63 protein-coding genes (1 of these 63 only partly in view) are annotated in these 54888 nt (G+C 66.6%); 34 read left to right on the top strand and 29 right to left on the bottom strand.

Annotation, left to right across the window (positions count from 1 at the left end):
* The 4 genes from BKG60_RS23925 to BKG60_RS23910 all read left to right on the top strand — a co-directional run.
* Positions 1-6 carry the final stretch of a SufE family protein gene (locus BKG60_RS23925; RefSeq protein WP_070187264.1) on the top strand. Its footprint begins 414 nt before the window's first position, so only the last 6 of its 420 coding nucleotides appear in the window; its start codon lies off the left edge, out of view; its stop codon occupies positions 4-6.
* Between the two features lie 294 nt (positions 7-300).
* Positions 301-2097, top strand: a complete 1797-nt coding sequence (locus BKG60_RS23920) for an acetyl-CoA carboxylase biotin carboxylase subunit (protein ID WP_070187265.1) — start codon at positions 301-303, stop codon at positions 2095-2097.
* Positions 2098-2196: 99 nt separating this feature from the next.
* Entirely contained in the window at positions 2197-2529 is a 333-nt protein-coding gene (locus BKG60_RS23915) for a hypothetical protein (RefSeq protein ID WP_064849307.1), read from the top strand.
* Positions 2526-3521 carry a malate dehydrogenase gene (locus BKG60_RS23910; protein WP_070947022.1) on the top strand — a complete coding sequence of 332 codons (996 nt, stop codon included), beginning with the start codon at positions 2526-2528 and terminating at the stop codon, positions 3519-3521. Before BKG60_RS23915 ends, BKG60_RS23910 begins: the two co-directional genes overlap by 4 nt.
* Positions 3522-3524: 3 nt before the next feature.
* On the opposite strand, the gene BKG60_RS23905 is transcribed toward BKG60_RS23910, so the two are convergent.
* Complete coding sequence (locus BKG60_RS23905; protein WP_070187267.1) at positions 3525-4070, bottom strand: nucleotidyltransferase family protein; 546 nt, start codon at positions 4068-4070, stop codon at positions 3525-3527.
* 195 nt (positions 4071-4265) lie between these two features.
* On the opposite strand from BKG60_RS23905, the gene BKG60_RS23900 reads away from it, so the two are divergent.
* Positions 4266-4688 carry an STAS domain-containing protein gene (locus tag BKG60_RS23900; protein ID WP_070187375.1) on the top strand — a complete coding sequence of 141 codons (423 nt, stop codon included), beginning with the start codon at positions 4266-4268 and terminating at the stop codon, positions 4686-4688.
* On the opposite strand, the gene BKG60_RS23895 is transcribed toward BKG60_RS23900, so the two are convergent.
* Positions 4659-5381, bottom strand: a complete 723-nt coding sequence (locus tag BKG60_RS23895) for an RNA polymerase sigma factor SigF (protein ID WP_234998368.1) — start codon at positions 5379-5381, stop codon at positions 4659-4661. The two genes, BKG60_RS23900 and BKG60_RS23895, sit on opposite strands and share 30 nt — an antisense overlap.
* Before the next feature lie 26 nt (positions 5382-5407).
* Positions 5408-5842 (bottom strand): ATP-binding protein, encoded by a 435-nt coding sequence (locus BKG60_RS23890; protein WP_070187269.1) that lies wholly within the window; start codon positions 5840-5842, stop codon positions 5408-5410.
* 278 nt (positions 5843-6120) lie between these two features.
* On the opposite strand from BKG60_RS23890, the gene BKG60_RS23885 reads away from it, so the two are divergent.
* Positions 6121-6666, top strand: coding sequence for a DUF6328 family protein (locus tag BKG60_RS23885; protein ID WP_075910122.1), 546 nt, complete (start codon positions 6121-6123; stop codon positions 6664-6666).
* Here the strand turns inward: BKG60_RS23885 and BKG60_RS23880 are convergent.
* A complete protein-coding gene (locus BKG60_RS23880; protein ID WP_075910146.1) occupies positions 6634-7620 on the bottom strand; it encodes an LLM class F420-dependent oxidoreductase in 987 nt (328 codons plus the stop codon). The genes BKG60_RS23885 and BKG60_RS23880 overlap by 33 nt on opposite strands.
* 111 nt (positions 7621-7731) lie before the next feature.
* Between BKG60_RS23880 and BKG60_RS23875 the strand changes: the two genes are divergently transcribed.
* Positions 7732-8016 (top strand): hypothetical protein, encoded by a 285-nt coding sequence (locus tag BKG60_RS23875; protein WP_242671642.1) that lies wholly within the window; start codon positions 7732-7734, stop codon positions 8014-8016.
* Positions 8017-8046: 30 nt separating this feature from the next.
* On the opposite strand, the gene usfY (BKG60_RS23870) is transcribed toward BKG60_RS23875, so the two are convergent.
* From usfY (BKG60_RS23870) to BKG60_RS23860, 4 genes are all read right to left on the bottom strand, one after another.
* Positions 8047-8355 carry a protein UsfY gene (gene usfY, locus BKG60_RS23870; protein WP_070187271.1) on the bottom strand — a complete coding sequence of 103 codons (309 nt, stop codon included), beginning with the start codon at positions 8353-8355 and terminating at the stop codon, positions 8047-8049.
* Between the two features lie 120 nt (positions 8356-8475).
* The gene (locus BKG60_RS23865) at positions 8476-8733 is read right to left on the bottom strand and encodes a DUF7218 family protein (RefSeq protein WP_075910120.1); all 258 of its coding nucleotides are present in this window, start codon (positions 8731-8733) and stop codon (positions 8476-8478) included.
* A 58-nt stretch (positions 8734-8791) separates the two neighbouring features.
* Positions 8792-8947, bottom strand: a complete 156-nt coding sequence (locus BKG60_RS32100) for a hypothetical protein (protein WP_019348837.1) — start codon at positions 8945-8947, stop codon at positions 8792-8794.
* Between the two features lie 7 nt (positions 8948-8954).
* The gene (locus BKG60_RS23860) at positions 8955-9188 is read right to left on the bottom strand and encodes a hypothetical protein (RefSeq protein WP_070947020.1); all 234 of its coding nucleotides are present in this window, start codon (positions 9186-9188) and stop codon (positions 8955-8957) included.
* A gap of 80 nt (positions 9189-9268) precedes the next feature.
* Between BKG60_RS23860 and BKG60_RS23855 the strand changes: the two genes are divergently transcribed.
* The 4 genes from BKG60_RS23855 to BKG60_RS23840 all read left to right on the top strand — a co-directional run bounded on the left by BKG60_RS23855 (position 9269) and on the right by BKG60_RS23840 (position 11432).
* Positions 9269-9586: an ArsR/SmtB family transcription factor gene (locus BKG60_RS23855; protein ID WP_075910119.1), complete on the top strand. Its 318-nt coding sequence runs from the start codon at positions 9269-9271 to the stop codon at positions 9584-9586.
* On the top strand, positions 9583-10080 hold the full coding sequence (locus BKG60_RS23850; RefSeq protein ID WP_075910118.1) for an SRPBCC family protein: 498 nt from the start codon (positions 9583-9585) through the stop codon (positions 10078-10080). The genes BKG60_RS23855 and BKG60_RS23850 overlap by 4 nt, the downstream gene beginning before the upstream one ends.
* Complete coding sequence (locus tag BKG60_RS23845) at positions 10077-10700, top strand: maleylpyruvate isomerase family mycothiol-dependent enzyme (RefSeq protein WP_070947017.1); 624 nt, start codon at positions 10077-10079, stop codon at positions 10698-10700. The genes BKG60_RS23850 and BKG60_RS23845 overlap by 4 nt, the downstream gene beginning before the upstream one ends.
* A 303-nt stretch (positions 10701-11003) precedes the next feature.
* A complete protein-coding gene (locus BKG60_RS23840) occupies positions 11004-11432 on the top strand; it encodes an STAS domain-containing protein (RefSeq protein WP_070947016.1) in 429 nt (142 codons plus the stop codon).
* A 3-nt stretch (positions 11433-11435) separates the two neighbouring features.
* On the opposite strand, the gene BKG60_RS23835 is transcribed toward BKG60_RS23840, so the two are convergent.
* Positions 11436-11792 carry an anti-sigma factor gene (locus BKG60_RS23835; RefSeq protein WP_207553899.1) on the bottom strand — a complete coding sequence of 119 codons (357 nt, stop codon included), beginning with the start codon at positions 11790-11792 and terminating at the stop codon, positions 11436-11438.
* A gap of 202 nt (positions 11793-11994) precedes the next feature.
* On the opposite strand from BKG60_RS23835, the gene BKG60_RS32730 reads away from it, so the two are divergent.
* The 7 genes from BKG60_RS32730 to BKG60_RS23800 all read left to right on the top strand — a co-directional run bounded on the left by BKG60_RS32730 (position 11995) and on the right by BKG60_RS23800 (position 16685).
* A complete protein-coding gene (locus BKG60_RS32730) occupies positions 11995-12123 on the top strand; it encodes a hypothetical protein (protein WP_278247932.1) in 129 nt (42 codons plus the stop codon).
* A gap of 326 nt (positions 12124-12449) precedes the next feature.
* The gene (locus BKG60_RS23825) at positions 12450-12923 is read left to right on the top strand and encodes a hypothetical protein (RefSeq protein WP_075910117.1); all 474 of its coding nucleotides are present in this window, start codon (positions 12450-12452) and stop codon (positions 12921-12923) included.
* Positions 12923-14152: an Nramp family divalent metal transporter gene (locus tag BKG60_RS23820; RefSeq protein WP_075910116.1), complete on the top strand. Its 1230-nt coding sequence runs from the start codon at positions 12923-12925 to the stop codon at positions 14150-14152. The genes BKG60_RS23825 and BKG60_RS23820 overlap by 1 nt, the downstream gene beginning before the upstream one ends.
* On the top strand, positions 14149-14514 hold the full coding sequence (locus tag BKG60_RS23815; protein ID WP_075910115.1) for a hypothetical protein: 366 nt from the start codon (positions 14149-14151) through the stop codon (positions 14512-14514). The genes BKG60_RS23820 and BKG60_RS23815 overlap by 4 nt, the downstream gene beginning before the upstream one ends.
* The gene (locus BKG60_RS23810) at positions 14501-14839 is read left to right on the top strand and encodes a hypothetical protein (RefSeq protein ID WP_075910114.1); all 339 of its coding nucleotides are present in this window, start codon (positions 14501-14503) and stop codon (positions 14837-14839) included. Before BKG60_RS23815 ends, BKG60_RS23810 begins: the two co-directional genes overlap by 14 nt.
* Before the next feature lie 297 nt (positions 14840-15136).
* Positions 15137-15592: a DUF4383 domain-containing protein gene (locus tag BKG60_RS23805; protein ID WP_075910113.1), complete on the top strand. Its 456-nt coding sequence runs from the start codon at positions 15137-15139 to the stop codon at positions 15590-15592.
* Positions 15593-15665: 73 nt separating this feature from the next.
* Positions 15666-16685: an iron-containing redox enzyme family protein gene (locus BKG60_RS23800; protein WP_075910112.1), complete on the top strand. Its 1020-nt coding sequence runs from the start codon at positions 15666-15668 to the stop codon at positions 16683-16685.
* Here BKG60_RS23800 and BKG60_RS23795 read toward each other — a convergent pair.
* Both BKG60_RS23795 and BKG60_RS23790 read right to left on the bottom strand, forming a co-directional pair.
* On the bottom strand, positions 16665-16868 hold the full coding sequence (locus tag BKG60_RS23795; protein ID WP_070187280.1) for a CDGSH iron-sulfur domain-containing protein: 204 nt from the start codon (positions 16866-16868) through the stop codon (positions 16665-16667). The two genes, BKG60_RS23800 and BKG60_RS23795, sit on opposite strands and share 21 nt — an antisense overlap.
* Positions 16865-17554 carry a HemK2/MTQ2 family protein methyltransferase gene (locus tag BKG60_RS23790; protein WP_075910111.1) on the bottom strand — a complete coding sequence of 230 codons (690 nt, stop codon included), beginning with the start codon at positions 17552-17554 and terminating at the stop codon, positions 16865-16867. The genes BKG60_RS23795 and BKG60_RS23790 overlap by 4 nt, the downstream gene beginning before the upstream one ends.
* Before the next feature lie 179 nt (positions 17555-17733).
* Here BKG60_RS23790 and mbp1 point away from each other — a divergent pair, with 179 nt between their 5' ends.
* Complete coding sequence (gene mbp1 / locus BKG60_RS23785; RefSeq protein ID WP_036388797.1) at positions 17734-17976, top strand: microaggregate-binding protein 1; 243 nt, start codon at positions 17734-17736, stop codon at positions 17974-17976.
* A 59-nt stretch (positions 17977-18035) separates the two neighbouring features.
* Here mbp1 and usfY (BKG60_RS23780) read toward each other — a convergent pair whose 3' ends face one another.
* From usfY (BKG60_RS23780) to BKG60_RS23770, 3 genes are read right to left on the bottom strand one after another with little or no spacing between them, the layout of a single operon-like run.
* Complete coding sequence (gene usfY, locus BKG60_RS23780; protein ID WP_075910144.1) at positions 18036-18344, bottom strand: protein UsfY; 309 nt, start codon at positions 18342-18344, stop codon at positions 18036-18038.
* Positions 18345-18356: 12 nt separating this feature from the next.
* On the bottom strand, positions 18357-18974 hold the full coding sequence (locus tag BKG60_RS23775; RefSeq protein ID WP_075910110.1) for a flavodoxin family protein: 618 nt from the start codon (positions 18972-18974) through the stop codon (positions 18357-18359).
* 58 nt (positions 18975-19032) lie between these two features.
* Entirely contained in the window at positions 19033-19719 is a 687-nt protein-coding gene (locus tag BKG60_RS23770; RefSeq protein WP_075910109.1) for a PAS and ANTAR domain-containing protein, read from the bottom strand.
* Positions 19720-19790: 71 nt separating this feature from the next.
* Here BKG60_RS23770 and BKG60_RS23765 point away from each other — a divergent pair, with 71 nt between their 5' ends.
* A complete protein-coding gene (locus tag BKG60_RS23765; protein ID WP_120765015.1) occupies positions 19791-20363 on the top strand; it encodes a restriction endonuclease in 573 nt (190 codons plus the stop codon).
* Here the strand turns inward: BKG60_RS23765 and lat are convergent.
* Together lat and BKG60_RS23755 are read right to left on the bottom strand one after the other, a co-directional pair.
* On the bottom strand, positions 20354-21691 hold the full coding sequence (lat, locus tag BKG60_RS23760; RefSeq protein ID WP_075910107.1) for an L-lysine 6-transaminase: 1338 nt from the start codon (positions 21689-21691) through the stop codon (positions 20354-20356). The two genes, BKG60_RS23765 and lat, sit on opposite strands and share 10 nt — an antisense overlap.
* Positions 21692-21743: 52 nt before the next feature.
* The gene (locus BKG60_RS23755; RefSeq protein WP_075910106.1) at positions 21744-22208 is read right to left on the bottom strand and encodes an Lrp/AsnC family transcriptional regulator; all 465 of its coding nucleotides are present in this window, start codon (positions 22206-22208) and stop codon (positions 21744-21746) included.
* A gap of 41 nt (positions 22209-22249) precedes the next feature.
* On the opposite strand from BKG60_RS23755, the gene amaB reads away from it, so the two are divergent.
* Both amaB and BKG60_RS23745 read left to right on the top strand, forming a co-directional pair.
* Complete coding sequence (gene amaB / locus BKG60_RS23750) at positions 22250-23800, top strand: L-piperidine-6-carboxylate dehydrogenase (protein WP_075910105.1); 1551 nt, start codon at positions 22250-22252, stop codon at positions 23798-23800.
* A 51-nt stretch (positions 23801-23851) separates the two neighbouring features.
* Positions 23852-24655: an SDR family oxidoreductase gene (locus BKG60_RS23745; protein WP_075910104.1), complete on the top strand. Its 804-nt coding sequence runs from the start codon at positions 23852-23854 to the stop codon at positions 24653-24655.
* On the opposite strand, the gene BKG60_RS23740 is transcribed toward BKG60_RS23745, so the two are convergent.
* The gene (locus BKG60_RS23740; protein WP_075910103.1) at positions 24635-26083 is read right to left on the bottom strand and encodes a lipase maturation factor family protein; all 1449 of its coding nucleotides are present in this window, start codon (positions 26081-26083) and stop codon (positions 24635-24637) included. The two genes, BKG60_RS23745 and BKG60_RS23740, sit on opposite strands and share 21 nt — an antisense overlap.
* A 78-nt stretch (positions 26084-26161) precedes the next feature.
* On the bottom strand, positions 26162-27550 hold the full coding sequence (locus BKG60_RS23735) for a cytochrome P450 (protein WP_075910102.1): 1389 nt from the start codon (positions 27548-27550) through the stop codon (positions 26162-26164).
* Between the two features lie 22 nt (positions 27551-27572).
* Here BKG60_RS23735 and BKG60_RS23730 point away from each other — a divergent pair, with 22 nt between their 5' ends.
* The 5 genes from BKG60_RS23730 (at position 27573) to BKG60_RS23710 (ending at position 35872) form a co-directional block, all read left to right on the top strand.
* A complete protein-coding gene (locus BKG60_RS23730; RefSeq protein WP_070187291.1) occupies positions 27573-28226 on the top strand; it encodes a TetR/AcrR family transcriptional regulator in 654 nt (217 codons plus the stop codon).
* A gap of 36 nt (positions 28227-28262) precedes the next feature.
* The gene (locus BKG60_RS23725; RefSeq protein WP_075910101.1) at positions 28263-32780 is read left to right on the top strand and encodes an ATP-dependent helicase; all 4518 of its coding nucleotides are present in this window, start codon (positions 28263-28265) and stop codon (positions 32778-32780) included.
* Positions 32781-32792: 12 nt separating this feature from the next.
* Positions 32793-33545 carry an endonuclease VIII Nei2 gene (nei2, locus tag BKG60_RS23720; RefSeq protein ID WP_075910100.1) on the top strand — a complete coding sequence of 251 codons (753 nt, stop codon included), beginning with the start codon at positions 32793-32795 and terminating at the stop codon, positions 33543-33545.
* 99 nt (positions 33546-33644) lie between these two features.
* Positions 33645-35228 (top strand): HNH endonuclease signature motif containing protein, encoded by a 1584-nt coding sequence (locus tag BKG60_RS23715; protein WP_075910099.1) that lies wholly within the window; start codon positions 33645-33647, stop codon positions 35226-35228.
* Positions 35229-35356: 128 nt separating this feature from the next.
* Positions 35357-35872, top strand: coding sequence for a GNAT family N-acetyltransferase (locus BKG60_RS23710; protein ID WP_075910098.1), 516 nt, complete (start codon positions 35357-35359; stop codon positions 35870-35872).
* On the opposite strand, the gene BKG60_RS23705 is transcribed toward BKG60_RS23710, so the two are convergent.
* Both BKG60_RS23705 and BKG60_RS23700 read right to left on the bottom strand, forming a co-directional pair.
* Positions 35862-36998 carry a fatty acid desaturase family protein gene (locus BKG60_RS23705; RefSeq protein WP_070946016.1) on the bottom strand — a complete coding sequence of 379 codons (1137 nt, stop codon included), beginning with the start codon at positions 36996-36998 and terminating at the stop codon, positions 35862-35864. The two genes, BKG60_RS23710 and BKG60_RS23705, sit on opposite strands and share 11 nt — an antisense overlap.
* Positions 36999-37025: 27 nt before the next feature.
* Complete coding sequence (locus BKG60_RS23700) at positions 37026-38105, bottom strand: ferredoxin reductase (RefSeq protein ID WP_070946015.1); 1080 nt, start codon at positions 38103-38105, stop codon at positions 37026-37028.
* A 71-nt stretch (positions 38106-38176) separates the two neighbouring features.
* Between BKG60_RS23700 and BKG60_RS23695 the strand changes: the two genes are divergently transcribed.
* A complete protein-coding gene (locus BKG60_RS23695; protein ID WP_070187300.1) occupies positions 38177-38872 on the top strand; it encodes a TetR family transcriptional regulator in 696 nt (231 codons plus the stop codon).
* On the opposite strand, the gene BKG60_RS23690 is transcribed toward BKG60_RS23695, so the two are convergent.
* Complete coding sequence (locus tag BKG60_RS23690) at positions 38866-40254, bottom strand: alanine/glycine:cation symporter family protein (protein ID WP_075910097.1); 1389 nt, start codon at positions 40252-40254, stop codon at positions 38866-38868. The two genes, BKG60_RS23695 and BKG60_RS23690, sit on opposite strands and share 7 nt — an antisense overlap.
* A 168-nt stretch (positions 40255-40422) precedes the next feature.
* Between BKG60_RS23690 and BKG60_RS23685 the strand changes: the two genes are divergently transcribed.
* Positions 40423-41190: an enoyl-CoA hydratase/isomerase family protein gene (locus BKG60_RS23685; protein ID WP_070187302.1), complete on the top strand. Its 768-nt coding sequence runs from the start codon at positions 40423-40425 to the stop codon at positions 41188-41190.
* Here the strand turns inward: BKG60_RS23685 and BKG60_RS23680 are convergent.
* From BKG60_RS23680 to BKG60_RS23665, 4 genes are read right to left on the bottom strand one after another with little or no spacing between them, the layout of a single operon-like run.
* Positions 41187-41957 (bottom strand): SDR family NAD(P)-dependent oxidoreductase, encoded by a 771-nt coding sequence (locus tag BKG60_RS23680; RefSeq protein WP_075910096.1) that lies wholly within the window; start codon positions 41955-41957, stop codon positions 41187-41189. The genes BKG60_RS23685 and BKG60_RS23680 overlap by 4 nt on opposite strands.
* A 41-nt stretch (positions 41958-41998) precedes the next feature.
* Positions 41999-42853 carry a pseudouridine synthase gene (locus tag BKG60_RS23675; RefSeq protein ID WP_075910095.1) on the bottom strand — a complete coding sequence of 285 codons (855 nt, stop codon included), beginning with the start codon at positions 42851-42853 and terminating at the stop codon, positions 41999-42001.
* Entirely contained in the window at positions 42850-44595 is a 1746-nt protein-coding gene (locus tag BKG60_RS23670; protein ID WP_070946013.1) for a glycerol-3-phosphate dehydrogenase/oxidase, read from the bottom strand. The genes BKG60_RS23675 and BKG60_RS23670 overlap by 4 nt, the downstream gene beginning before the upstream one ends.
* A 42-nt stretch (positions 44596-44637) precedes the next feature.
* Positions 44638-46053: an NAD(P)H-quinone dehydrogenase gene (locus BKG60_RS23665; protein WP_070187305.1), complete on the bottom strand. Its 1416-nt coding sequence runs from the start codon at positions 46051-46053 to the stop codon at positions 44638-44640.
* A gap of 41 nt (positions 46054-46094) precedes the next feature.
* Between BKG60_RS23665 and BKG60_RS23660 the strand changes: the two genes are divergently transcribed.
* The gene (locus BKG60_RS23660; protein ID WP_070187306.1) at positions 46095-46562 is read left to right on the top strand and encodes a gamma-glutamylcyclotransferase family protein; all 468 of its coding nucleotides are present in this window, start codon (positions 46095-46097) and stop codon (positions 46560-46562) included.
* Here the strand turns inward: BKG60_RS23660 and BKG60_RS23655 are convergent.
* Complete coding sequence (locus BKG60_RS23655; protein WP_070187379.1) at positions 46559-47671, bottom strand: M20 family metallopeptidase; 1113 nt, start codon at positions 47669-47671, stop codon at positions 46559-46561. The two genes, BKG60_RS23660 and BKG60_RS23655, sit on opposite strands and share 4 nt — an antisense overlap.
* 50 nt (positions 47672-47721) lie before the next feature.
* Positions 47722-48906, bottom strand: a complete 1185-nt coding sequence (locus BKG60_RS23650; RefSeq protein WP_070187307.1) for a M20 family metallopeptidase — start codon at positions 48904-48906, stop codon at positions 47722-47724.
* A 47-nt stretch (positions 48907-48953) separates the two neighbouring features.
* On the opposite strand from BKG60_RS23650, the gene BKG60_RS23645 reads away from it, so the two are divergent.
* Positions 48954-49760: a purine-nucleoside phosphorylase gene (locus BKG60_RS23645; protein WP_165617819.1), complete on the top strand. Its 807-nt coding sequence runs from the start codon at positions 48954-48956 to the stop codon at positions 49758-49760.
* On the opposite strand, the gene BKG60_RS23640 is transcribed toward BKG60_RS23645, so the two are convergent.
* On the bottom strand, positions 49757-50302 hold the full coding sequence (locus tag BKG60_RS23640; protein WP_070187309.1) for a TetR/AcrR family transcriptional regulator: 546 nt from the start codon (positions 50300-50302) through the stop codon (positions 49757-49759). The two genes, BKG60_RS23645 and BKG60_RS23640, sit on opposite strands and share 4 nt — an antisense overlap.
* Positions 50303-50402: 100 nt before the next feature.
* Here BKG60_RS23640 and BKG60_RS23635 point away from each other — a divergent pair, with 100 nt between their 5' ends.
* From BKG60_RS23635 to BKG60_RS23625, 3 genes are read left to right on the top strand one after another with little or no spacing between them, the layout of a single operon-like run.
* Entirely contained in the window at positions 50403-51551 is a 1149-nt protein-coding gene (locus tag BKG60_RS23635) for an FAD-dependent oxidoreductase (RefSeq protein ID WP_070946011.1), read from the top strand.
* A gap of 15 nt (positions 51552-51566) precedes the next feature.
* Positions 51567-52331, top strand: coding sequence for a hypothetical protein (locus tag BKG60_RS23630; RefSeq protein WP_070946010.1), 765 nt, complete (start codon positions 51567-51569; stop codon positions 52329-52331).
* A gap of 52 nt (positions 52332-52383) precedes the next feature.
* Complete coding sequence (locus BKG60_RS23625) at positions 52384-54000, top strand: phospho-sugar mutase (RefSeq protein ID WP_075910094.1); 1617 nt, start codon at positions 52384-52386, stop codon at positions 53998-54000.
* 4 nt (positions 54001-54004) lie between these two features.
* Here the strand turns inward: BKG60_RS23625 and upp are convergent, their stop codons facing one another.
* Positions 54005-54628, bottom strand: coding sequence for a uracil phosphoribosyltransferase (gene upp / locus BKG60_RS23620; protein WP_070187313.1), 624 nt, complete (start codon positions 54626-54628; stop codon positions 54005-54007).
* Between the last annotated feature and the right edge of the window lie 260 nt (positions 54629-54888).

Here is a 54888-nt window from a genome sequence, read left to right as displayed (position 1 = left end):
GCCTGACCGGCCGCACGGATTCGTCCGCCCCAGTCCTTTACCCGCAACTGTGATCCGTTCCGCTCCAGCCGGATTCACAATCGCACAGCGCGACAGGAATGGCCAGATGTGCCCGACGTTGCGCGAACCTACCGATCGGCGCGAGCCCGCTCAACAGCGGCGATGCGGCCATGGGCGGAAATCGGCCAAAACCTACTCACCGGTAACCGATACCGGATTGGGAAGCCTCAAGGTGCGCCGCATAAACTGCCCGCGATAGATTCTTAAAGACGTTTCTTAGAGAACTGCCGAGGAGGCACCGTGGCCAACCACGCCAGCTCAAAGATCTCCAAGGTGCTGGTCGCCAATCGCGGGGAGATCGCGGTCCGGGTGATCCGTGCCGCCAAAGACGCCGGACTTACCAGCGTGGCCGTGTATGCCGAGCCGGACGCCGACGCACCGCACGTGCGGCTCGCCGACGAAGCTTTCGCCCTGGGGGGACAGACCTCAGCCGAGTCCTACCTGGTCTTCGAAAAGATCCTGGACGCCGCAGCGAAGTCCGGCGCGAACGCCATCCACCCGGGCTACGGCTTCCTGTCGGAGAACGCCGACTTCGCCCAGGCCGTGCTCGATGCGGGGTTGATCTGGATCGGGCCGAGCCCGCAGTCCATCCGCGATCTCGGTGACAAGGTCACCGCGCGCCACATCGCCGCCCGCGCGCAGGCACCGCTGGTGCCGGGCACCCCGGATCCGGTCAAGGACGCCGACGAGGTCGTGGCGTTCGCCAAGGAGTACGGCGTGCCGGTCGCGATCAAGGCCGCCTTCGGCGGTGGCGGCCGCGGCATGAAGGTGGCCCGCACCATCGAGGAGATCCCCGAGCTGTTCGAGTCGGCGACCCGTGAGGCCGTCGCCGCGTTCGGTCGCGGCGAGTGCTTCGTCGAGCGCTACCTGGACAAGCCGCGCCACGTCGAGGCCCAGGTGATCGCCGATACGCACGGCAACGTCGTCGTCGCCGGTACCCGCGACTGCTCGCTGCAGCGCCGCTTCCAGAAGCTGGTCGAGGAGGCCCCGGCCCCGTTCCTCACCGACGCGCAGCGCAAGGAGATCCACGAGTCGGCCAAGCGGATCTGCAAGGAGGCCGGATACTACGGCGCCGGCACCGTCGAGTACCTGGTCGGCCAGGACGGCCTGATCTCCTTCCTTGAGGTCAACACCCGTCTGCAGGTGGAACACCCGGTCACCGAGGAGACCTCGGGCATCGACCTGGTGCTGCAGCAGTTCAAGATCGCCAACGGCGAAGCCCTGGACATCACCGAGGATCCGACCCCGCGCGGCCACTCGTTCGAGTTCCGGATCAACGGTGAGGACGCCGGCCGCGGCTTCCTGCCCGCGCCCGGCCCGGTGACCAAGTTCGAGCCCCCGACGGGCCCCGGTGTCCGCATGGACTCCGGTGTGGAGTCCGGTTCGGTGATCGGCGGCCAGTTCGACTCGATGCTGGCCAAGCTGATCGTCACCGGCGCCACCCGCGAAGAGGCCCTGGCCCGCTCGCGCCGTGCGCTGGCCGAGTTCAACGTGGAGGGCCTCGCGACGGTCATCCCGTTCCACCGGGCCGTGACCGCCGACCCCGCCTTCATCGGTGACGGCGAGAAGTTCGACGTGCACACCCGCTGGATCGAGACCGAGTGGGACAACACCGTCGAGCCGTTCACCGGCGGGGACCCGATCGAGGAAGAGGACACCATTCCTCGCCAGACCGTGGTCGTCGAGGTCGGCGGACGCCGCCTCGAGGTGTCGCTGCCCGGTGACCTGGCGCTCGGTGGTGGTGGCGGTGGCGCTGCCGCCGGTGTCGTGCGCAAGAAGCCCAAGGCCCGCAAGCGTGGCGGCGCAGGCGGCGCAGCGGCCTCAGGCGATTCGGTGACCGCACCGATGCAGGGCACCGTGGTCAAGGTGGCCGTCGAAGAAGGCCAGGAAGTGGCCGCGGGTGACCTCGTGGTGGTGCTGGAGGCCATGAAGATGGAGAACCCGGTGACGGCCCACAAGGACGGTGTCATCACCGGTCTGGCCGTCGAAGCCGGTGCCGCCATCACCCAGGGCACCGTGATCGCCGAAATCAAGTAGATCTTTCGCCCCGAGTGGCCACTTGTGGCACGGATTCTGTTGAATCTTGTGTCATAAGTGGCCATTCGGCATTTCTGAGTTCGGCACCGTGGAGGTCTTGTGGAACCTGTGGAGATCAACAACGGCCAGTGGTATCTGCGCGGGCTGCGCGCCGATGACCGGGTCGACGACCGGCCGGCACTCACCGACTTGGGCGAGGACGACTTGGACTACGTTCACGACGCCGCAGACGGCTGGGCCGACGACACCCGCTACACCTGGGCTGTGTGCGAACCGACCACCGGTGAACTGCTCGCCGAGGTCATCCTCGATCCCGTCACCGGTTTCCTGAGCAGCCGGGGCCGCCCTGGCTTCGAGGATGCCGCTGCCATCTCGGAGGACACCGTGCGGCGCTACGCCACGCAGGTGCTCGGACTGGAGGTGCACACGTGAGCACGCCCGCAAGCCCCAAAGTCGTCACGGTCACCGGTGCCGCCGGCCAGATCGGCTACGCCGCGCTGTTCCGCATCGGGGCGGGTGCCCTGCTCGGTCGCGACGTCCCGGTCAAGCTGCGGCTGCTGGAACTGCCGTCGGCGATCCGCGCGGCCGAAGGCGTGGTCATGGAACTGGTCGACAGCGCGTTCGACGGGCTGGTCGACATCGAGATCCATGACGATCCGGTGCGGGCGTTCGACGGTGTCGACGTCGCACTTCTGGTCGGGGCCAGGCCACGCAGCAAAGGCATGGAACGTGCTGACCTGTTGGCCGCGAACGCCGCGATCTTCGCCGAGTCCGGCAAGGCGCTGAACTCCGGCGCGGCCGGTGATGTGCGCATCGTCGTGGTCGGCAATCCGGCGAACACCAACGCCTTGGTGGCCTCGGCCCACGCCCCCGACATCCCCGCCGAGCGGTTCACCGCGCTCACCCGGCTCGACCACAACCGCGCCGTCGCCGCCCTGGCTGCGCACGCCGGCGTGCACGTCACCGACGTGTCGCGGGTGACGGTGTGGGGCAACCACTCGCCGACCATGTACCCGGACATCTTCCACGCGGTCATCGACGGGCGGCCGGGTTCCGACTACGCGGCCGACACCGATTGGCTCACCCAGGAGTTCATCCCGGCCGTCGCCGCCCGCGGCACCGCGATCATCGAAGCTCGTGGCACCTCTTCGGCCGCGTCGGCCGCCAACGCGGCCATCGACCACGTCCGCGATTGGGTCGACGGCACCGACCCCGACGACTGGACATCGGTGGCCCTGCCCTCCCCCGGCGTCTACGGAGTGCCGGAAGGGGTGGTCGCCTCGCTGCCGGTGCGCGCGGTGGACGGCGCGTGGCAGATCGTGGAGGGTCTGGAGGTCAACGAATTCTCCCGGGCCCGAATCGACGCGTCGGTGGCCGAGTTACTCGAGGAGCGCCACGCTGTCGAACAGCTCGGCCTGCTCTAGCAGTCAGCGTTCATCGATGTCGAGGCCGGTGGCCAGGTCAGCGCATTCGACGGCGATGACGTCGTCGCGGCCACCGAGAAACGCCCGGGCCCCCTGGTCGCCGTGCAATGTCGCGGTCAGCTCGGCGAGGTGCCTGCGGGCCATCACGACGGGGTGACCGGGGCGGCCGCCGTAAACGGCACGGGCCAGACCCGAATCGGAGCCGCGTGCCGCACCCAGGACCCGTGCCACCACCTCGGCGCCGACATCGGGGGTGTCTACGGTGTGCAAGACGGCCCAGCCGGCCGGGCCGATGGCCGCCAGCCCGTCGCGCACCGATGCGCTCATGCCGTCGGCCCAGCGGGTGGCCACCACCGCGCGGGCGGGCGCGGGCACCTCGACCACCGCCGCACCCAGCACCACGATCACCTCGTCGCAGCCGCCCCCGGCGAGCGCGGCGACGGCCCGAGCAAGCCAATCCCCTTCTTCGGCAAGAACTTTCGGCATCCCGAACCGACTCCCTGCCCCGGCGGCCAGCAACACCCCGGCAACTGCATCGGAGTTCGGCATCCCAACAGTCTGACCTGGAACCATAAGAATCCACTCAGACGATTGTCCGCCGACATTGATCGCGGTAGGGTCCGTTACAGGTTGAGTTCACAGCCGCAGCGGGCGTCATCGACATACGCGCGGGGACTCCCACCGTTGTCGATCGACGCCGCACCAACAGAACGAATACATGTATTCCGACTGATGGAGCTACCGATGACCGCTATTTCGACGAGCGTACCGATCGACCGGACCGACGATTCGCCGGCCGCCTTCGCCACCCGCTGGCTGCCGCCGTCAACGGCGGTGATCAGCGCCCGCGGCGAGATCGACGCCGTCAACGCAGCCGATTTCGCCGACTACGTGTCGCACCACATCGCCAGGGCCGAGCGGGTCGCGATCGACCTCAGCGAGGTCCACTTCTTCGGCACCGCAGGGTTTTACGCCCTCACCGACATCGAGGTGCGCTGCTCGGCCTCGGATGTCGAATGGGTGGTGGTGCCCAGCAAAGCAGTGAACCGGCTGCTGCGCGTCTGCGACCCGGATTCGGCGTTGCACACGTGCTACAGCGTGGCCGCGGCACTGTCCACATTGAACGGCAAGGCCCCGCTACTGCAGCTGGTCACGAAGTCGCGCTAGCGATTTCGCCAACAGCCTCGAGACGTGCATCTGCGAGACACCGACACGTTCGGCGATCTGCGTCTGCGTCATGGACTCGAAGAACCGGAGCAACAGGACCGTGCGTTCCCGCTCGGGCAACTGCGCGAGCAGTGGCCGCAAGGTTTCCCGATTGTCGATCTGGTCCAGACCGGCGTCGTCGTCGCCGAGCGTGTCGACGATCGCCGGCGCGTCCTCGTTCCCCCCGCCTCCGCTGTCGATGGACAGCGTGTTGTACGAGCTTCCCGCGACCAGGCCTTCGATCACCTCTTCGCGGTCCATGTCGAGTTCTTCGGCCAGCTCGGAGGCGGTCGGGGCCCGGCCCAGCCGCTGAGACAGCTCCGCCGTGGCCGAGCCGAGTCGCAGATGCAGCTCCTTGAGCCGCCGCGGCACCTTCACCGACCAGCTGTTGTCCCTGAAGTGGCGGCGGACCTCCCCCATGATCGTCGGCACCGCGAAGGACACGAAGTCTGATCCGGCCTCGACATCGAACCGGTTGACCGCATTGACCAGGCCGACCCGCGCCACTTGCGTCAAGTCTTCGCGTGATTCGCCGCGGCCGTCGAACCGCCGGGCGATGTGGTCGGCGAGCGGCAGACACCGCTCGACGATCCGCTCACGTTGGCGCTCGTAAGCCGACGAGTCCTCGGACATTCCGCTGAGTTCGCGAAACATTTCGCGAACGTCCGCATATTCGGACGTCACCGCAGCAGGCTCGCTCGTCTCGTCGTGAGGGTGATGCCGGATACCTGACCGGCTTCGGGCCCGTCCCCGTCGGTGAACGTCTTGACCTCGTCGGTCAGGGAACTCAAGACGTGCCAGCTGAAGCTGCCCGGCTCGACCACCGCGGAACCGGTGCAGGTGGTCGAGGCGGTGATCACCACCGCATCCTCGCTCGGGTCGACGATCAAACGCAGGCTCGAATCCGGGACGGCGGCCCGGATCAACGCTGTGCAGGCCTCGTCCACCGCCAGCCGCAGGTCGGCGACAACGTCGAAATCGAGGTCCTCGAACGCTGCGACGGCGGCGACAAGCGTGCGCACCACGGCCAGGTTCTCCAGCCTGGCCGCGACCCGAATCTCCACCGACCGCTCTCCACGGCTCGACGGCATGGACTGGCCCTGTTCGTCGGCCATTTCACCTCCCGGCATCTCGGATCGACAGTATCCCAACTGGGACCCTAGTCTCACGAGACCGCTCTGCTGATGACGCTCGCACGGTGTTGAATCACAACGCTCCGAGCAGTTTCCACCGGACGCGCGCCGGGCCTGCCCCGGTGGCTCGATGTCGGTCTCGCCATTGACACTATCGTTCCCTTCTGCGCCCAGACAGGAACCCGCCTGCGACGCCCGGGCCAGGGATGCCCACCCGGACGCAACCCGAAACCTGCGACTGGCATGGGATCATCGACAGTATGGATCCGGACCGTCCCGAGCTGGATCAGCGGTGGGACCAGACCGCTCGCCACGAAACGGAAGCGGAGCGGCTGGACCGCAACTGGAGCAGCCTGCTGCAGGAGCTGAGGGTGGTGCAAACCGGCGTTCTACTGCTGACCGGACTGCTGCTGACTCTGCCTTTCCAGGAACGGTTCTCGATGCTCGACGGACCGATGCGGGTCCTCTACCTCGCGACGGTCGCGTGTTCGTCAGCTGCCACCGCACTGCTGGTGGCACCTGTCGGCATGCACCGCCTCCTGTTCCGCAGGCATCGGCTGAACCTGCTCGTCTCGGCCGCCCACCGTTGCGCATTCCTCGGGCTGGTGTTGCTGGGCCTCGCGATGACCGGGGTCACCGAGCTCATCTTCGACACCGTCGCCGGACGTGAGGCCGGCGTGATCGCAGGGGCGGTCGCCCTGCTGACGTTCGTGGGTGTCTGGCTGCTGCTGCCGCTGGTGATGCGGCTGGGTCACCCGATGTCGTCGGGCTCGTCAGTCGAACTCGGCGTGCAGCGCAGCCAGTAGCGGCTTGGCGGCCTCGTCCAGGAATCGCTGCTGCCCCTCGTCGCCGATCTGGACCAAGGCGATGTCGGTGAATCCCGCGTCGAGATAGGGGGCCACGGCCGCAACGATCGCGTCCAGGTCTGGTCCGCACGGAATGGATTCGGCCACATCGTCGGGGCGCACAAACTGCGTCGCCGCCGCGAATCCGGCCGGGGTGGGGAGATCGGCGTTGACCGCCCAGCCGCCGGCGAACCAACGGAACTGGTCATGGGCGCGTTGTACGGCGGCGTCTCGATCGGGATCCCAGCACACCGGTATCTGTCCGATGACGCGTCCCTCGGGCAGCACGCCGGTGGCCTGCCGGCGCTGCTGCCAGTCTTCGACGATCGCCCGGTCGGGCGCGACGTTGATCAGATGGTCGGCGGACACCGCCAGTTTTTCGACGGACTTCTCGCCGGTCATCGAGACGGCAACGGTCACCGGGATTTCCGGTACATCCCAGATGCGCGCCGAGGCCACTTCGAAGAACTCCCCAGTGAAGTCGATCAGCTCTCCGCTGAGTAGTTCTCGGATCAGCTTGATCGCCTCCGCCAGCATGTCGAGGCGACGCTCGACCGTCGGCCAACCCTGGCCGACGACGTGCTCATTGAGGTTCTCGCCGCTGCCCAGCCCGAGGGTGAACCGCCCCTCGGACAGGATCTGCACGGTGGCCGCCTGCTGGGCGACGATCGCTGGGTGGTATCTGATCGTCGGGCAGGTCACGTAGGAGTACAGGTCGACGGAGTGAGTGGCGTGGGCTACCGCCCCCAGTACCGGCCAGGCGTTGGGAGCGTGCCCCTGACTGGCCAGCCACGGGCTGTAGTGGTCGCTGCTGACCTCGAAGTCGAAGCCGACCTGCTCTGCTGACACCGCATAGTCGACCAGCTCTCGCGGGCCGCTCTGCTCGGTCATCAAGGTGTATCCGAATCTGGCCATGCCGCTGGGATAACCCGTGCAGAACTCCACGAAACTGGGTATGCGAACCCAATGACCGAATCACAGACTCTGCAAACACAGCACAATGGTGGGCGGCGAACACGGATTTCGATGACCTGGGTACTGGTGGTGCTGACCATCCCGGCGGCCATCGCGGTGTTTTTGTACGGCATGGGTGCGGTGATGAGCATGGCCGGCTGCACCGGCGAGGTCTGCGCGAACAAGGGTCCGGGTGAATTCTGGTTCGGGGTCCTGTTCTACGGCGCGCCGGTGGTGCCGATCGTCACCATCGCCATATCCATCTTCACTGCACGGATGCGGTACGGAATCCTGGTACCGATAGTCGGGTTGGCGCTGCTGGCAATCGATTTCGCGATACTCGCGCTCACGTTCTGAGCAGTGAACGGCTCAGCACGGTGCCGGCCGTCAGCTGCTCGGCCGCTGGCGCATCACCCCGGGATGGTCTGTGTACCAGCGTTCCTCGATGCGACGCACCCTCATGTGCTCGAGGGCGAGCCACATCGATCCGATGATGAAGCCGGCCGCAGAAAGCGTGCCGACGGTCAGGCCGACGTCGGGGTGGCCGGTGGCGAATGCCGCCAGGGTCCCGACGAACAGCACCAGCCCCACGAAGATGAGTATCAGCGCAGGCATGATGACGTTGTCCTTCATCGACTCGCCGGCATGCGGCCGGGTTGTCCGGGCGTGGTCAACTGGGTCCTTTGGGCCGTGCATGGCTGCTCCTTCCGCCATTACTCGCACCACGTGCTGTCTCCACGGTAGAACTCCGTGGCTCCGCTGGCGAGAAAACCGTCAGATTGTCGACCGACGCTCCGGCTCCAGCTCCGATGACGATCAGTGGTTTCGGAGCATCCCGATCAGCTCGCGCTTGTTCTTGTCAGAATATCCTTTGATACCAAGCTCTTTCGCCCGGTGACGCAGGTCGTCGACTTTCCAGTCCTCGTAGGATCCGGATTTGCCACCCGAACGCCCGACATTCGAACGCCCCCTGGCGGCAGCGGCATTGGAGATCCGCGCGGCTTTCTCCTTCGAGTTTCCTTCGTCCCGAAGTTCCGCGTAGAGCTTCCCGTCCTTGATCGACGGATTCGGCATCAAGCACCTCCCTTGTTGTTGCCACCTGCCGTTGACGGCGTTGTCGGCGCCGTCCGCGTCAATACCAGCTTCGCCGGCCCGCGACCGGCCGCCCGATCGCCCCGAGTAGCCAGAACACCCCCCCGATGACCAGCAGGACCACGCCGATCACCCAGAGCAAATACATGTCGAGGATCAAGCCGAGAATGAGCAGAACCGCACCGAGAACAATCATGGCGACCTCAATTCAATGCCGCGACGGATTCCATCGCGCTGGGTTGCGGTAGACGGCACTCCTGGACCTTCGGGTTGACGCCCGCATAGTTGAGCGGCCCGGCAAGGACTGTGAGCGCGACGGCACCGGCGGTCGCGCAGTTAGTTGATCCACCATGGAAATAGTCGCGCTGCCAGGCTGCCACCACGCCGATGATCAGCCAGATGAGCACGAGTGTCCCGAATAATCCACCAAGTCTCATGGCATGCCATGTACCCGCTTACGCGCAGGTCAAACTTTCGGACTCGACCGGCACCATGGGTAAGCGTAGGCTTACGGTTCGTGGTGACTTACCCAAGCGATCCATGGGCCGCCTTGGCCGACGGGAGTCGCCGGGCCATCGTCCGGCGACTCGCTGTGGGCCCGATGGCAGTGGGCGAGCTGGCCCGCGAACTCCCGATCAGCCGTCCGGCGGTTTCACAACATCTCAAAGTGCTGAAATCAGCCGGGCTCGTCGGCGATCGGGCCGCCGGAACACGCCGCGTCTACCACGTCGATCCAGCCGGTATCGCGGCACTTCGTGCCGAGCTGGACAGCTTCTGGAGCCAGGCTCTGGAGGCGTACAAGGACCTCGTCGAACAGGAGGCACAGCCGACATGAAACCCACAGCAGCCGCACCCGTCCGAAAGAGCATCGTCGTCAATGCGGCCGCGGACCGGGCTTTCACCCTGTTCATCGACCGGTTCGACGCGATCAAGCCGCGCGAACACAACCTGCTAGCGGTACCGGTGGCGCAGACTGTCTTCGAACCCCGAGTCGGTGGGCACATCTACGACGTCGGGACGGACGGCAGCCGTTGCGAATGGTCGCGGGTCCTGGTCTACGACCCTCCGACACGTGTCGTCTTCTCATGGGACATCGGACCCACCTGGCAGATCGAATCCGACCCCGATCGCACGAGCGAGGTGGAAGTCCGGTTCATCCCCGAGGGCGACGCCCGGACCCGCGTCGAGCTGGAACACCGGCACCTCGAGCGCCACGGCGATGGCTGGCAATCGGTGGCCAGAGGCGTCGGCGGCGACGCCGGATGGCCGCTGTACCTGGACCGCTACCTCGACGTGGTCACCGGGGAAGCGCAGGAGGTGCCGCGATGAACACCGAACCGTCCCTGATGGACCTCGCCCACGACGAGCGCGCCGACCTTGCGGACCTTCTGGCCACCCTGACACCTCAGCAATGGCAGACCGAGTCGCTGTGCGCGGGGTGGACTGTGAAAGACGTTGTGGCCCACGTCATCAGCTACGAGGAGCTGGGGTGGGCCGGGCTGCTCAAGCGGTTCGCCAAGGGACGGATCCTGCGCGCCAACGAGGTCGGGGTCGACGAATACTCGACCATGTCGACCGATGAACTGCTCGAGTTCCTCAACCGCCATCTGCGGCCGCAAGGCCTGACGGCGGGATTCGGGGGCATGATCGGTTTGGTCGACGGCACCGTCCACCATCAAGACATCCGCCGTGCACTTGGACTCCCCCGCACCGTGCCGCCGCAGCGCCTGCAGCGAATCCTGCCCATGGTGCCCGGCAACCCGCGACTCGGGGCCGGGCGGCGTATCAAGGGACTTCGACTGCGCGCGAACGACATCGACTGGGAGCACGGCAGCGGACCCGAAGTCACCGGCACGGGTGAAGCACTACTGATGGCCATGACGGGCCGTCGACAAGCCGCCGAGGAGCTCAGCGGCGCCGGTGCGGAAGTCCTGCGCGGCCGCCTCTGAGACAGATCGAATACCTTTGTCCGGCAGTGACTTCCAAATCCAGGAAACGCCCCTGCGGGGAGCCGGCCCGCCGCCCGGCCGCCGGTGTGGCGCATGTGGCCAACGTGACCTGAGGATAATAAGAAACCCCGCGATCGATTGTTCACGACCATGCCTGGGCGTAGAGTCCAATGCAGGTTGAGTTTACAGCCGCCCCGGAATCGTCATCGGGTGCAGGGCCGTGACACCCCCTGTGTCCAGGGGTTTTGAGCCCACAGAGCCTGAGAGTGACGTGACCACAGTATTTCTACTGAGGAGTCACCGATGTCCACAATGAATGCCGCCAAACCGGCGGCCCCGACGCCCAACAAACGCACCCGCGCGGGGTTCAGCACCCAATGGCTGTCCTCGGCGACGCCGGTGATCACCGTGCACGGCGAGTTGGACGCATCCAACGCCGCCGACCTGATCGAATGCGGATTGCAGCACAGCAGGCCGGGCCGACAGCTCGTGCTGGACCTCAGCGCTGTCGAGTTCTTCGGCGCAGGCTGCTTCGCCTGCCTACACACCCTCAATGTGAGGTATGTCGGAGACGACGTCGACTGGGTACTGATTCCCAGCAGTGCGGTCTCTCGGGTGCTGAGAATCTGCGATCCGGCCTGCGCACTGCCGATCGCCTCCGAACTTCCGGCCGCGCTGTCGATGCTGCGCGATCAGCCACGACAGCTGCAGTTGGTGAATGCGGACCGCTGAGCGCTAGGCCATGGCCCAACGCCGACGAACGGTCAGCGCGATACCCAGTGCCGGCGTGGCAACGGCGGTGCGCTCGAAATCAGTGTCGTCGACGAAAGTTTCGACGCGCTCGGTGAGCGCTTGGAGCACCCGGCGGCTGAATCCGCTCAGAACAGCGGTGCCAGGATCACCATGGACGCTGTCACAGACAGCCGATATCCGTACGGTGAGCTCGTGTGCGTGGGGATCTTCTTCCACCACCAGAGCGGCTCCGGGCGCCGACATACCGATCAGCACGGTGCATGCTTCGTCCACTGCCAAAGCCAGGTTGGCGGCCGTCTCCCCGTCGAGCCCCTCGTAGTCGGCCAGGCAAGAGGTCATCGCCCTCACCACCGCGAGCGCCTCAGTTCGCGCGGGCACCCGAAACTCCACAGCCCGCCCTCCGCTGGTGTGACCGGATCCCCGGCCGGGTATTCGCTGGCCGTGCAACACAGTGAGCCGAGGCCCCGGTGCCCGGTCAGAAGATGACATATCTGACGCGTACCCACTGCTGTGAGGTCGCCAAACCCATGTGGCGCACCCAATGAGGCTGCGCCGCAGTGTCGTCGGCGGGCCGGGCCGCGCCGCCCGGGTCCGGGACAGCGACAAGCGCCAGGAGATCCTGGATCGCAGCACCGCGCGGTTGATCAGGAAGGTCGGTAGGCAGACCTGACGGGCGGGCCGGTAGATCTCCTGTGTCCCACGTGAACACACGAAGAGTTTGACCTCGGGGCCATCGGGTTATCCCGCCGGTATGACCCGCCAAGACGTACCCGACGATGTGCCCATCGCCGATGCGCTCGAGTAGGACCGTGAACCCAGCGAACCGGTTCCCGACTCTGAAGTACCCGTGACAGACCTGGACGGCCCTCCCCTGGAGGCCGCCGATCCGGACTGGCAAGACCAGCGCGAGGCGGTCACCGACGACCTCGGACTCGATGAGTTCGACCGTCAGGACCGTGAGGACTAGGGAAACCCTGCCCGGGTGACGAGGGCGTCATGACGGAGCAGGCGGACGGCGAAGACAGACCGCGACGAATTCGGGCGGCGCTCGCCGTCGCTCTGCTGGTCGCTGCGCTCGGACTGCTGCTGACCCGTTGCCCGGCCAACCGTGACGGCATGCCCGGCCAACTCGCCCAGGCCATGGAAGAGACGGTGGCCGCCGCCCGCAGCGGAGCGTACGCATTGGACCTCCGGATCCGTGACCGCTCCACGCCACAACTGGTCAGCGTCCAGCTATCTGACGCGCGTGACGAGATCGTCAAGGCCTACCAGGGAATCGCTGATCTCAGGGCCGAGGACCCGGTTGATGTCGACCGCCAGCGGATGCTCACCGAAGCCATGACGACGATGATCGGCCAACTCAACACGGCGTCGGCGCGCGCCCGCGAAATCACCCGCGCACCCGACCTGTCGGAGCTGCGCAGCCAACTGGTGTCGTCGGCCGACGCACTGGAAACCCGGTACCGCTGATGAAGAAGTTCTTTGCGGTAGCGCTGGGAATCCTGACCGCCATCGGCGGGTTCCTCGACATCGGCGATCTGGTGACAAACGCCGTCGTCGGGTCACGGTTCGGCCTGGGCCTGGTCTGGGTGGTGCTCGTCGGCGTCGTCGGGATCTGTCTGTTCGCCCAGATGGCGGGTCGAGTGGCGGCGGTCAGCGGACGGGCCACGTTCGAGATCATCCGGGAACGCCTGGGCCCGCGCACCGCCGCAGCCAATCTCACCGCCTCGTTCCTGATCAACCTGATGACCCTGACCGCCGAGATCGGTGGCGTAGCGCTGGCATTGCAACTGGCCACCGATGTGGGACGGATGCTGTGGATTCCGGTGGCGGCATTCGCGGTGTGGCTGGTGATCTGGCGGGTCAAGTTCTCGGTGATGGAGAACACGGCCGGCTTGGCGGGGTTGTGTCTCATCGTCTTTGCCGTCGCTGTCTTTGCCCTGCAACCACATTGGGGCGATCTCGCACATCAGGCGGTGCAGCCGGTGATTCCGGAGTCCGAGTCCTCGGCCACCTACTGGTACTACGCGATCGCACTGTTCGGCGCCGCCATGACTCCGTACGAAGTGTTCTTCTTCTCCTCCGGAGCGGTGGAAGAGCATTGGACGGCAAAGGATCTCGGTGTCTCGCGGGTCAACGTGCTGGTCGGCTTCCCGTTGGGGGGCATCCTCTCGGTGGCCATCGCGGCCTGCGCGACCCTGGTTCTGCTACCTGACCGGATCGAGGTGACGTCACTGTCTCAGGTGGTGATGCCGGTCGTCGAGGCCGGCGGCAAGCTGGCGCTGGCGTTCGCGATCGTCGGCATCGTGGCGGCCACCTTCGGTGCCGCCCTGGAGACCACGTTGTCCAGCGGCTATACCCTGGCGCAGTTCTTCGGCTGGACGTGGGGCAAGTTCCGCCGCCCGGCCGAGGCGTCCCGCTTCCATGTGGTGATGTTCGTGAGCATCGTCATCGGCGCCGCCGTCCTGTTCACGGGCATCGATCCGGTCATGGTCACCGAGTATTCCGTGGTCTTCTCCGCCATCGCACTGCCGCTGACGTACCTGCCCATCCTCATCGTGGCGAACGATCCGGAGTACATGGGCGACAAGACAAACGGAAGGGTGCTCAACATGTTCGGGTCGGTGTACCTGGTGATAATCGTGGCTGCCTCCCTGGCGGCCATCCCGCTGATGATCGTGACCGGAGCGGGTCAATGAGAACCGTCGATGCGCGCCTGCACCTACTGGACCGACAGCTTCTCGACGATGACGGCGCACCGGCGGGCATCATCGACGACCTCGAACTCGACGGTGTCGAGTCCGATGTGGACATCCGTTCCGGCAGCCCGCCACCTCGGGTCACCGCGATACTGTCCGGACAGGTCGGGATGACCCGCATCCTCGGTGGCACACCGCCGCGATCGATGTTGCACGAGATCCCATGGAAACAGGTCGCTTCGGTCGGGGTGACGGTGCAACTGAGGACCAGCGAGCTGCCGGCGGAAACCGGCTGGGTCGAGCGCTGGTTGCGAGACCATATCGTCGCTCGAATCCCGGGAGGACGCCATGCAGCTGAGTAATCTCCTCGGGCTCCGCGTCCTCGACGCCGGTCACCATCCAGTCGGTACCGTCATCGACGTCCGACTCAAGCTCGTCGACGACGGCGCCGGCCACCCGCGCAGTCCACAACTGGTGGGCTTGGTGGTCAGCCCCCGTACCCGCTCGTCGTACCTGGGTTACGAGCGCACGGACATCAGCGCGCCGTGGCTCATCGCCGCCGTCGCGCGATGGCGTCATCGCGGCACCTTCCTGGCGGAATGGGGCGATGTCGCCCGAATGGGCTCAGATCACGTCACGCTGCGTGCTGGTTATAGCCGGCAGGCTGCGACCCTTCGGAGCCAGTGATCACATCACCACGCCAGAACCACACGAACTCGGCGATGGCGTACGCGCTGAGCGCCCGCCGGTGCTGCGCCTCGATAGCGTCGGCCACTCGCTCGAAAAGGGCTGGGCTCGTCATGTCCCTCACCTCGACTCCAACTTGTCACGGGATACCCCGGCAGGTACCCGGACAAACCGCGCGACCGGGTTGGAATGGGCCTCGGCGGGTATCCCGGTCAGACCGCTGCGCCCCAGGTGCGCGGCTTTCGCAGAAAGGGCTGACTCGTGGGAACTCCGAATCCAAGAAGCCCGGGCCGCCCCGTGCAGCGGACCCCGTTGCAAGCCGTCGCCCTGACCGTCGGAACCCTCTTCCTCATCGTGGGGGTGCTGGGGCTCATCCCGGGCGTCACCACCGACTACGGCGATCTGCACTGGGCCGGTCACCATTCTGAGGCCATGCTCCTGGGTTTGTTCAGGGTGTCGGTACTGCACAATCTCGTGCACCTGGCCTTCGGCGTGGTCGGTGTGATCATGGCCCGCCAGGCCGGTACCGCGCGCGCCTACTTGATCGGCGGCGGCCTGATCTACGCCGTGCTGTGCCTCCACGGTCTGTTCATCGACCGGGACAGCGCGGCCAACTTCATTCCGGTGAACACCGCCGACAATTGGCTGCATTTCGGCCTGGCGCTGGTCATGATCGCGCTCGGGCTGGTGTTCGGCCGGTCTGCCACCACCACTCACGGAATCGGTACCGGAGCGCCCGGGACCATCGAGTAGGCCTGCCCGCATCGCAAACACGCTGCGCCATACGGGTTTACCAACGACCGCCGACGGGCATAACTGTTCCGCCATGACGACCCTCCCGACCCTTCAGCAACCTGGGCTTCCGTCCCCGAAAGGGCCCATCTCGGCCGCCCTGATCGAGCGGCTCGGCGACCGTGCCCCGCACAACCACCTCGAACCGGTCTGGATCCCGCTGCGCGATTCCGATCCGCTGGGGCTGGACGTGCAATTCGCCCTCTACATCTGCTACGAACTGCACTATCGGGGCTTTGCCGGCGTCGACCAGGACTGGGAATGGAACGCCGGGCTCTTGCACCTGCGTTCCCAGTTCGAACGGATCTTCCTCACCGCGGTCCGCCACGAGGTCGGCACCATCGATCCGGACGACACCGCCGAGCAGGAGATGGCGCGGCTGTCGGTCGAACCCGCCGACGGAACCGGCCCTTCTTTTCACCTCCGCGACGAGGGCACCTGGGAACAGATGCGCGAGTACTTCGTGCACCGGTCGTTGTACCACCTCAAAGAGGGTGATCCGCACGCCTGGCTGATCCCCCGCCTCGGTGGCCAGGCAAAGGCCGCGTTTGTCGCCGTCGAATACGACGAATACGGCGCCGGCTCGGCCGCCCGCCTGCACCAGAACCTGTTCGCCGACTTGTTGAGGGAGGCCGAGTTGGACGACAGCTACCTCGGCTACCTCGACACGGTGCCCGCCGAGAGCCTGGCACTGGTCAACCTCATGTCGATGTTCGGTCTGCACCGGCGCCTCCGCGGGGCCGCTGCCGGGCATTTCGCGGCCACCGAGATCACGTCCTCACCCGGGTCGCAGCGGATGGTGGCCGCTTTGGAGCGCCTCGATGCCCCGGAAGCGTGTATCCGCTTCTATCGCGAGCACGTCGAGGCCGACGCGGTACATGAGCAAGTCGTCCGCCACGACGTCGTGGGCGATCTGGTCCGCCGCGAACCGGACCTCGATTCCGATGTGGTGTTCGGGATCAGGGCGTTTGCCGCCATGGAAGACCGGTTGGCCGAGCATCTGATGAAATGCTGGCTGGCCGAACGCAGTTCACTATGCCGGCCGCTTGCCTGAACGCTTGATCTTGCGGTGGCTGGTGTCACACAACGGATAGGTCTTGGATCGGCGGCAGGTACAGATGGCCACCATGAACCGATCTGATTCCACAGTGCTTCCGTCGGGCATTTCGATGCGTACCGGCCCCTCGATGAGGATCGGCCCGCCCTGGACCACCCGCACCGCCCGGTGTTCGGTCATGGTTTGTCCGCCCGGATGACGACCAGTTCCTCTTCGGCCCTGGCGTCGGTCAATCGCCCGGTGTCCCGGAGCCAACGTGCCTGCATCCGCAACACCGGTCCGAACGGAATCAGCTGGGTGCCACAGATTTCTGCGTCCAGACCGCGCGCCCGCAAGAGCCGCAACGACTTCTCGACATCGGAGAACTCGGACTGGACCAGGAACAAAGACCCCCCGGCGGCCAGGGCGGCATCCGCCGATCGGCACAGCGGGTCGAGCACCAGCCGGCCATCCGGGCCGCCGTTCCACGAAGTCATCGGCCCAGTCGACACGGGGACCTCCGCGGAGGTCCCCGGCGCCACCGGAACGTAGGGCGGATTGCACACCACGACGTCGTAGGGTTCGTGTTCCAGCGCCTGCGTCCACGACCCGAGTCTGGCTTCGACATCGACTTGGGCAGCCAATGCGTTGGCCTGGGTGCAACGGATCGCCTCTGGCGAAATATCCAGCGCCGTAACCGCACTGGCGCCCATCTGGGCTGCGGCGATGGCAACGACTCCGCTTCCTGCACACAGGTCCACCACCCGGCGGCCGGCCACCGCGTCATCTCGCTCGAGGGCATCGATCAGCAGCCACGAATCGTGCTGCGGCCGGTACACGTCCTCGGCGCCGACGGCAATGGTCTCCACGGCCGTATCGCCGGCCATTTCATTTGTTCCGGAAAGCACCTCTACTCGATACCCAACCAGGCGCTCCGCAAACTTCGTGGCCGCTGGAGCCGATTCGTCACGGCACGTTTAGCCCGGCCGGTTCGTGGAAATCCAGGGGGTGCGTGGAGAAGCCGCGTGGAATGACCAATCCACTCCCAGTAGCGGAAAGGTAGAGCATGACCGAGAAGAACTCAGGACCTGAAGAAGGCATCAAGGGCGTCGTCGAGGACGTCAAGGGCAAGGCGAAGGAAGCAGTCGGTACCGTGACCGGCCGCGAAGATCTTGTGCGCGAGGGTAAAGCCCAGCAGGACAAGGCCGATGCCCAGCAGGATGCCGCAAAGAAGGAAGCGGAAGCCGAATCCGCTCGGGCCGGAGCCAAGGCCGCCGAGCAACGTGAGCAGGCGAGCCAGCGACCGTAGCCCGACCTGATTGAAGAGATGGCCCAGCCAACGTCGGCTGGGCCATCTCGCGTCTCGGGTCAGCTGTTCGGCGACTGCCTGACTACTTCGGGATGCTCTGCGTACCAACGCTCTTCGATACGCCGCACCCGCAGGTGCGCGATCGCGAGCCACAGACCGCCGCCGAACAGGCCGACGGCGGCCAGGATGGCGAGCACTATCCCCAGCCCGGTGTTGCCCGTCGCGAAGCCGAACAGACACGCGACGAACATCACCACGCCCAACCCGATGAGGACCAACGCAGGCATGTTGCGGTTGTCCTTCATCGACTCGCCGGCGTGCGGCCGGGTCGTCCTGGTGTGGTCGACGGGATCGTCGGGACCTTTCATCATTTCTCCCTTTCACTCATAGCGCGGGTACTGGCCTAGCTGGAGCACCCCGGCCAGGTGTGCGGCGTTGCGCGCCGCCGCGGCGGTGGCATCGGCAACGGCGCTGGGCACCTCATCGAGATCGAGGTAATCGGTGCCGTGCATGGCCTCGCCGTTCCAGTACGTGCAGCCCTGGGCCGGGATGGTGTAGCCCATGTCGTTGAGCCCTTGGAAGAGGTCGGCGACCGTCTTGTGGGCACCGTCCTCGTTCCCGACCACTGACACCAGCGCCACCTTGCCCGCGAGCACCGGGCGACCGGCGTCGTCGGTGTTGGACAGTTCAGCGTCGAGGCGCTCCAGGACCCGCTGGGCGATGCTCGACGGATGGCCGAGCCAGACCGGGGTCGACAACACGAGGATGTCGGCGGCAAGCACCTTCTCGCGGATCTGGGGCCACTGATCATCGCCACCCATGTCGGTTTCCACGCCGGGTTCGATGACGAAGTCGGCGCACCGTAGCGTCTCTGTGCCCACTCCCATCGCGCTGAGGTTTTCGCAGACCTGATCGGCGATGAGCTCACTGCTGGACTCGGCGGGCCGCCGCTTGAGACTGCAAACGAGAGCCAGTGCGGTCAGGGTCGGGGCCGTCATCAGTCAACTCCCATTCGCTTTGGATCAGCGCCGGGAGTCTTCCCTGGGCGGGACGGGGTTAAACCTCCGGGCGGACGCGCAGGTGGGCCGTCAACAGCAAGCGGTCCAAGATCGCGCGCTCAGGGAGTGTCTCGGCGTAGTCCAGACCCAGGAAGTCCTCGGCCAGCTGTTCGGCCAACGCCCGTAATTTGGTGTTGGTTTCCTGAGACCGCCATTTGAGCAGCTCGAATGCCGCATCTGCGTTGATGCGATAGATCAGCATCAACATCCCTTTGACCTGGTCGATGGCACTACGCGCCTCGGCGATCTCGGCTACCGCCTCGGTGACGGCGTCCTCTCGTGCCTGGCTGATCGACGGCGAGACATCGACGTAGAAACCGTGCGTTCCGATGACCGCGCCGGCGTCGTCGAAAAGCTGATCCCCGACTACGACGACGTGGTGGACATCCCCCGAGGTGTCGAGGATGCGGTGGCGGGTGCTGAACGCGCTGGAGGTCCGTCGGATCTCCAGCAGAGTCGCAGCGACCTGTCCGTAGTCCTCTGGGTGCTTGTGGGACAGCACCAGCTCGGTTGTTGGACGGGCGGTGCCGGGCTCATACCCGTGCATCCGCTCTACCTGGGGTGACCACTCCCAGCGCTCGTCGGCGAAATAGAACCGGAACCAGCCGACGCGCTGCGCCTCGCCACCGGCAAAGGCATGCTCGATCGGCGAATCGGGGTTCCCCGCCGCGGGATCACTCGTCACGGGTTGAGATTAGCGCGCCGAGCTGGCAGCGGGTCAGCCGATTTGTCACAGGGCCCATCTACATTCGGCCCGTGAGGCGGCTTCGGATCAAGATGTTCATCGCGGCCGGCGCAGCGGCCGCGATCGCGAGTCACCTTGCCGGCGTCGACACGGCATGGAGCCTGGTCATCGGCCTGCTGGCGCCCGTGATGCTGGCGGCCGCTCCCCGATTCCTGCTGGGCACATTCCATGGGGTCAGTACCCCGAGCACGCGCGAGGACGCGTCCGCGGAGATGACCGGGCTGGAGTTCGAAGACCATGTGGCCCATGTGGCCCGGACCTGTGGGCTTCCGGTGATCATGACGCCGCTGACCGGGGACTGGGGGGTGGATCTCATCGTCGGTCGCCGGCCGAACCGGATTGCCGTGCAATGCAAACGACTGTCCCGGCCGGTGGGCGCGAGCGCCGTACAGGAGGTCGTCGCCGGCGCGCCGATGCAGGACTGCGCCAGAACAATGGTGGTGACGAACAACGATTTCACCCCGGCCGCACGCAAACTCGCCGCACTGCACGGTTGCGAGCTGGTGGCCGGAGCCGACCTGCCCCGGCTCAAGTCGATCCTGCGTCGCGCGGCGTCGTCAGAAGAACCCGCCGATCAGCCCTGAGCCGTCAGCGGCGATCGCAGTGCATCTCGCACCGCCGCGAGGCACTCGTCGATCTGCTCGCGGGTCACGCTCAGCGCCGGCCGGAACCGCACCGAGTCGGTCCCGCTCGGCAGCATGATGACGTGCCGGTCCCACAACCGCCGTACCAGCTGGTCCCGCGCGGCTGTGGTGGGCAGGCTGAACGCGCACATCAGCCCTCGGCCCCGGGCATTGACGACGTTTCCGGGGAAATCTCGTGCCAGCGCGCGCAACTGACCGAGCAGGTAGTCACCCGTCATCGCGGCATTGTGGATCAGATTCTCGGCCTCGATGACTTCGAGGATGCGCCGAGACCGCACCATGTCTACCAGGTTGCCGCCCCAGGTGGAGTTGATCCGCGAGCTCACCGTGAAGACGTTGTCGGCGACGTCGTCGACCTTGCCTCCGGCCATCACTCCGCACACCTGTGTTTTCTTCCCGAACGCGACCACGTCCGGGCTGACCCCCAATTGCTGGTATGCCCAAGCAGTTCCGGTGATCCCGCATCCGGTCTGCACTTCGTCGAAAATGAACAGGGCGTCGAACTCGTCGCACAGCGTGCGCATTGCCGCGAAGAACTCCGGGCGTAGGTGGCGATCGCCGCCCTCACCCTGGATCGGCTCGGCGATGAAGCAGGCAATGTCGTGGGGGTGGGCCTCGAAGACAGCCCTGGCCGCCCGCAGCGAATCAGCTTCGAGCGCAGCAATATCCGCGTCCGGACGCAGGTAAGGAGCGTCGATGCGAGGCCAGTCGAACTTCGGGAAGCGGGCCACCTTGACGGGGTCGGTGTTGGTCAGCGACATGGTGTACCCGCTGCGGCCGTGGAAGGCTCCGCGCAGGTGCAGCACCTTGGTGCCCAACGCCGGGTCAATGCCCCGTGCCTCGTTGTGCCTGCTCTTCCAGTCGAAGGCCACTTTGAGCGCGTTCTCGACTGCCAGCGCACCACCGTCGACGAAGAACAGATGCGGCAGGTCGGGGTCACCGAGCACGCGGCGGAAGGTGTCGACGAACCGGGCCATCGGCACGCTGTAGATGTCGGAATTGCTCGGCTTGTTGATTGCGGCCTGGGCCAGCTCGGCACGGAATGCTTCGCCGGCCAGGGCCGGGTGGTTCATCCCGAGCGCCGACGAGGCGAAGAAAGTGAACATGTCCAGGAAGCGTTCGCCGCTGCGCGCGTCCACCAGATACGAGCCGCGAGAGCGCTCCAGATCGAGCACGAAGTCGAAACCGTCGGTCAGGATGCTGCGCGCCAGGACCGCGCGCACCCGCTCGGGCGTTATGGTCGGCATGTTCGTCAGCACTGCGGTCATGACACCATGCTAACGGCATTTTTACGGCACATGCCCGCCATAACAGTAACTGTTACGGAATATGGTCCCGTCCGCTGTAAAATGTCTGCAAGATGATGGTGCTGCGAGTCCGGACGTTGGCTGCGGTCCTGATCCGCTGAAGCAGGTCCTCCAACGCCCGGGCCGAGGCCACCCGGACCAGCAGGATGTAACTCTCCTCGCCGGCCACCGAGTGGCACGATTCGATTTCGGGGATGTGCTGCAGCCGGGCAGGCGCATCATCGGGTTGAGAAGGATCGAGAGGAGTGATGGCGACGAACGCCGACAGCATGTTGCCCAGCGCCTCGGGATTGAGCCGTGCGGCGTATCCGGTCACGACACCCCGCGACTCCAGCCGCCGCACCCGCGCCTGCACCGCCGATACCGACAACCCGGCCGCCGAGGCCAGTTGCGCCAACGTGGACCTGCCGTCAGCGGCGAGCGCGCGGACGAGGGTCCGGTCGGTGTCGTCCAGCACGTATTCGTCGGCTTCACCCATGGCCCGCACTGTAACGCCGCAGCCAACCAGAAAGGCACACGATGACCACCACTGAACGGACGGATCTGCCCACCGCGCAGGAGCTGCGTCGGCGGGTGCGGCAGGCGTTGGCCGCCGTCGGCGCGACGCCGGCACTGGCCGAGCCGACCGCTCCCGGGCCCGGCCTGCATGCCAGCACCCCGATCAGCGGCGACGTGCTGTTCACCCTGTCCGAGGACAGTCCCGAACACGTTGACGCCGTGATTGCCGATGCCGCACAGGCATTCTCGACCTGGCGTACCACCCCTGCCCCGGTGCGCGGCGCACTGGTGGCCCGCCTGGGCGAACTGCTTGTCGAGCACAAGACGGATCTGGCGACCCTGGTGACGGTGGAGGCGGGCAAGATCACCTCCGAAGCACTGGGCGAAGTGCAGGAGATGATCGACATCTGCCAGTTCGCCGTCGGCCTCTCGCGCCAGTTGTACGGCCGCACAATCGCTTCCGAACGCCCCGGGCACCGGCTGATGGAGACCTGGCACCCGTTGGGCGTCGTCGGGGTCGTCACCGCATTCAATTTCCCGGTGGCGGTGTGGGCGTGGAACACCGCGGTCGCGCTGGTGTGCGGCGACACCGTGGTGTGGAAGCCCTCCGAGCTGACCCCGCTGACCGCGATCGCCTGCCAGGCCCTGGTCGAACGAGCCGCAACCGACGTGGGCGCCCCTGCTGCCGTGTCTCGGCTGATCCTCGGCGGCCGCGAACTGGGAGAGCAATTGGTCGACGATCCGCGGGTGGCGCTGGTCAGCGCGACCGGTTCGGTACGGATGGGCCAACAGGTCGGTCCGCGGGTGGCGGCACGGTTCGGCAAGGTGCTGCTCGAACTCGGCGGCAACAACGCTGCGATCGTCACCCCCTCGGCCGATCTGGACCTCGCGGTACGTGCCATCGTGTTCTCCGCCGCGGGCACTGCCGGACAACGTTGCACCACGCTGCGCCGGTTGATCGTGCACTCCTCCATCGCCGATGAGCTGGTGTCGCGAATCGTCTCGGCGTATCAGAGCCTGCCCATCGGTGACCCGAGCCGGGACGGGACCCTGGTCGGCCCGCTCATTCACACCCGCGCCTACCGCGACATGGTCGGAGCGCTGGAGCAGGCCGAGGCCGATGGCGGCGAGGTCTTCGGCGGCGAGCGTCACGATCTGGGAGATGAAGGGGCGTTCTACGTCGCGCCGGCCGTGGTCAGGATGCCTGCACAGACCGAGATCGTGCACACCGAGACGTTCGCCCCCATCCTCTACGTACTCACCTACGACGATATCGACGACGCAATCGCCCTGAACAACGCGGTGCCGCAGGGCCTTTCGTCGGCGATCTTCACCACCGACGTGCGCGAGGCCGAACGGTTCCTGGCTGCCGACGGATCCGACTGCGGCATCGCCAACGTCAACATCGGGACCTCCGGTGCCGAGATCGGCGGCGCGTTCGGCGGTGAGAAGCACACCGGTGGCGGCCGTGAATCCGGGTCGGACGCGTGGAAGGCCTACATGCGTCGAGCGACCAACACCGTCAACTACTCGTCGGAGCTGCCACTGGCCCAGGGCGTGCATTTCGGGTGACATGTGGTGCCGCCGAACGGGCACCGAGGTCACGTCGGGTAAGCAGGAGGCATGCAGATTGAAAACTCGGTCGCGGTAGTCACCGGCGCGGGATCAGGCATCGGCCGGGCCCTGGCCGAATCGTTCGCCGCGGACGGGGCCCGCGTCGTGGCCGCCGACCTCGACGCCGACGCGGCCGAACAGACCGCCGCACAGATCCGTTCCCACGGCGGGCAGGCGCTGGGAATCCGGGCGGACGCCGGTGTTACGGCCGATGTCGAGGCGCTGACCGCCACCGAGTTCGGCCCGGTCGACATCTATGTCGCCAACGCCGGGATCATCGGCGCGCCCGGCCTCGGCGCGGACGAGGACTGGGACGCGATCTTGGATGTCAATCTGCGGTCGCACATCCGGGCAGCACAAGTGCTTGTCCCGCAATGGTCGTCACGCGGTAGAGGCTATTTCGTATCGGTTGCGTCGGCGGCGGGCTTGCTGTCCCAGATCGGCGCCGCCGGATATGCCGTCACCAAACACGCGGCGGTCGGATTCGCTGAATGGCTGGCCATCACGTACGGCGACGACGGCATCGGGGTCAGCTGCGTATGCCCACTGGGCGTGGACACGCCACTGCTCGATGCGGTGCGCACTTCGGCGAATCCGGATGCCGCGGCGGGTGCGGCGTCGATCGTGCAGTCCGGTGAGGTGATCAGCGCCCAGGATGTCGCGTCGGCCACCGTCGACGCGGTCAAGACGGACCAATTCCTTGTCCTCCCCCACCCGCAGGTGCTCGACATGTACCGCCACAAGGGCTCCGATTACGGCCGGTGGATCGCGGGGATGCGCCGTTACCAGCGATCATTGCGCGCCGGCAGATGAGCGTCCGGAAGGCAGGGTTTGCGGCGGTACATACACGCCCAGCGAGATGCGGTGCCACCAAATGTGCTCTCGACGAAGTTCGGTCCAGGTGCTGAACTCATAGCGGTATAGCGTGGCGCGGACATACCTCGGCGGTGTATCGGGGAACGGGTTGTGCCGCAATAGCTTCAGCGTAGCTCGGTCGTTCTCCAGGAGCCGGGTCAGCAGCATACGTAGCCAGCCGTGGGCATATGCCGGCGATATCGCGGCGAACCACATCAACCAGTCGAGCCGTAGGTGGTAGGGCGCGAACTGCCGTGGCCACCTGTGGACATCGCCTGGCTTGCCCTTGAACTCGTATTCCTTCCAGACGGTGTGATCGCTGAGCTGCGGGTCCGAGGTGCCCTCCAACACCACCTCGTCGCGGGTGCGACCGACGGTGCCGAATGCCCCGTAGGAATTGACCAGGTGATAGCGGTTGTAAGAGGCGTTCATCCGCTGTCTTCTGGAGATGAGGTTGCGTGCCGGCCGGTAACTCAGGCAGGCCACTGCCACCGCAAAGCCGATGACCACGACGGTGAACCAGGTTGGCGTCTGGCCGAATTGGTGTTCTGGCAGCGGCAGCAACACCGCTGCGGTGGAATCCGAGATCGCACTGAACGCCAGAACGATGGTTATCCAATTGAGCCAGGCGAAGTTCCCCGAAGCGACCAGCCACAGTTGGGTGACGATGACGACGATCGCCGCCGCACCGGCCACCGGCTGCGGGGCGAACAACGCGAAGGGTACGACGATTTGGGCGAAGTGGTTGCCGGCCACCTCGATTCGGTGCAGCGGTTTGGGCAGGTGGTGGAAGAACCAACTCAGCGGCCCAGGCATGGGTTGTGTCTCGTGGTGGTAGTACAGGCAGGTCAGGTTGCGCCAGCACGGGTCACCTCGCAGCTTGATCAAGCCGGCGCCGAACTCGACGCGGAAAACCAGCCAGCGGGCCAGCCACAGCACCAGCAGCGGCGGGCCGACGTCGTCGTTGCCCAGGAACGTCACCAGAAACCCGGCTTCGAGCAACAGCGATTCCCAGCCGAACGAATACCAGGTCTGGCCGACGTTGACGATCGACAGGTAGAGCACCCAGACCAGTAACCAGGTCAGCATCGCGGCCCACAGCGGCACCAGGTCGCCGAATCCCACCACCAGTGCTGCGGAGATCACGGCCCCGGCGATACACACCGCGGCGAAAAAGCGGTCCGAGTAGTGGAACTGGAACAGGCTCGGGGCCTGCCGGAATGAGTTGACGGCCAGGAAACGGGGTATCGGCAGCAGGCCTCGCTCACCGAGGAGCGCGCGGAACTGCCGGGCCGCCACGATGAACGCGATCAGGTAGATCGCGGCGGTCCCCCGCTGCAACACCTGCCTGGCCAACCAATATTCGTCTGCGATGAACCATTCCATACGCGGACCTGCCGACACTGGGGTTCTGTCCACGCAAACGGTACCCCGATTCGGGGCGTTTCATGCGTATACGAACGACTACCTTCGACGCAGCTCGAGCCGGAATCCCGACGGCATCATGGTCAGGCGCTCCTGTACCCGCAGCGAGTATTCCGGATCGGCGGCCATGTCGTAGCGCCGGATCAGCACGCCGAGCATCAGCACCGCCTCGTGCAGCGCGAATTGCCGCCCGATGCATGATCTTTCGCCGGTACCGAACGGCTTGTACAGACCACCTGGCCTGGCTCGCATCTGCTCGGGGGCAAACCGGTCGGGATCGAAAGCATCCGGGTCGGGGCCCCAACGCGGGTCGCGGTGCAGGGTCGAGATCAGCGCCAGCGCCCAATCCCCCTTGCGCATCGGGTGGATTCCGGCGAGCACGGTGTCGTGGCGGGCCGCGCGATAGTAGGCCGGCACGGTCGGCTGTAGTCGCAAGGACTCGTCGAGAACCCGTCGCACATAGCGAAGTTTGGCGACCTTTTCGAAGTCCGGCCGTGCGTCTTCGCCCCACACCTCATCGACCTCGGCGCGAGCCCTGGCGAACACGTCTGGATGTTGCGACAGGAAGTACAACGCGAACGACAGTGCACCTGAGGTGGTTTCGTGGCCGGCAATCAGGAAGTTGATCAGCTGATAGCGGATGTTGGCGGCGTCGAGGTCGGACTCCAGCATGATCTGCAGCAGATCCTCGTGAGTGTCCGATGGCCGTGCTCGCCGGTTGGCAACGATGTCGTCGGCCAACTCGTGCAGATACTTCGCGTCGCTGCGGACCTGGCGGTCGTAACGCCGGTAGAAGAGCGCGGGCAGGAAGGTTTCGCGCAGCACTCCAAGGCGATCGGCTCCCACCAGGGCGGACACCATGTGCGCGACGAACGGGTGCATCGCATCGTCCTGGAAGCAGCGGAACGAGTACCCGGCCGCGCACCGCCCGATGGTCTCCAGCGTCACCCTGGTCGTGTCGGCCGAGACATCCACGGTGTCGCCGAGATCGGCCCGCTGGTCCCAACGGTCGGTCAGCTCGTCTGCGACGTCGAACATCACCCCGTGATAGCGGCGCATCGCGGCCTGGCTGAATGCGGGCAACAGCAGTTGATGAGCCTTGTGCCAGTTCGGTTCGTCGTTGTACGCGGTGAACAACCCGTCGCCGCCGACGACCCGCAGCGCCTCGATGTCGGGCCCGACATGCTTGCAGAACCGGGTTTCGTCGTTGAGATCGGCGACGGCGTCGGCACCGGCGGCGACCACGTAGCGGGCGCCCAGGAAGCGGAACTCACAGACCTGCCCGAGCTCGGCCATGCCCATCGCGTTCTGCATCGAGGAGCCGGCCTGCAGACTGAGTACATCCCCGAGCAACGGCACGCGACGCGGCGGATGGGGAAGTTTCGGATATCGCCGCCCAGCTGAGGTCCGCGCGCCCATGACGGTCATGCCACCAGGTTAGGCTGCAGGCGTGGGTGCCGAGTCGAGACGCCGGCTGTCCCCCGCCGACAGACGTAACGAGCTGCTGGCGCTGGGAGCCGAGGTGTTCGGCCAACGACCGTACGACGAAGTGCGTATCGACGAGATCGCAGAACGCGCCGGGGTGTCTCGGGCCCTGATGTACCACTACTTCCCCGACAAGCGGGCCTTCTTCGCCGCTGTGGTGCAGGCCGAGGGCGAGCGCTTGTTCGCCGCCACCAGCACCCCGCCCGAGCCTGGCCAGAGCCTGTTCGGCCAACTGCGCGCCGGAGTGCTGGCCTACCTGCGCTACGACGAGGAGCATCCACATGGAGCGTGGGCGGCCTACATGGGCCTGGGCCGCACCGATCCCGTGCTGCGCGGCGTCGACGACATCGACAACGACCGCCAGGCCGACCGGATCATGGCCCGGATCGCCGAGGCGGTCTCCGACCCGTTGGATCCCAAGGTGCAACGCGATCTGCGAGCCACCGTGTACGGCTGGCTGGCCCTGACCTTCGAAATGTGCCGGCAGCGACTCAAGGATCCGTCGATCGATGCGGGCTTCGTCGCAGACACCTGTGCGCACGCCCTGCTCGACGCCATCGGCCGGGTACCCGGACTGCCGGCCGACCTGGTCTGCGCGGCCGCTCCTGACCAGCGCTGACGTCCGCTTGTCGGTGGTACGCGGCAGTATGACTGGGTGGCCACCACGCCGGTCGATTCGCTGGCCCGGTTCAGCGCACTGACCCGGGAGTGGTTCAACGCTGCCTTCCCCGCGCCGACGGCCGCCCAGGCACAGGCCTGGGCCGCGATCGCCGAGGGGCACAATACCCTGGTCATCGCCCCCACCGGCTCCGGCAAGACGCTGGCGGCGTTCCTGTGGGCCATCGACGCGCTGACCCGGTCTGCCGAACCGCGCTCGGGCACGACGGTGCTGTACGTGTCCCCGCTCAAAGCGTTGGCCGTCGACGTCGAACGCAACCTGCGCACCCCCCTGACCGGGATCACCCGCGTCGCCGAGCGACACGGGGTGCCCGCCCCTTCGATCAGCGTCGGCGTCCGCTCCGGGGACACCACCCCGAGCCAGCGCCGCGCGATGCTGAGCAAGCCGCCCGACATCCTGATCACCACGCCCGAGTCACTGTTCTTGATGCTGACCTCGGCGGCCCGCGAGACTCTGGCCTCCGTCCGGACCGTGATCGTCGACGAGGTGCATGCCGTCGCCGCCACCAAACGCGGTGCGCACCTGGCACTCTCCCTCGAACGCCTGGATCAGCTGCTCGACAAACCTGCCCAGCGCATCGGGCTGTCGGCGACGGTGCGTCCGCCCGAGGAGGTGGCGCGGTTCCTGTCCGGGCAGGCACCGACCACCATCGTCGCCCCGCCTGCCGCCAAGACGTTCGATCTCTCTGTCCAAGTCCCGGTCCCGGACATGGCCAACCTCGACAACAACAGCATCTGGCCCGACGTCGAGGAGCGGATCGTGGACCTGATCGAGGCGCACCAGTCCTCGATCGTGTTCGCCAATTCCCGCCGGCTCGCCGAGCGGCTGACCTCCCGGCTGAACGAGATCCACGCCGAAAGGGCCGGAATCGAGCTCTCGCTCGACCACAACCCCCAGGTGGGTGGCGGTGCCCCGGCCCAACTCATGGCCAGCGGCCAAGCCAACGGTGCGCCCACACTGCTGGCCCGCGCGCACCACGGTTCGGTCAGCAAGGAGCAGCGGGCCCAGGTCGAGGACGACCTCAAGAGCGGGCGGTTGCGCGCCGTCGTCGCGACCTCCAGCCTGGAGTTGGGTATCGACATGGGCGCGGTCGACCTGGTGATCCAGGTCGAGTCACCCCCATCGGTGGCCAGTGGGCTGCAACGGATCGGGCGTGCCGGGCATCAAGTCGGCGAGATCTCCCAGGGCGTGCTGTTTCCCAAACATCGCACCGACCTGATCGGCTGCGCGGTGACGGTGCAACGCATGCGCACCGGCGACATCGAGTCCATGCACGTGCCGGCCAACCCGCTCGACGTGCTGGCCCAGCACACGGTCGCCGTGGCCGCCCTGGAGCCCGTGGATGCCGACGCGTGGTTCGATGCGGTCCGGCGCAGCGCCCCGTTCGCCACGTTGCCGCGCAGCGCCTTCGAAGCCACGCTCGACCTGTTGTCGGGGAAGTATCCGTCCACCGAATTCGCCGAGCTCCGGCCTCGGCTCGTCTACGACCGCGACCACGGCACCCTCACCGCCCGCCCGGGTGCCCAGCGCCTGGCCGTCACGTCCGGCGGGGCCATCCCTGACCGCGGGCTGTTCACCGTCTATCTGGCCACCGATTCCGAAAAACCTTCGCGGGTAGGTGAACTCGACGAGGAGATGGTCTACGAGTCCCGGCCGGGCGACGTCATATCACTGGGCGCCACCAGCTGGCGGATCACCGAGATCACCCACGACCGGGTACTCGTCATCCCAGCCCCGGGCCAGCCCGCCCGGCTGCCGTTCTGGCGTGGAGACAGTGTGGGCCGGCCCGCCGAACTCGGCGCGGCGGTCGGAGCGTTCACCGGCGAGCTCGCGGCACTCGGCCGTGCCGAATTCGACGAGCGCTGCCAGACAATGGGTTTCGCCGGATTCGCCACCGACAATCTGTACCAGTTGCTGCACGATCAGCGTGAGGCCACCGGAGTGGTCCCCAGCGACAGCACGTTCGTGGTCGAGCGCTTCCGCGACGAGCTCGGCGACTGGCGGGTGATCCTGCACTCTCCATATGGTCTGCGGGTCCACGGGCCGCTGGCCCTTGCCGTGGGGCGACGGCTGCGGGAACGCTACGGCATCGACGAAAAGCCCACCGCCTCCGACGACGGCATCATCGTGCGGCTTCCCGACAGCGGCGAAACCCCGCCGGGTGCAGACCTGTTCGTGTTCGATGCCGACGAGGTAGAGCCCATCGTCACCGCGGAAGTGGGCGGATCGGCGTTGTTCGCGTCCCGGTTCCGTGAATGCGCCGCCCGTGCCCTGCTACTGCCACGCAGGCACCCGGGCAAGCGGTCCCCGCTGTGGCATCAACGGCAACGCGCCGCGCAGCTGCTCGACATCGCCCGCAAGTATCCGGACTTCCCAATCGTGCTGGAAACGGTCCGGGAATGCCTGCAGGACGTCTACGACGTGCCCGCGCTCACCGAGTTGATGCGGCGAGTGGCGCAACGCCGGCTGCGGGTGGTCGAGGTGGAGACCGCCACGCCGTCACCGTTCGCGGCCTCACTGCTATTCGGCTATGTGGGTGCCTTCATGTACGAGGGCGACAGCCCGCTGGCCGAGCGACGGGCCGCAGCGCTCGCACTGGACACCGCGCTGCTGTCCGAATTGCTGGGCCGGGTCGAGCTGCGCGAACTACTGGACCCCGCCGTGGTCGCCTCGACCTCCGCTCAGCTGCAACATCTCACCGAGGAGCGCGCAGCGCGCGACGCCGAGGCGGTGGCCGATCTACTGCGGATGCTGGGCCCGCTGACCGAGGCCGAGATCGCCGCGCGCGCCACCACCGACGCGATCGGCGGCTGGCTGGACGGGCTGCACGCCGCCAAGCGCGCACTACCGGTCACCTACGCCGGGCAGACCTGGTGGTCCGCGGTGGAGGACATCGGCCTGCTCCGCGACGGCGTCGGCGCGCCGGTACCGGTCGGGGTTCCCGCGGCGTTCACCGAATCCGTCGCCGATCCGCTCGGGGATCTGATCGGACGCTACGCCCGCACCCATGGGCCGTTCACCACCACCGAGGTGGCCGCCCGGTTCGGGCTGGGTCTTCGGGTGACCGCAGATGTGTTGGGCCGCATGGCTGTCGACGGTCGGCTGGTGCGCGGTGAATTCGTTGACGATCTCCCTGGCGACCAGTGGTGCGACGCCGAGGTACTCAGGATCCTGCGTCGCCGCTCCCTGGCCGCGCTGCGCGCACAGGTCGAACCGGTCAGCACCGCGGCCTACGGTCGCTTCCTGCCGTCGTGGCAGCATGTCGGGTCCAGCCGCAGCACGGGTATCGACGGGCTGGGCGCAGTGATCGAACAGCTGGCCGGCGTTCCCCTTCCCGCGTCGGCGGTCGAATCTTTGGTCTTCGGGCAGCGGGTCCGCGACTACCAGCCGTCCATGCTCGACGAGCTGCTGGCCTCCGGTGAGGTGATGTGGTCGGGCGCCGGACAGATCGGCAGCAGCGACGGTTGGGTGGCATTCCATCTGGCCGAGACCGCACCGCTGACACTGCCCGTCCCCGCCGAGATCGAGTTCACCGATACGCACCGGGCGATCATGGAGACGCTGGGACATGGCGGGGCGTACTTCTTCCGGCAACTCACCGACCAGGATGCTGCCGAGTCCGAGCTGAAAACAGCACTGTGGGAATTGATCTGGGCCGGCTGGGTCACCGGGGACACGTTCGCCCCGGTGCGGGCGATGCTGACCGGCCCGCGCCGGTCCGGCGCGCCGGCGCACCGGCAGCGCCAACGGCCACCCAGGCTCAGCCGCTACAGCGTCGCACGCCCGCACAGCCGCGCAGCCGATCCGATGGTGTCCGGCCGGTGGTCAGCATTGCCTGGTGCCGAACCGGATTCGACCGTGCGCGCGCATTTCCAGGCCGAGCTGCTGTTGAACCGGCACGGGGTGCTGACCAAGGGGGCGGCGGCAGCCGAGGGCGTGCCGGGCGGGTTCGCCACCCTGTACAAGGTGTTGAGTGCGTTCGAGGATGCCGGCCGCTGTCAACGGGGTTATTTCGTGGAATCGCTGGGCGGGGCCCAGTTCGCGGCCGCCTCGACCGTGGACCGCTTGCGCTCTTATCTGGACGGCGTCGACCCCCAACGGCCCGAGTACCACGCCGTCGTACTCGCGGCGACGGACCCGGCCAATCCCTATGGAGCCGCACTGGCCTGGCCCGAACGCGGCGGCGAGGACACCCACCGTCCTGGCCGCAAAGCCGGGGCCCTGGTCGCACTGGTCGACGGACAGTTGGTGTGGTTCTTGGAGCGTGGTGGCCGCACACTGCTGAGCTTCACCTCCGACGTCGAGACTCAGCGAGCTGCCGCGGCGGCCTTGGCCGAACTCGTGAGTTCGGGCCGCATGCCGTCGCTGTTGGTCGAACGAATCAACGGGGCGGCCGTTCTGGATCCCGGCGTCGACGCGGACCGCGCCGCCGTGCAGGACGCGCTGACCGGGGCCGGGTTTTCCCGGACCCCGCGGGGGCTACGGCTTCGGTAAGTTCGTGATGCCATGCCCGAAGGTGACACCGTCTTCCACACCGCCACCGCGCTGCGCGACGCGTTGGCCGGCAAGACGTTGACCCGCTGCGATATGCGGGTGCCCCGCTACGCCACCGTCGATCTCACGGGGCAGGTGGTCGACGAGGTGCTCAGCCGAGGCAAGCATCTGTTCATCCGGGTGGGCCCGGCCAGCATCCATTCCCATCTGAAGATGGAGGGCAGTTGGCGCATCGGGTGGTCCAAAGTCGCGCTGCACCGCATCCGTGCCTTGCTGGAGACCTCAGACAGCCGGGCCACCGGGATCGACCTCGGCTTGTTGGAGGTGCTCGACCGAGACACCGACATGGCCGCAGTGGCCCACCTGGGCCCGGATCTGCTCGGTCCGGACTGGGAACCCCGGACAGCGGCGGCCAACCTCATTGCCGTTCCAGACCGTCCGCTGGCGCCGGCCCTGCTCGATCAGCGGGTGATGGCCGGCGTCGGCAATGTCTACTGCAATGAACTGTGTTTCGTCTTCGGCCGGCTGCCGGTTTCACCCGTGAGCTCGCTGGCCGACCCGTTGCGCGTCGTGCAACGTGCCCGGGACATGCTGTGGCTCAACCGGTCCCGCTGGAATCGCACCACCACCGGCGACACCAGAAATGGACGCCAGCTGTGGGTATACGGCCGCGCCGGCGAGGCCTGCCGCCGCTGCGGGACATTGATCGAGACCGACGCCGGCGGCGAGCGGGTGACGTACTGGTGCCCCACCTGCCAAACCTGATGAGTCGCCGGTAGTCACCGATGTCCTGATGCAGAACTGTCACCGATGTCATGAGACATAACATCCATCTTGTCGGTCGCCGGGTGTAGCATAGAACATGTGTTCGATCCGAATGCTGTTTCCGATGCGACACTGATCGATGCGATCAGCGCCGCCACCCGGGCAGAGTCGGCGGCGATCGCGACCCGCCTGGCCGCGATCGGGGCGCTGGACAGCGTGCGCGAGCAGGAGTTGATCGACAGCATTTTGTGGCGCACCGATCCGTTCGAGGAAGTGTGCGCCGAAGTCTCCGCGGCGATGCGGCTGAGCCGGGGCCGCGCCAGCACCCAGGTGCACCACGCCCGGGTGCTACGCGACAAACTCCCCTTGGTCGCCGCCCGGTTCGCGGCCGGCGAGATCGACTATCGGGTGGTGTGCGCCATCATCGCCCGCACCGCCATCGTGGACCAGTCGGTGTGGGCCGGGCTGGATGCCGAACTGGCCACCCGCGCACACCGATGGATGCGGTTCTCCCAACGACAACTGCGCGACCGCATCGATCAATGGATCGCCAAACTCGACCCCAACGGAGTGCGCGTCCCCCCGGATCTGACCGAGGAACGCTTCGTTCAGATCGAGGCAGGCAGCCCCGGCAAGGCCACCATCTGGGCCAACCTGGACGCGGCCGATGGGGCAGCGTTGAATCAGCGCCTCGATGCCGTGGCCGCCACCGTGTGTGAGCATGATCCACGCACCCATGAGCAGCGCCGTGCTGATGCGGTCGGACCGGTGGCCCGCGGGCAAGCCCAACTGGCCTGCCGGTGCGGGCGCCAGGATTGTGTAGCCGGCCACAAGCGAGCGGCCGCCGATGCCGCGGTGATCCACGTGTTGGCCAACCAATCCACCATCGACGGCACCTCGAACGATCCCGGATATCTACCCGGGTACGGCATCCTGCCCGCCGAGACCGTGCGGGACCTGGCCCGCTTAGCCAAGATCAAACCCCTACCCGTACCAGAGCCCGAGCCCGGCGAGGCGGGTGGAGCAACGAAGCCGGCTACCCCCACTGAGTCAGCTGAGGCAGTAGACCCCCGCGAGGCGGACGAACCCAGCGGGTCCAGCGGCCCGGCCGAGGATCCCGCCACCGAACCAGCCGAGGCTGGGGATCCCACCAGCGTGGGTGAGCCGCGGTATCGCCCCTCGGTCGCGCTCACCGAATTCATCCGCTGGCGCGACCTCACCTGCCGCTTCCCCGGCTGTGACGCCCCAGCCCAACGCTGCGACATCGACCACACCGCACCCTGGCCCGCAGGCCCCACCCATCCGTCCAACACCAAGCTCTACTGCCGGGCCCACCACCTGGTCAAAACGTTCTGCCCCGGCTGGTCCGACCGCCAACTACCCGATGGCACAGTCATTGTCACCGCCCCCACCGGCCACACCTACCTCACCGAACCCCACGGGGCAGGGATGTTTCCGACCCTGGCCCACCCCACCGGAAACCCCGACCTGCCCGAACCCGAACCACCCAGCCCCCACCGCGACGCCAAGATGCCCAAACGCAGCACAACCCGCGAACACGACCGCCAAGAACGCATCAACGAAGAACGACGCCTACGCGCCGAACTCAACAACGACCTCCAAACCGAACACGACTACCAAGCCTGGCTCGCCGAAGAATACGGACCTCCCCCACCCTTCTGAATCTCCCAGCCTGCGCCCACACCAGGCGGCCGGGTATAGCCGCCACCGACGTATTCATCGGCATGCCATGGCGTCTCGTGGAGCCGGCGACGATGTCAGACAACTGGCCGGGCGCTTAGGGTGAAGACATGACCTCTGTCGTCGTCCGCGCCACGTCACCGGACGACCTCGACGCGATCAGTGCCATCTACGCCCACCATGTCGAGACCGGGGTGGCCACGTTCGAACTGATCCCACCGCATCGCGAGGAGTGGGAACGCCGACTCGCGACGGCACGCGAACGTGAATTACCCTTCCTGACCGCGATACTCGGTGAGGAGATCGTGGGCTACGCCTATTGCTCGCCCTGGAAACCAAGGCCGGCCTACCGGCACACCGTGGAGAACTCCATCTACCTCACCCCGCAGTGCGCCGGCCGTGGCGTCGGAACACTACTGCTGCACGGACTTCTGGACGGCTGCGCTGCAGCAGGCATCCGTGAGGTCATCGCCGTGGTCGTCGACACCGACGATGCGGTGGCATCTCTGGCTCTGCATCGCAAGCATGGTTTCGCCGAGGCCGGGCGACTGCGTGCGGTGGGCTACAAGCACGGACGGTGGCTGGACACGGTGCTGCTGCAGTGCAGCCTGCCGGTCAGCAGTTGACGAGTTCGGGCTCGACGATCGGCTGCGAAGCCGGTTTCGGGGCAGGCTCTTTGACAGTCGTCTCGGGATCCTTGGGCGTACCACCCCACGGGAAAGCCAGCCGCACAATCTTGCGAACCACCGAAGCGAACTGCTTGTGGATCGGACCAGTGTTGTACGGCAGGCCGTAGCGCTGGCAGATCTCCTTGACCTCACCGGAGATCTCGGCGTAGCGATGTGCCGGGATGTCCGGGAACAGGTGGTGTTCGATCTGGAACGACAGGTTGCCGCTGAAGATGTGGAACCACTTGCCGCCGGACAGGTTTGCCGACCCCAGCAGCTGACGGAAGTACCATTGGCCGCGGGTCTCGTTCTGGGTTTCCTCGATGGTGAACTCATGGGTGCCCTCGGGGAAGTGCCCGCAGAAGATGATGGTGTAGGACCACACGTTGCGCATCAGATTGGCAGTCATGTTGCCCGCGAACACGAATGGTGCGAACGGTCCCGCCAGCAGCGGGAAGGCCACATAGTCCTTGACGGTCTGCTTGCGCACCTTGGCCCACATCTCGCGCAGCATGTCCTTCTTGTCCCGCAGCTTGATCTCGCCGGAGCGGATGCGCTCGGTCTCCAGCTCGTGCAGTGCGACGCCGTATTGGAAGAACACCATCAACAGGAAGGCGTACAACGGATTACCCAGGTAGTACGGGCTCCATTTCTGGTCCTCGCTCATGCGCAGGATGCCGTAGCCGATGTCTCGGTCCATGTCGACGATGTTGGTGTAGGTGTGGTGCATGTAGTTGTGCGAATGCCGCCACTGGTTGGAGGGGCAGGCCGAATCCCATTCGAAGTTCTGGCCGCGCAACGCCGGGTCGCCCATCCAGTCGTACTGGCCGTGCATGACGTTGTGGCCGATCTCCATGTTGTCGAGAATCTTTGACAGCCCCAGCATCACGGTGCCGATCGGCCAGGCCGGCGGGAGGAACAGCAGCGCCCGCCCGCCGACTTCGAGCTTGCGTTGCATCTTGATGATGTCGCGGATGTAGGTGGCATCGCGTTCGCCGAGATCGGAGACTGCGCGCTCACGGATGGCGTCGAGCTCGGCGCCGAAGGTTTCGAACTGCTCGGGGGTCAGGGTGTAGTGAGTCATGTCTGCGCCTTTCAGGGTCAACAGGTCTCAAAGGTCTATGACGACGTCGCCGACGGGTGCGGTGACGCAAATTTCGATGTCTTCGCAGTCGGCGGTGGAGATCGCGCCGGTGATCAGGTTGCGGACCGCGCCGCTGGTCTTGAATCGGGTGCAGGTGTGGCAGATGCCCATGCGGCAGCCGCTTTCCGGCTTCAGTCCGGCCGCCTCGGCCTGCACGAGCAACGGTTGGCCGTCGTCGGCCACCTCGATGTCGCTGTCGGCGAATCGGACAGTGCCGCCGGTGGCCTCGGCGGGCACCGTGAAGGCCGGCGGCACGAAGCTCTCGAAAACCGCGTCAGGGCGGTGCTGCCGGACTGCGTCCAACAACGCCGGCGGGCCGCAGACGAAGACCGCGTCGGGCTCAGCACCCGGGAAGGCCTCAGCCAGGTGGGCCGGACCGAAGTACCCGTCCAATTCGCCGGCGGCGCTGCCGCGCGTGTAACCGTGCAAGATGCGTATGCCGGCCGAGCGCATGGCCGCCAACTCGGTGCGGTAGCAGGCTTCCTCGATGCCGCGTACGTAATGGACGAATGCGACCTCGCCGGTGAACGCCTGTGCACGCAGGGTGCGCAACATGGACAGCACCGGGGTGATGCCGCTACCGCCGGAGACGAACAAGATGCGCTGCGGCAGCTCCGCAGGCAGGACGAAATCCCCGCCCACCGAGTCGAGACCGAGCACCATGCCCGGGTACGCGTGGTCGCACAGGTAGTTCGAGACCAGCCCACCCTCATGGCGGCCGACGGTCAATTCCAGGTGGCGCGCCCCCTCGGCGCTGGCCGGCGAGTAGCAGCGGGTACGACGCCTGCCGTTGATCTCGACGGAGAGGTTGATGTGCTGACCCGCCCGAAACCCGGCGAAGGCCTCGTTGGGTTCCAGGGTCAGCGTGACGCTGCGCGACGTCTGCCGCCGCACCGCCACCACCTTGGCCCGGGCGTCGCCACGGGTCCAGGTCGGCTCGACCAGCTCGGTGTAACGGTCAACCCCGTGCGGGCCGGTCAGAAGGTTCGCGAGCGCACTCATCCGCGGTGCCGCGAGCACTCGCTTCGTCAATGTTTGAGTGAACATGTGTACACAGTGCGCGTGCACAGGCGACTCTGTCAACGATAAAAACGCAGCAAGTGGTAGGGTTCACATCAGTGAACAGACGTACGCCCAATTCACGAACATCGAGCTCACGAACACGAAAGCCGGAGTCGGCAGCGCGTTCGCGCGAGACGCTGTCGCGGGAAGAGCGCAAAGAGGCCACGCGCCGGGCGATCATCACCGCGGCCCTCACACTTCTGGAAGACCGCAGCTTCAGCGCGCTGTCGCTGCGGGAGGTCACCCGCGAGGCCGGCATCGTGCCCGCCGCGTTCTACCGCCACTTCGACTCGATGGATGCGCTCGGCCTGGTGCTCATCGACGAATCGTTCCGGTCGCTGCGCGACATGCTGCGAGGCGCCCGCGCCGGCAAGCTCGATCCGCATCACGTCATCGAATCCTCTGCCGAGATCCTCATCGGCAGTTTCAACGACCGGCGTGAGCACTGGCGCTTCATCGCCCGCGAACGCTCCAGCGGGGTGTCGGTGCTGCGCTACGCAATTCGCACCGAGATCCGATTGATCACCTCCGAGCTCGCGATCGACCTGGCCCGGTTTCCCGCCCTCAAGGACTGGAGCAGCGAGGATCTCAACATCCTGGCCAGTCTGTTCGTCAACGCGATGATCTCGATAGCCGAGTCGCTGGAGGATGCGGCGGACACCCAGTCGGTCCAGGCAATCCACCGCACCGCGGTCAAACAGCTACGGATGATCGCCGTCGGCGTCAACGGGTGGCACAGCCAGGGTCAGTGAGCTCCGCCGGACAGCACATCCTCATCGCGCTTGTCTCGGAAGTAGGCCCGCGTTTCGCGGTAAACCAGTGGAGACAGGATCAGTAGACCGATCAGGTTGGGCAACGCCATCAGCCCGTTCATCACGTCCGAGAAAGTCCACACTGTCTTCAGCGCGGTGGTCGATCCGATGTAGGTGACGATGATGAACACGATCCGGTACGGCAGCACAGCTTTTCGTCCGAACAGGTACTCCATACACCGCTCGCCGTAGTAGGACCAGCCGAGCAGGGTGGAAAAGGCGAACAGCATCACGCCGACCGTGACGATGACGCTGCCCCACTCCCCGGGCAACCCATGGGCGAAGGCACGGGCGGTGAAACTGGCGGCCTCGTCGGCTCCGGCGTCTTTCCACACTCCGGTGACCACGATCGCCAGCGCGGTGAAGCTCACCACCACCAGTGTGTCGATGAACGTCTGGGTCATCGACACCAATGCCTGGCGGACCGGGTGCGTGGTCTTGGCCGCCGCGGCGGCGATACCGCCGGTGCCCAGGCCCGATTCATTGGAGAAGATGCCCCGTGCGACGCCGTAGCGAATTGCCGCCGCCACGGCCGCTCCGGCGAACCCACCGGTCGCCGCGGTGCCGGTGAAGGCATCGGTGAAGATGATGCCGACCGCCTCGGGCAGCTGGTCGATGTTGAACGCCAGGACGGCGGCCGCACCGACGATGTACACCACGATCATGAACGGGACGAGCAAGCTGGTGACGCGGCCGATGCTCTTGATGCCGCCGATGATCACGGCCGCGGTCAGCACCAGCACGACGGCTCCGGTTACCGGTGCCGCGATTCCCCATTCTTCGTTGACGTTGGCAGCGACGGTGTTGGCCTGGGTCATGTTGCCGATACCAAACGACGCCAACACGCCCGCGATCGCGAAGAACCCGCCGAGAAACACCCCCACTGGCCCCTTGATACCGCGCCGCAGGTAATACATCGGTCCACCCGACTGCTCACCGGCGGCGTCGGTACGTCGGAACTTCACGCCGAGGAAGGCTTCGCTGTACTTGGTGGCCATGCCGACCAGGCCGGTGCACCACATCCAGAACACCGCACCCGGGCCGCCGAGTGCGATCGCGGTCGCTACACCCGCGATGTTGCCGACACCGACTGTGGCGGCCAGCGCCGTCGACAACGCCTGGTAGTGCGAGATGTCTCCCTCGGCGCCTTCGTCCGTGCGTTTGACGAACGCCAACCAGAAAGCCATTCCGAGGCGGCGCAACTGAATTCCACGCAACAGCACCGTCAGATACACACCCGTGAGAAGAAGCAACGGGATCAGTAACCATGGGCCCCAGATGAAGCTGCTGGCATCGCTCAAATAGTCATCGAATGTCGTCATCGTCTCGCCGTCTCGTCAGTGTCCGTCGAACCGTAATGCACGCACGCTCGTGGAGGCCGAGAAATCGAGCACGACGCCATCACCCGGTCATGGTGTCACGGTCGGATCTTGGCGGCAGTGCAACACAATGAGCTGTCCGGTATGCCCCCGCGACGTTAACCTCCACGCATGCCACTCGACCTTGCCTACCCGCGGCCCGACATCGCCGTCATCACGCTCAATCGCCCCGACAAGCTCAACGCGTTGTCCTACGAACTGGTCGAGGCGCTCCACGCCACCCTCGACGAGATCGCGGCGAACAACGAATGCCGTGTCGTGGTGCTCACCGGTGCCGGCCGCGGGTTCTGCTCGGGTCTGGATCTGAGCAACCCCAATCCGCCCGAGGCCGGTGGCGGTACCGAATTTCCCCGCTCAGGAATGCGCTGGCAGGAACGCATCGCGAACCTGACGGTCAAACTGCACCGACTGCGCCAACCGGTCATCGCCGCGGTCAACGGCGCCGCCTACGGCGGTGGCTTCGCCCTGGCCGCGGCCAGCGACATCCGCATCGCCGGTCCGGCAGCGAAATTCTGCACGCAGTTCATCAAGCTCGGCATCGGCGGCTGCGACATCGGAGTGAGCTACACGCTGCCCAGGATCATCGGCGCGGGCCCGGCGTTCGACTTGATCCTGACCGCGCGTGCCGTCGATGCAGCAGAGGCACTGCGGCTCGGCCTGGTCACGCGCGTCGTCGAGGACACCGCGGATCTGGTCGGTGCAGCCCTGGAAGTAGCCGAAACCTTGTGCAGCTACGGGAAATTCGGGTTGGAATCGACCAAGCAGGTGCTGTGGGCCAACCTCGACGCCGGTTGCCTGGAAACAGCGCTTCACGTGGAGAACCGCAGCCAGATCCTGTCCGTCGGCACCGGCAGCCTCAGCGGAAAGCCACCCCGCTAGCGCGCGGTCCCACCGCCGTCCACGATGATCACCTGCCCGGTCATGTAACTGCCGGCGTCCGAGCACATGAGCAGGGCCGCGCCGACCATCTCGTCCGGCGTGGCCAGCCGTTTCATCAGGGTGCCGCCCTTCATGGCGTCGATGGCCTCTGGCGGGTTGTTGCGCATCATGTCGGTGTCGACGGGGCCAGGAGCCAGGGCGTGCACCCGGATGCCGAACGGCACGAACTCCGCCGCCATGGATCGGGTGACCGACATGAGCGCGGCCTTGCCCGAGGCATAGATGGACAGTGCGGGCGCGAAGTTGAACGCTCCCACCGACACCAAGTTCAACACCGCTGCGTTCGAGCTGGTCTTCAGATGCGGTAACGCGTGCTGTACCAGGAACACGGGCCCGCGCAGGTTCACCTCGTAAGACTTTGCCCAGGCCTCCGGGGTCATCTGTCCCAACGGCTGGGCCAACGCGTTGGCAGCATTGTTGACCACCACATCGATCCCGCCGAACTCGGCGACCGTGCGCTCCACCAGCGCACCGAGATCGTCGATATTGCCGCTGTGGGTGGGGACCCCGATGGCCTGTCCCCCGAGCTCGCGCAGATGCTGAGCCGCGGTCTCGCAGGCCTCGGGCTTGCGGCTGGCGACCACGACCCGCGCGCCGGCCAGCGTGAAGCCCTCGGCGAGCGCCAGCCCGATGCCACGGGTGCCTCCGGTGACGATCACGGTCCGGTCGGTCATGTCGAACAGATGGTCAAAAGTCTCACGGTTCACCCCGTCAGTAGAACATCACCGCGATCCGGTCGCGCAAGGCTTCAGCCCAAACCGCGGGAACTGACGAAGTCGCGGACCTCGCCGGTGATCGGATCGGTGAACTCGAGGCGCTGGGCCAGCAGTTGCAGTGGGTTCTCGAAGTCATCGGGTGCAACGTCGATCACGTTGGGGTACAACGAATCACCCACAATCGGCAGTCCGATCGACGCCATGTGCACCCGCAGCTGATGCGTCCGCCCGGTGCGCGGAGACAGCCGGTATAGCCCCTGCCCCAGCTCCTCGATGTAGGTCTCGGCGTTGGGCTCCCCGGGCTCTTCGAAAGCCTGTAACTGCCCGCGGTGCTTGATGATCCGGCTGCGCAATGTGGCAGGCAGAGGCACCGTTGCCGCGCCCCCGGCGCGAGCGAGATATGTCTTGCGAGTCTGACCTTCGGCGAACAACCGCTGATACCGCCCCCGAACCTCGCGGCGCGCGGTGAACAGCAACACCCCCGCAGTCAACCGGTCCAGCCGATGCGCGGGGCTCAACTCGGGGAGTTCCAGTGCGCGACGCAGCCGTACGAGCGCGGTCTGCGCGACGTGGCCACCGCGGGGCATGGTGGCCAGGAAATGTGGCTTGTCGACCACGACGATGTCGTCGTCGCGGTACAGCACCGGAATGTCGAACGGCACCTCCACCTCGTCGACCAGGTCCCGGTAGAAGTAGACGTGCGCGCCGGCGGGCAGCGTCGTCGTCGCATCGACGGGCGTACCGTCGGGGAGAACCACCTCTCCGGCAAGCACTTTCGCGCCCAAACCGAACCGCCGCTGCAACTCGTCGTGCACATTGCCGCCCCACAACCGCAACCGCGCCGGTCCGAGTCCGTCACGCACCGGCAGCGGCGGGCGTTTGCTCAATTGAGCGGCACGGGCTCGAGGATCTCGGCACGCGCCTCCGGCGCGGCCTGGCGCAACGCATCGGCCGACTCGTCGTCGGGTTGCGTCTGCGACAACACCTCGGCCTCCACCCGGGCGATGTAAGTGGCGACCTCGCGGTCGACGTCCTCGGCAGTCCAACCCAGCACGGGCGCAACCACTTCGGCCACTTCGCGCGCGCAGTCGACCCCACGGTGCGGGTATTCGATCGCGATCCGCATCCGGCGAGCCAGGATGTCTTCGAGATGAAGCGCGCCCTCGGCCGCGGCGGCATAGTAGGCCTCGACTTTGAGGTACACCGGCGCTTCGGTGATCGGAGCCAGCAGGTCCGGCTCGCCCTCGGCCATCTTGAGCACCTCACCGATCAGCGAGCCGTAGCGGTCCAGCAGGTGGCGGACCCGGTACGGATGCAGCCCGTAGTGCTTCCCGACGAACTCAGTCTGATTGATCAGGGCGAAATACCCGTCGGCCCCCATCAGCGGGACCTTCTCGGTGATCGACGGCGCCACCCGGGCCGGAATGAACTCCGCGGCAGCGTCGATCGCGTCGGCCGCCATCACCCGATAGGTGGTGTACTTCCCGCCGGCGATCGCCACCAGGCCCGGCGAAGGCACCGCGACGGCGTGCTCACGCGACAGCTTGGAGGTTTCCTCACTCTCACCGGCCAGCAGCGGGCGCAGCCCGGCGTACACCCCGTCGATGTCGTCGTGGGTCAGCGGAGTGGCCAGCACGGTGTTGACGTGACCCAGGATGTAGTCGATGTCGGCTTTGGTGGCGGCAGGATGCGCGAGGTCCAGATTCCAGTCGGTGTCGGTGGTGCCGATGATCCAGTGCGTGCCCCACGGAATCACGAAAAGCACTGATTTCTCGGTGCGCAGGATGATCGCGACCTCACTGACGATCCGATCGCGCGGCACCACGATGTGCACACCTTTGGAGGCCCGCACCCGGAACCGGCCCCGCTCTTTGGACAAGGCCTGGATCTCGTCGGTCCACACCCCGGTGGCATTGACCACGACATGGCCCCGCACCTCTGTGGTGGCCCCATCCTCGGAATCGCGCAGCGTCACGCCCACGACGCGATCGCCCTCGCGCAGCAGCGCGACCACCTGACTCGACGAGCGCACCACCGCGCCGTAATGGGCGGCGGTGCGGGCCACGGTCATGGTGTGGCGGGCGTCGTCGACAACGGTGTCGTAGTAACGGATCCCGCCGATCAGCGAGCTGCGCTTGAGTCCGGGGGCCAGCCGAAGCGCACCGGCCTTGGTCAGATGCTTTTGTGCGGGAACAGATTTCGCCCCGCCGAGCTGATCGTAGAGGAAGATGCCCGCCGCGATATAAGGCCGCTCCCACCAACGGTTGGTCAACGGGAACAGGAAGGGCAGCGGTTTGACGAGATGCGGTGCCAGTGTGGTCAGGCTCAGCTCACGCTCGTACAAGGCCTCGCGAACCAGCCCGAACTCCAATTGCTCCAGATACCGCAGCCCGCCGTGGAACATCTTGGAGCTACGGCTCGACGTGCCCGACGCGAAGTCACGGGCCTCGACCAGCGCGACTTTCAACCCTCGGGTGGCCGCGTCCAACGCGGCACCGGCTCCGACGACACCGCCGCCGATCACCACCACGTCGAATTGTTCGCTGCCGAGTCGTTGCCAGGCTTGCGCCCGTTGCTGCGGTCCGAGGAACGTTTGCCCGTCGCCCGGTGCTGAGATCGGGTCAGTCACGATCCCCAGGCTACGTGGGTGAGGTGAGATCCGCCCGATTCTCTAATCCAGGTCATCGTGTTTCATCAACTGGCGCGCGGCCTCGGTGATCGATCCGGACAACGACGGGTACACCGAGAAGGTCTGGGCCAGCTCGTCGACCGGAATGCCGTTCTGCACGGCCAACGCGATCGGCAGGATCAACTCGGAGGCGATCGGCGCCACCACCACTCCGCCGATCACCACACCGGTGGCCGGACGACAGAAGATCTTGACGAAACCGCGGCGCAGGCTGGACATCTTGGCCCGGGCATTCGTGTTCAGCGGCAGCGTGAGGGTGCGGGCCGGCACCGATCCGTCGTCGATCGCGGCCTGCGGAACTCCGACCGCGGCGATCTCCGGGCGGGTGAACACCGCGGCGGCGACGGTTCGCAGCCGGATCGGGGCCACCGCCTCGCCCAACGCGTGGTACATCGCGATGCGCCCTTGCATGGCCGCCACCGACGCCAGCGGCAGCAGTCCGGTGCAGTCACCGGCCGCGTAGATGCCCGGGACCGACGTCCGCGAGACCCGGTCGACGTTGAGGTAGTTGCCCGGCCCGAGTTCGATGCCGACACGCTCCAGACCGAGCCCGTTCGTGTTGGGGACCGACCCCACGGTCATCAGGGCGTGGCTGCCCTCGACCACGCGGCCGTCGGCCATGGTGACCAGGACGCCCGAATCAGTGCGGGTCACCGACTGGGCGCGGGCATTCTTGACCAGCGTGACACCGCGTTCGGAGAACACCTCCTCCAGCACCGCGGCGGCGTCGGAGTCCTCGTGCGGCAGGATCTGGTCGCGGCTGGCCACCACCGTCACCGTGACCCCGAGCTCGGTGTAGGCGTTGACGAACTCGGCACCGGTGACACCGGACCCCACCACCACGAGGTGCTCGGGCAGCCCTTCGAGGTCGTAGAGCTGGCGCCAGTTGAGGATGCGTTCCCCGTCGGGTGCCGCGTTGGGCAGCACGCGCGGGCTGGCGCCGGTGGCGATGAGCACCACATCGGCCGTCAGCTGGCTGACCGCGCCGTCCGGGCCGGTCACCTTGACGCGGTGTTGGGCCATCCCCGGGACGTCGTCGATGAGCTCGCCACGGCCCGCGACCAGCTCGATACCCTCGCTGCGCAGCCGCTCGGCGATGTCGTCGGACTGCGCCGTCGCGAGGTTCTTGACCCGCTCGTTGATCTGCGGCAGCGAGATCTTGGCCTGCTCGAAATCCAGCGAATACCCCAAGTTGGGCGCACGCCGCAGTTCGGTGCGCACCCCGGTGGAGGCGATGAACGTCTTGGACGGCACACAGTCCCACAGCACGCACGCCCCGCCGATACCGTCGCAGTCGACGATGGTGACGTGAGCGACCTCCGGGCCGCGGGCAGCGGCGACGAGTGCCGCCTCATAGCCGGCGGGTCCGCCGCCGATGATCACGATGCGGGTAGCCACGGAACCAACCTAACCAACTTCGCCGATTAAGCTGTCTTACCGTGCCGCTCTATGCCGCGTATGGATCGAATATGCACCCGGAGCAAATGCAGCAACGGGCTCCGCACTCGCCGATGGCGGGCACCGGGTGGTTGCATGGCTGGCGGCTGACGTTCGGCGGGGAGGACATCGGCTGGGAAGGCGCGCTCGCGACAGTCGTCGAGGACCCGCTGTCCAAGGTGTTCGTCGTGCTCTACGACATGACACCGGCCGATGAGCACTCGCTGGACCGGTGGGAAGGTTCCGAGCTCGGCTTCCACAAAAAGATCCGCTGCCGGGTGGACCGGTTGTCGTCGGACACCACCACCGACCCGGTGCTGGCCTGGCTGTACGTCGTCGACGCGTGGGAGGGTGGCCTGCCCTCGGCCCGCTATCTCGGGGTGATGGCCGATGCCGCGGAGATCGCCGGAGCCCCGGACGAGTACGTGCACGATCTGCGCACCCGCCCCGCCCGCAACATCGGCCCCTAGCCAGCGGCGGCGACGATGTTGACCATCGTGCGCACACCGACACCCAGCGCGCGTTCGTCGATGTCGAACGTGGGCTGATGCAGGTCCAGCTGCGGCCCCTGCCCGCTCCATACCCCTAGCCGGCCCATGGCCCCTGGTACGTCTTCCAGATACCAGGAGAAATCCTCGCCGCCGCCGGACTGGTGGGTGTCGGCGAGCACATCAGGGCCGATCGCCTCGATGGCGTGGGTGAGGATGCGGGTGGAGACCTCTTCGTTGACCACCGGCGGCACCCCGCGCCGGTAGTTGAGGCTGTGTTCGATGTTGAGCGGCGCCAATATCGCTGTAACCGTCTCTTCCACAATGGATTCCAGAGTCAGCCAGGTGTCGCGGCTCGCGGTGCGGATCGTCCCGGCAAGCGTGCCGATCTGCGGGATGGCATTGGCGGCCACGCCGGCGTTGACCGCACCCCACACCATCACGGTGTCGTGGCGCGGGTCGATGCGACGAGACAGCACGCCGGGTAGCCCGGTGATCAGCGCGCCGAGTCCGTAAACGAGGTCGCCGGTCAGGTGCGGCCGGGAAGTGTGCCCGCCCGGCGAGTGCAGGGTGATCTCGATGGAATCGGCTGCCGAGGTGATCGGTCCGGGCTTCGTGGCCACCCGTCCGACGGCCAGGCGCGGATCGCAGTGCAGGGCGAAGATCCGGCTCACGCCGTTGAGCACACCGGCGTTGATGGCATCGATCGCACCGCCGGGCATGAGCTCCTCTGCCGCCTGGAACAGCAGTCGCACGCCGACCGGCAACTCCGGCACCGACGACAAGGCCATGGCCGTGCCCAACAACACCGCGGTGTGAGCATCGTGGCCGCAGGCGTGCGCGACGTTGGGCACCGTCGACGCATAGGACGCGCCGGTCCGGTCAGCCATCGGCAAGGCGTCCATATCCGCCCGCAGCGCGATCCGCGGACCGTCTTCGGGTCCGAAGTCACACGTCAGGCCGGTGCCACCGGGCAGCACCTTGGGGTTGAGCCCGGCCTCGGCGAGGTGCCGGGCGACGAACTCGGTGGTGGCGAACTCTTGACGGCCCAGTTCCGGATGAGCGTGCAGATGCCGGCGCCACGACACCATCTCGTCGTAGTTCGCCGACAGCCAGCGCGCAGCGGCGTGCTGCAACACACTCACGAAGCCCGCCTCCTTTCCTGCGCCTGCAGTACCCGGCTCCGCTCGGCGGGCGTTTCAGCCAGCGCAACGACGGTGCGGGCCAACATGATTGCTCCCTCGACCACGGCCCGGTCGGCACTCGGCCCGGCGGCCGCCGCGGTGAACGCCGGCTGGTGGATCGCGGCGCCGCCCGAGTCGATACCGATCACCGGGTGAATGCCGGGCATCACCTGGCTGATGTTTCCCATGTCGGTACTGCCCAGCGGCACGCTCGCCTCCACGTTTTCCGGCAACGGACTACGGCCCAGGCGCACCATCTCGGCGCGGACAGTCTCCGAAAGCCACGGGTCGGGCGCCAGTTCGGCATAGGCCGGTGCGATCTCGCTGACCTGATGCTCGCAGCCGGTCGCCAGCGCTCCGGCCGAAAAGCATCCTGCCATCCGGTCTTCCAGCTCACGCAGCGCGGACATGTCGGTGGCCCGCATGGTGTACCGCATCTCGGCCCGGCCGGGGATGACGTTGGTGGCCTGCCCGCCGTGAGTGACGATGCCGTGCACCATCTGCCCCGGCATGAGCTGCTGACGCAACAGGCCGATCGCCACCTGAGCGACGGTGACCGCGTCGCCGGCGTTGACGCCCAGATACGGCGCCACCGCGGCGTGCGACTCCCGACCGGTGTAGTCGACCGTCACCTCGGACAGGGCCAACGAGCGGGCCGCGGCGATGTCGACCGGCCCGGGATGCAGCATCACGGTTGCGGCGATGTCGTCGAACACGCCGGCGTTGAGCAGCAACACCTTTCCGCCGCCGAGTTCCTCGGCCGGCGTTCCCACCAGCACCACCGTCAGGCCGAGCTCGTCGGCCACCTCGGCCAGGGCCAGGGCAGTGCCGACGGCCGACGCCGCGATGATGTTGTGGCCGCAGGCGTGCCCGATCTCGGGCAGCGCGTCGTACTCGGCGCAGATCCCGACGACCAGTGGGCCGCTGCCGTAGGACGCACGGAACGCGGTATCCAGCCCACCGGCACGCTCGGTGATCTCGAATCCGTACTCCGCTGCCAGCGCTTGCGTCTTGGCACAGCTGCGATGCTCGGCGAAGGCCAATTCCGGCTCGGCGTGGATCGAATGCGAGAGCTCGATGAGGTCGCCACGACGCCGGTTGATGGCGTCCTCGACGCTCAGCGAGGCGGTGGCAGACGACATCCTCGCAGTATCTCACTGCGTGTTCACGGCCGTTAAGCTCGCCTATCGTGACCGATCTCCAGGCAGCTGTGCCTGATCCGCTCCTCGCGTGCGCAGAAGCCATCGCGGAACGCACCGGCGTCGAGCGCCATGACGTCGCGGTCGTGCTCGGCTCGGGCTGGGCACCCGCCGTTGCCGCGCTCGGCGATCCGGTGGCCACCGTGCCGATGGCCGATCTGCCGGGCTTCACCCCACCGAGTGCGCAGGGGCATGGCGGCCAGGTGCACTCGATTCAGGTCGGCGATCATCGCGTGCTGGTCCTGGCCGGGCGCATCCACGCCTATGAGGGACACGACCTGCAGCATGTGGTGCATCCGGTGCGGACCGCGGCGGCCACCGGCGTTTCGACGGTGGTGCTGACCAACGCGGCCGGCGGCCTGCGGGCCGAGTACCAGGTGGGCCAGCCGGTCCTGATCAGCGACCACCTCAACCTCACCGCAAGGTCCCCGCTGGTCGGGGCACAATTCGTCGACCTGGTCGATGCGTACTCACCCCGGCTACGGGCACTGGCCCGGCAGATCGAGCCGACGCTGACCGAGGGGGTCTACGCCGGGCTGCCGGGCCCGCACTACGAGACCCCGGCAGAGATCCGGATGCTGCGCACCCTGGGAGCCGATCTGGTCGGTATGTCGACGGTGCACGAAACGATCGCTGCCCGGGCCGCCGGCCTACAGGTGCTGGGCATGTCGATGGTGACGAACCTGGCCGCGGGGATGACGGGCGAGCCGCTCAGCCACATCGAGGTGCTCGAGGCCGGGCGTCAGTCCGCAACCCGGATGGGTTCCCTGCTGGCTTCGGTGATCAGACAGATCTAACCGACGAGATACCGCTGCAGGGTGGGCCCGATCCAGTCGACGACCTCGTGACGCGGCATGCCGACCAACGGCGGGAATTCCAGTACGTAGCGGCACAACGCCATCCCGAGCACCTGTGATGCCGCGAGGCTGGCCCGCACCGGGGTGTCGGGAGCGTTGCCCGTGGTTTCGGCGATGACGGGAGCGAGTTGCGCGGCGAAGATCGTCCGCATCCGCTCGGCGACCGCCTCGTTGGTCACGCCAGCCCGCAACAGGATCAACAGCGCTTCGTCGCGTTCCCAGCGATCGAGAAAGTGTGTGGCCAGCGCGGCACCGATCTGCTCGCGCGGGACCTGGGTCAGATCGGGTAGTTCCAGATCGAATTCGGCAGCGGCGGCGAACAGTCGCTCCTTGTTGCCGTAGTAGCGCATCACCATCGACGGGTCGATCCCGGCATCTGCGGCGATCGCCCGGATGGTGGCGCGTTCATAGCCGTCGGCAGCGAAGCGCTCACGTGCCGCGGCCAGGATCACGGACTTGGTCTCAGCTGCCGGTCGTCGCATGCCAACAAGTGTAGGCCAACAACCGTTGACATCGCTGCGCACCACGCCTAGGTTGAAGTCAACAGTTGTTGACCAACGGTTGTTGACAAAGGAGTCGAAGATGCAAACGACCACCACCGACGTCCTCATCGTCGGAGCCGGACCCGTCGGCCTGACCGCCGCCATCGTGCTCGTCCAGCACGGCCACGACGTGACGGTGGTGGATCGCCAAGCCGAGGGCGCCAACACCTCGCGGGCCGCCGTCGTCCATCCCCACACCCTGGAATTGCTGGAGCCCTACGGCGTGGTCGACGCCCTCGTGTCACGCGGCGTGCACACCCCGACCTTCACGATCCGCGACCGCGACGACCTCCTGATCGCGGTCCCCTTCAGCGAGCTGCCGACCCGCTACCCCTACACGTTGATGATTTCGCAGGCCGACACCGAGACGTTCCTGCTCAACCGGCTGGAGGCGCTGGGCGGCAAGGTCGTCCGGCCCGCCGCGGTCACCGAGATCCGGCAGTCCGCCGACTACGCGGTCGCGACCTTCACCGACGGCTCGCGGATCCGGGCCAGGTATCTGATCGGTGCCGACGGCATGCACAGCACGGTCCGCGACCAGACCGGCATCGCGTTCACCGGTGGCACCTACGCCGAGTCGTTCGTGCTGGCCGACGTGCACCTGTCCGGCGGCGTCCCGGCCAACGAGGTCATCCTGTACTTCTCGCCGGCCGGCCTGGTCGTCGTCGCTCCACTGCCCGACGGGATGTATCGCATCGTCGCGACGGTCGATGAAGCACCGCACAATCCCGACGTCGCGTTCGTGCAATCGCTGCTCGACGAGCGCGGTCCGCAGACACGGCCCGCCGTGGTCGAGGACGTCGTGTGGGGGTCACGCTTCCGCGTGCATCACCGGATCGCTGACGAGTTCCGCGACGAGCGCGTCCTGCTGGCGGGCGACGCCGCCCACGTGCACTCCCCCGCAGGCGGACAGGGCATGAACCTCGGGATCGAGGATGCGGTCGTCCTTGCTGAACAGCTCTCGCAGGTGCTGGATGCCGGGGCCGATGAGGCGCTGCTCGACGCCTGCGCCGCCGCTCGGCGCCGCACCGCGGGCAGCGTGGTCGCGATGACCAGCCGGCTCACCGAACTCGCCACCGCATCTGCCCGCCGCCGACCCATCCGCAATCGAGTCATGCGGATGGCCGGCAAGCTTCCCGCTGTTCGCCGGGCGCTGGCCTGGCGTTTGTCCGGCCTGAACCGACGCTGAGTAGAGGAGACACTCATGAAACTCGTCAACGATGAACTCGCGGTACCGGTCCAGCTCACCGAGCCCACCGGCAACGGCTTCCTGGTGCTGGCGGCCGAGGTCGGCCGCTGGTGCGGGCCTCTTCCCCTGCCCTCGCGCGCCCGCCGCCGGCTGACCGGCCGTCTCACCGAAATGGCGGTGAAGCTGGCCCACCGCGACGACGTCGTCGAGGCCGTGGTGTTCGACGCGGCGCTGCGCCCACCCGGTGAAGGCTCGGCACTGCTCGCCCGCGCGGGTGTGCGACCCGCGCGTTACGACGTCGTCGTCCTGATCCGCACCACCGGAGTCGACGCCATCGCCGCCGTGCGAGCCGACAGCCTCTGGCGCGCGATGGTCACCAAGATCGGCCAGAGTGCACGACATTCCTACCAACTGGCCGCCGAGAACCCGGCCCGGATCGCCGATGTCGACCACACCAGCGACCGATGGTTCCTCTTCAACTACTTTCACTGCGCCTCCGCGGAAACGGTCTATGCCACATGGGAATACACCGCCGGATGGTTTCAGCGCCACACCGCGCTGCCGGACTCGACCTTGCTTGCGCCGCGGCCCGGCGAACCGACCGATTACAGCATCGTCAACCACGCGAGTTGGCCGACTTTGCGCGCGTTTCTTCCCAGCCTGCTGTTTCGGCGCACCTTCCGGTCATTTGTGCTGGCCAACTTCAAAGCCAATGGCGTCGCGGCCCAGCCGATCATCTACCGCCTGAGCCCGGCCACCGGCTCATCGGGGAAAATCTGACAGACCTGCGCAAGTTTGCGTACTCGGACGCCGCTGCGGGCACACTTGGGTCATGACCTCCGTCGCGACCGCCGCCGCAGATTGGATCGCACACGACCCCGACCCGCAGACCGCGGCCGAACTGTCCGCCTGCAGTCCCGATGAGCTCGATCGACGATTCAGCCGTCCGCTGACCTTCGGCACCGCCGGGTTGCGGGGCCCACTGCGGGGCGGGCCGGACGGGATGAACCTGGCGGTCGTCACCCGCACCACCTGGGCGCTGGCGCAGATGCTCAAGGACAGAGGTCTGGGCGGCTCACATGTGGTGGTGGGCCGCGACGCTCGGCACCGCTCCGACGAGTTCGCGCTGACGGCTGCCGAAGTCCTTACCGCCGAGGGTTTTCAGGTCCTTCTCATGATGGCTTCCGTGCCGACACCGGTGGTCGCCTATACCGTCCGGCACCTGCCTGCTGTGGCCGGAGTGCAGATCACCGCATCGCACAATCCGCCCACGGACAACGGATACAAGGTCTTTCTCGACGGCGGGATGCAGATCATCTCCCCTGCCGACCGCGAGATCGAGGCTGCGTTGGCCCGTGCCCCCCATGCCGACGAAATCCCCAGGGCTGCAGTGGAAACCGGCGGACTTCGCCAGGTCTACGGCTACCTGGAACGCGCCGCTCGGGTGCGCCGCACCACCGGTTCGGTGCGGATCGCCCTGACTCCGCTACATGGCGTCGGCGGAGAGTACGCCCTCGATGCCCTGGCCCTGGCCGGGTTCGAGGACGTGCACGTGGTCGAGGAACAGTTCAACCCGGATCCGGACTTCCCCACCGTCAACTTCCCCAATCCCGAGGAGCCTGGCGCCGTCGACGCACTCCTCGCCCTGGCCGACGACATCGACGCCGAGATTGCGATCGCCCTCGATCCGGATGCCGATCGCTGCGCCGTCGGGGTGCCCGGACCCGACGGCTGGCGCATGCTCACCGGCGACGAAACAGGCTGGCTGCTGGGCGATTACATCCTGTCTCAGCTCGAACCGGGTCCGGTCAGCGAAGCTGCATTGGTGGCCAGTACCGTCGTCTCGTCGCGGATGCTGGCATCGATCGCGGCGGCGCACGGCGCCCAGCACGCCGAAACCCTCACGGGGTTCAAGTGGTTGGCCCGCGCCCAGACTCCCGGCAACACCCTGGTCTATGCCTACGAGGAAGCGATCGGCCATTGCGTCGACCCGGCCTCGGTACCCGACAAGGATGGGATCAGCGCTGCGATCCTGGTGGCCGACCTGGTGGCTGCACTGCGTGATCAGGAACGCACCATCCTCGATGCCCTTGACGGTCTGGCCAAGGTTCACGGCGTGCACGTGACGGGAGCCGTCAGCCGCCATGTCGATGATGCTGCTACCGCCATGACCCGGTTGCGCGAATCCCCGCCGACCGAGCTGGCCGGCATCGCCATCACTGTGGAGGACCTGCTGAAGCGGAACGGGCAACAGCACACCGACGCCCTCATCTTCACCGGTAGCGATGCCGGCACCTCCATCCGGGTGGTGGTGCGCCCGTCGGGCACCGAACCGAAACTGAAGTCCTACACCGAAGTTCGCTGCACGCCGACCGACGACTTGGACACCGCGCGGGCCCACGCCCAGAAGCTCAGCCAGGACCTATCCGACGCCGCGGTGCGCTGGTGATACCTCAGCGCGGGCCGAACTGACGGTCCCCGGCGTCCCCGAGGCCCGGGACGATGTAGGCGATGTCGTTGAGCCCCTCGTCGATGGTCGCGGTGACCAGCCGCATATCGGGGGCGACCTCCTCGATCGCGGCGATTCCCTGCGGCGCACACACCACACAGACCGCGGTGATGTCGACCGCGTTGCGTTCCTTCAACAAGTCGATGGTGTAGGCCATCGACCCGCCGGTGGCCAACATGGGGTCGAGGATGAACACCGACCGTGTGCTCAGGTCGTCGGGCAACGACGCCAGATACGGAGTCGGCTGATGCGTCGTCTCGTCGCGCGCCATCCCGACGAACCCCACCTGCGCCTCGGGGATGAGCGCATGGGCTTGGTCGACCATCCCCAGCCCGGCCCGTAATACGGGTACCAGCAACGGCGGGTTGGCCAATCGCGAACCTGTGGTGTCGGTGACGGGCGTGCGTACCGGGATCTGTTCGGACGTCGCGTCCCGGGTGGCCTCGTACACCAGCATCAGGGTGAGGTCGCGCAGTGCGGAACGAAACCCGGCGTTGTCGGTTCGCTCATCGCGCAGAGTGGTCAGCCGTGCGGCGGCCAAGGGGTGGTCGACGACGCGTACATCCATGCGCTGACCTTAACGGTCGGTGCGGCCGCGGTGCAGATCGATCCGGGGACGGCTGCACGCACCGTGGACTACGGGTTTTCAAGGGTCCGCACTGGGGTGCCACCGAGCCAATCTGAGCGGGCGTTCATACCGTCCTTAGCCTTGATCCACCGATGAATGGGCTGGTTGTTGGGGTGTCGGAATGAGGAAAGTGCCCTCTGAGCTGGAAAGATTGGTGTTCTCTACGCAACAATCCGACCAGCACAAGAAAGGCACTTCCA

Origin of the sequence: Mycobacterium syngnathidarum, assembly GCF_001942625.1 — a bacterium.
Taxonomy (GTDB): Bacteria; Actinomycetota; Actinomycetes; order Mycobacteriales; family Mycobacteriaceae; genus Mycobacterium; species Mycobacterium syngnathidarum.
This window is presented reverse-complemented; position numbering and strand designations above follow the sequence as displayed.

Coding starts and splice junctions, on each gene's coding strand:
- BKG60_RS23905 (WP_070187267.1), bottom strand. CDS start 4,070: ATGCCGAACTCCGATGCAGTTGCCGGGGTGTTGCTGGCCGCCGGGGCA.
- BKG60_RS23900 (WP_070187375.1), top strand. CDS start 4,266: ATGACCGCTATTTCGACGAGCGTACCGATCGACCGGACCGACGATTCG.
- BKG60_RS23895 (WP_234998368.1), bottom strand. CDS start 5,381: ATGTTTCGCGAACTCAGCGGAATGTCCGAGGACTCGTCGGCTTACGAG.
- BKG60_RS23890 (WP_070187269.1), bottom strand. CDS start 5,842: ATGGCCGACGAACAGGGCCAGTCCATGCCGTCGAGCCGTGGAGAGCGG.
- BKG60_RS23885 (WP_075910122.1), top strand. CDS start 6,121: ATGGATCCGGACCGTCCCGAGCTGGATCAGCGGTGGGACCAGACCGCT.
- BKG60_RS23880 (WP_075910146.1), bottom strand. CDS start 7,620: ATGGCCAGATTCGGATACACCTTGATGACCGAGCAGAGCGGCCCGCGA.
- BKG60_RS23875 (WP_242671642.1), top strand. CDS start 7,732: ATGACCTGGGTACTGGTGGTGCTGACCATCCCGGCGGCCATCGCGGTG.
- usfY (WP_070187271.1), bottom strand. CDS start 8,355: ATGCACGGCCCAAAGGACCCAGTTGACCACGCCCGGACAACCCGGCCG.
- BKG60_RS23865 (WP_075910120.1), bottom strand. CDS start 8,733: ATGCCGAATCCGTCGATCAAGGACGGGAAGCTCTACGCGGAACTTCGG.
- BKG60_RS32100 (WP_019348837.1), bottom strand. CDS start 8,947: ATGATTGTTCTCGGTGCGGTTCTGCTCATTCTCGGCTTGATCCTCGAC.
- BKG60_RS23860 (WP_070947020.1), bottom strand. CDS start 9,188: ATGAGACTTGGTGGATTATTCGGGACACTCGTGCTCATCTGGCTGATC.
- BKG60_RS23850 (WP_075910118.1), top strand. CDS start 9,583: ATGAAACCCACAGCAGCCGCACCCGTCCGAAAGAGCATCGTCGTCAAT.
- BKG60_RS23845 (WP_070947017.1), top strand. CDS start 10,077: ATGAACACCGAACCGTCCCTGATGGACCTCGCCCACGACGAGCGCGCC.
- BKG60_RS23840 (WP_070947016.1), top strand. CDS start 11,004: ATGTCCACAATGAATGCCGCCAAACCGGCGGCCCCGACGCCCAACAAA.
- BKG60_RS23835 (WP_207553899.1), bottom strand. CDS start 11,792: ATGACCTCTTGCCTGGCCGACTACGAGGGGCTCGACGGGGAGACGGCC.
- BKG60_RS32730 (WP_278247932.1), top strand. CDS start 11,995: ATGAGGCTGCGCCGCAGTGTCGTCGGCGGGCCGGGCCGCGCCGCCCGG.
- BKG60_RS23825 (WP_075910117.1), top strand. CDS start 12,450: ATGACGGAGCAGGCGGACGGCGAAGACAGACCGCGACGAATTCGGGCG.
- BKG60_RS23820 (WP_075910116.1), top strand. CDS start 12,923: ATGAAGAAGTTCTTTGCGGTAGCGCTGGGAATCCTGACCGCCATCGGC.
- BKG60_RS23815 (WP_075910115.1), top strand. CDS start 14,149: ATGAGAACCGTCGATGCGCGCCTGCACCTACTGGACCGACAGCTTCTC.
- BKG60_RS23810 (WP_075910114.1), top strand. CDS start 14,501: ATGCAGCTGAGTAATCTCCTCGGGCTCCGCGTCCTCGACGCCGGTCAC.
- BKG60_RS23800 (WP_075910112.1), top strand. CDS start 15,666: ATGACGACCCTCCCGACCCTTCAGCAACCTGGGCTTCCGTCCCCGAAA.
- BKG60_RS23795 (WP_070187280.1), bottom strand. CDS start 16,868: ATGACCGAACACCGGGCGGTGCGGGTGGTCCAGGGCGGGCCGATCCTC.
- BKG60_RS23790 (WP_075910111.1), bottom strand. CDS start 17,554: ATGGCCGGCGATACGGCCGTGGAGACCATTGCCGTCGGCGCCGAGGAC.
- mbp1 (WP_036388797.1), top strand. CDS start 17,734: ATGACCGAGAAGAACTCAGGACCTGAAGAAGGCATCAAGGGCGTCGTC.
- usfY (WP_075910144.1), bottom strand. CDS start 18,344: ATGAAAGGTCCCGACGATCCCGTCGACCACACCAGGACGACCCGGCCG.
- BKG60_RS23775 (WP_075910110.1), bottom strand. CDS start 18,974: ATGACGGCCCCGACCCTGACCGCACTGGCTCTCGTTTGCAGTCTCAAG.
- lat (WP_075910107.1), bottom strand. CDS start 21,691: ATGACCGCAGTGCTGACGAACATGCCGACCATAACGCCCGAGCGGGTG.
- BKG60_RS23755 (WP_075910106.1), bottom strand. CDS start 22,208: ATGGGTGAAGCCGACGAATACGTGCTGGACGACACCGACCGGACCCTC.
- amaB (WP_075910105.1), top strand. CDS start 22,250: ATGACCACCACTGAACGGACGGATCTGCCCACCGCGCAGGAGCTGCGT.
- BKG60_RS23745 (WP_075910104.1), top strand. CDS start 23,852: ATGCAGATTGAAAACTCGGTCGCGGTAGTCACCGGCGCGGGATCAGGC.
- BKG60_RS23740 (WP_075910103.1), bottom strand. CDS start 26,083: ATGGAATGGTTCATCGCAGACGAATATTGGTTGGCCAGGCAGGTGTTG.
- BKG60_RS23735 (WP_075910102.1), bottom strand. CDS start 27,550: ATGACCGTCATGGGCGCGCGGACCTCAGCTGGGCGGCGATATCCGAAA.
- nei2 (WP_075910100.1), top strand. CDS start 32,793: ATGCCCGAAGGTGACACCGTCTTCCACACCGCCACCGCGCTGCGCGAC.
- BKG60_RS23710 (WP_075910098.1), top strand. CDS start 35,357: ATGACCTCTGTCGTCGTCCGCGCCACGTCACCGGACGACCTCGACGCG.
- BKG60_RS23705 (WP_070946016.1), bottom strand. CDS start 36,998: ATGACTCACTACACCCTGACCCCCGAGCAGTTCGAAACCTTCGGCGCC.
- BKG60_RS23700 (WP_070946015.1), bottom strand. CDS start 38,105: ATGTTCACTCAAACATTGACGAAGCGAGTGCTCGCGGCACCGCGGATG.
- BKG60_RS23690 (WP_075910097.1), bottom strand. CDS start 40,254: ATGACGACATTCGATGACTATTTGAGCGATGCCAGCAGCTTCATCTGG.
- BKG60_RS23685 (WP_070187302.1), top strand. CDS start 40,423: ATGCCACTCGACCTTGCCTACCCGCGGCCCGACATCGCCGTCATCACG.
- BKG60_RS23655 (WP_070187379.1), bottom strand. CDS start 47,671: ATGGTGTCGTGGCGCCGGCATCTGCACGCTCATCCGGAACTGGGCCGT.
- BKG60_RS23650 (WP_070187307.1), bottom strand. CDS start 48,906: ATGTCGTCTGCCACCGCCTCGCTGAGCGTCGAGGACGCCATCAACCGG.
- BKG60_RS23640 (WP_070187309.1), bottom strand. CDS start 50,302: ATGCGACGACCGGCAGCTGAGACCAAGTCCGTGATCCTGGCCGCGGCA.
- BKG60_RS23635 (WP_070946011.1), top strand. CDS start 50,403: ATGCAAACGACCACCACCGACGTCCTCATCGTCGGAGCCGGACCCGTC.
- BKG60_RS23630 (WP_070946010.1), top strand. CDS start 51,567: ATGAAACTCGTCAACGATGAACTCGCGGTACCGGTCCAGCTCACCGAG.
- BKG60_RS23625 (WP_075910094.1), top strand. CDS start 52,384: ATGACCTCCGTCGCGACCGCCGCCGCAGATTGGATCGCACACGACCCC.
- upp (WP_070187313.1), bottom strand. CDS start 54,628: ATGGATGTACGCGTCGTCGACCACCCCTTGGCCGCCGCACGGCTGACC.